Consider the following 57671-nt stretch of genomic DNA (forward strand, 5'->3'; position numbering starts at 1 on the left):
CACGAGGCGAAGGCAGGTTAAACTGAAGGGGCTGACCCCGGAGGAGTTCCGGAACCAGCCCCTTGCGGCGTAGTTCTTATTTAAGCCGTCCAAGTTTTGGGGTGCAGTTCAGTTTCCGGCGCGGCCCGCTTTACATTGTGTCCGTATGAGTGAGTTGTCGCATCAACCGGCGGACTACTTGGCGTCGTAGGCCTCGGCGTCCCACCAGTCGAGCTGGGCGATGTTGTCGCGGATGTGCTGACAGCTCTTGTGGAAGCCCTCGAGCTCATGCTCGGAAAGGTCGAGCGTGTAGACCTCCTCGACGCCCTCGGCGCCGATCACGCACGGTAGGGAGGTAAAGATGCCCTCCTCGCCATACTGGCCGGTCATAAGCGTAGAGGCCGAAAGCACGGCGTGCTCGTTGTGCAGCACGGCGGCGCAGACGCGCGCGGCGGAGTTGGCAACGGCGTACTCGGTGCACTGCTTGGCGGCGTAAGTCACATAACCGCCCTTGCGTGCGAGCTCCTCGACTTCCATGTGGTCGAAGGCGTACTTGTCGGGGTTCTCGGCCTGAAGCTCGTTGAGGCTCTTGCCGGCGATGGTTGCGGCCTTAAAGGCGGCCAGCTGGCTAAAGCCATGCTCGCCGATCATGTAGGCGTCGATGGACTTGGGGCTCACCCCGACCTTCTTGGAGATCTCGGTGCGCAGGCGGGCAGAGTCCAGGCCACAGCCCGAGCCGATGATCTTCTTGGGATCGTAGCCGGTCAGGTGCCACAGCTCGGTGCACACGACGTCGCAGGGGTTGGAGATGCTCACGAAGATGCCGTCGAAGCCGGCGTCGACGATGCGCTTGGCAAAGGTGCGGGCGGCGTCGGTGGTAAAGAACAGCTCGCCGTCGCGGTTGCCGGCGGCCAGTGCGACCTTGCCGGCGGCGTTGACGATGACGTCGCAGCAGGCCAGCTCCTCGTAGTGGTCGTAGCAGTTGACGATCTTGGTGTTGTACGGGACAAACGAAAGGGAGTCGCGCAGGTCTTGGACCTCGGACGTCACCTTTGCCTCGTTGATATCGCAGAGGTACAGCTCATCGGCAATGCCCTGCATGAGCAGGCTGTTGGCGACATGTGCTCCTACGTGGCCCTGGCCGACCACACCGATCTTACGCGTCTGGTACATATACGTATCCTTTCGGCCGAGTTTTTCGCATCGAACCATTGTAGCGTCCTGCTGCCACTTTGCTAGGCTAAAGCGCCGTAGATTTTTGGGACATGCCTTAATCTCTACTTTTGGAGTGATTTGGGCCGCTGACGGTGTCTCGGGGCGATGCACTCGCGCGGATGGGGCCGCTCGTTGTACCATAGCTGCAACTGACTCGTAAGGAGCATCCATGCCCATTCGCATCCCCGACGCCCTCCCTGCCGCCGCGCAGCTCGAGAGCGAGAACATCTTTGTCATGACCGAGTACCGCGCGCTGCACCAGGACATCCGTCCGCTGCGCGTGCTCATCCTCAACCTCATGCCAACCAAGATCGCCACCGAGACGCAGATCATGCGCAAGCTCTCCAACACGCCGCTGCAGGTAGAGGTGGACCTGCTACGCACCAAGACGCACGAGGCCACGCACGTGAGTGCCGGCCACCTGGAGACGTTCTACCGTACGTTCGACGACATCCGCGATATCCACTACGACGGTCTGATCATCACGGGCGCGCCGGTGGAGCGGATGCCGTTCGAGGAGGTCGACTACTGGCCCGAGCTCTGCCAGATCATGGATTGGTCCACCACGCACGTGCACTCTACGCTGCACATTTGCTGGGGCGCACAGGCAGGGCTCTACCATCATTACGGTATCCAGAAGTGCGACCTGCCGGCCAAGGCGAGCGGCGTGTTTGAGCATTATCTGGTGAAGCCGCAAAGCCCGCTGGTCCGCGGCTTTGACGACCGCTTCTATGCCGTGCACTCACGCAATACCGATGTGCGCCGTGAGGACGTGGAGGCCGAGCCGCAGCTTGAGGTCGTGGCCGTATCAGACGAGGTGGGCCTGTACATCGTCAAGTCGACCGACAGTCGCCGCTTCTTTGTCTTTGGCCATCCCGAGTACGATACCGACACGCTGCGCCTGGAGTACGAGCGCGACGTGAAGCGCGGGCTCAACCCCCAGGTGCCGGCGCATTACTTCCCAGGTGACGACCCCACCGCCGAGCCGCGCAACGTCTGGCGCAGCCAGGCCCAGCTGCTCTACACCAACTGGCTCAACTACTACGTCTACCAGACCACGCCCTACGACCTGGCCCGCGCCGGCGAGGAGCACTAGGCTACGGCTGCGGTTGCGGTTGTGGCTGCGGCTGCGGCGTGACGAGCGTGGATTTTCGGATGCCCATCTTGCGGGTGCGATACAACGGCAGTTAGGCGCTGATGATGTGGGGTAGCGGCAGGTCGTGGGTGTCGGTGGGAACGTGGTCGACACGCTGCTCGTCAAAGGCGATGCCGATGATTTGGCATGCGGGCGAGAGCGTGGGCAGGTAGCGGTCGTAGCAGCCGCCGCCATAGCCCAGGCGCGCGCCGGTGTGGTCGAAGGCTACGAGCGGCACGACGATCATATCGAGCGCCTCGGCAGGCACGATAGGAAAGCGGCTGCTGTCGACGTCCGTGGCTGCGAAGGCCCGCGTAGGGCGGGCGATAAACGGGGCCGTGGCGACGTCGTCGGCTGTGACCGCCCGCATGCACATGCGCTGGCCACAAGCCACGGTGTCAGCTGCCGAGAACATGCACGGATAGGCCACGCGCCAGCCGTGCTTTGCGGCCGCTGCGGCAAACGCGGCAGGATCTGCCTCGGAGCCCATGGCGGCATAGACGGCAACGGTGCGCGGGGCCACGGGACCCGAGCCGCCCAGCAACTCAACGAGCCGCGCACATACAGCAGCAGACTTTGCCGCCCGCATATCCAAATCTAGAGCGTCGCGCCGGGCAATTACCGCCCGCCGCAACTCGGCCTTATCCATCCCGGCCCCTCTCTCAAACCTACCAAAAAGGGACAGGTTTATTTTGGTAGGTTTTATCTGGTCAAATGTCGAAACCACCACGCAAACCATCGCAAGGGGAGCAGTTCATGGACACCTTCGTGGGTTTTGACGAAGAGTGGGTGTTCGCGGCGGTGTGTCTCGATCTGTAACAGTAACTCGGCAAAATCGGGCCTAGATGTTACAGATTGAGACAAAGGGCCGGCGTCATCCGAAAACGTCTCGATTTGTAACATCTGGAGCCAATATTGCCGCCTAGATGTTACAGATTTAGACAAACTGGTGTGACGGGCTGAGCTGCCCCGCCCAAGCAGCGGCAAAAGAAAAGGTAGATTTTCAGGCATGTCCCAAAAATCTACCTTTGCTGTGCGTTAGCCCAGCAGGTCGATGACGTTGAAGCCGGCGTTGCTCTTGGCGATGACGTCTCGGCCGCCAAAGACGCAGGTGGGCGAGACGGCTGCGATGCGCGTCACGTCGGCGCCGAGCGAGCGCAGCTCACCGGGCGTGGCGGCGAGCATCTGGGCGCGGCGCTCCTCGCGGGCGTGCGGATCGAGTCCAGCCAGGTAGGTCGTGTTGCGGCGCTTGGTGAGCGCGTACGGCTTCACGGGCGCGTCCATGCCGCTCACGCAGCTCACGATAAAGCCCTCAAAGGCGGCCTCGTCGGGCTCAAAGCTGCCGAGCCATTCGCCTGCGCGCGCCACGCGCTCAATCGAAGGATCGACCGCCGGGTCGCGGTAGGTGTAGAACGCCGCCTGACGCTCGCCTGCCGCGCGGAATCCGCAGCCGTACGCCCCGCCCTTCACGCGGATCTCATTCCACAGGTAGTCGTAGGAGAGCGCGTTGGCGGCAACCGCCCAGGCGCCCGTCACGTCAATGCCCAGGCGACGCGGGTCGCATGCGCTTGCCGCAAAGCAGATGTCGCTGGGGATGACAAAAGCCTCGTGGCGGTCACACGGCGTCGGCACCACGAGCGCGTCGCGGCCGGCAACAGCACCGTCGCCCACGCCCAACCCCAGGTCGCCCGCGGCGGCCCAGTACGCGTCAAAGTCCTCATCGCTGCCGGTAAAGCTCGCCAGACAGCCATCGGACACAAAGATGCGGCCTGCCAGCTCGGCAAGCTTGGCGCGCAGGTCGTCCAGGCGCTCGTCAAAGTGGTCGAGCAGATCGCGCAGGAACAGGTAGAAGTCCACGCCCGAAAGCTGCTCGCGCACCACGGCCGAAGGCGAGCTGTAGCTCATCGCGCGACCGAGCGCCGCCGAGTGACCGTTGTTAATGAAGCCCTGCTCAAGCCCAATGCGAATCTGCGTGAGCACGTCGCGCACGCGGTCGGCGTCGGCATCAAGCAACAGCGTGCTCGACCACACCTCGCGCGGCAGGCTCGCCAGCGCATCGATCTTCTCGGACAGGGCGCCGGCACTCACCAACAGGTAGGGGTGCACGCCGTCCACGTCGGGCTGCGTCATGACCTCGGTCGTAAAGCTCAAAAAGCCCAGCTTGCCAGCGATAAGGTTGTCGAGCTCCTCGGCCGAGTGTTCGCTCGTGGGCAGCTGTTTGAGCAGGCGGCAGAGCAGGGTCACATAGGGCAGGTCTTCAAACGCGACGCAGCTCAGGTCGAAATACTGCATGGCGTAGGCCAAGCGGTTGGTGGGGATGCCGTGGCGCAGGCAGGGGATGGGCGCGGTCGTGTCCACAACGAGCGGCGGCTCGGGGCGCGCCTCGCCAATGTCGGACACGCGCAGGCGTGGCAGCGTGGCCTTGGCCTCGGGCGCGTCATCCGCCTCCTGCGCGGCGCGCAGCGCAGCCGTGCGCTCGACCACATCGGCCAGCTCGGCATCGGTCATGGCGTCGCGCTTGGCTGCCAGCTCGGCAGTCTCGGCACTCTCCGCACCCTCGGCGGCATCCACCGGCACCAGCTCGACCAGCGCCATGTGGTCATTCTCCAGCACGAGCTCGCGCAGCAGGTCCTCAAAATAGCTGCCGTCCAGCTCGCCGCGCAGCTCCTCGTATACCGGGCCGTACTTGAGCGCCAGCGTCGCGGCGTCGTCATCGTAGAGCCAGGTGCTCAGCGCGTCGCACGCAATGGCCACGCCGTCGGCGATACCGTAATCGCGCTGGCGCAGGTCGTATTCGTTGCTGCTGATGATGGCCTCTAGGCGCTCGCGCGGAACGCCGTGCTCGCACAGGTCGCGGCAGGCGTCCTGGAACACGCGGCGCAGCTCGCGCGCCACGCCGGGCTGCGCGTTTTGCAGCATGATGAGCTCGTAGGGCTGCAGGCTCTCGGCCGCGGTGTAGCTCACCACGTTGCCGCCCAGGCCGGCGGCCAGAATGGCCTTCTTAACCGGTGCCTCGTTGGAACCCAGCAGTGCCTCGAACAGGATGTCCGCCGCGATCGTGCGCTTGCGGTCGAGCGCGCTGCCCAGCACAAGACCCAGGCCCACCAGGGCGTTCTCGGGTGTGGTTGCCATCTCGACACGCTTGTACTCGCAGGTCACGGGCGCCTGCACGACCAGCGGATTGGGCGCCAGCGTGGACGGGTCCTCGCCGGCGGCGACGGCTGCGTCCATGCGGCGGCTCGCGGCACTCGGCTGCGACAGATAGCGCTCGTCCAAAAAGGCCAGTGCACGGTCCACGTCCAGGTCGCCGTAGAGTGTGATGTAGGAGTTGGAAGGATTGTAGTGGCGCGCGTGCGTGTCCAGGAACTGCTCGTAGGTGAGCGCAGGAATCGCGCGCGGGTCGCCGCCGCTCTCGTGCGCATAGGCGGTGTCGGGATAAAGCGCGGCGTTGACGGCATCGTCCAGCACGCTCATGGGGTCGGACAGCGCGCCCTTCATCTCATTGAACACCACGCCGTTATAGCGTAGCGTGCCCTCGCGCAGGCTTGCGGAACTGCCGTTGCCCTCGCCCTCGGCGCCCTTCGGCAGGTCCAGCTCGTAGTGCCAGCCCTCCTGCTCAAAAATGGTGGGCTTGGTGTAGATGGCCGGGTTGAACACCGCGTCCAGGTACACGTCCATCAGGTTGTACAGATCCTGCTCGTTGGTTGTGGCGACAGGGTAGATGGTCTTGTCGGGGTAGGTCATGGCGTTGAGGAACGTCTGCATGGAGCTCTTGATCAGGTCGACGAACGGCTCCTTGACGGGAAACTTGGCCGATCCGCACAGCACCGAGTGCTCGAGGATATGGAACACGCCGGTGGAATCAGCCGGCGGCGTCTTAAAGCCAATGGCAAAAGCCTTGTTTTCGTCGTCGCACGCCAGGTACAGCAGGCGAGCGCCCGAGGCGGTGTGGCGCAGCACGTAGGCGTCCGAGTCGAGCTCGGGCACGGTCTCGCAGCGCTCGACGGCAAAACCGTGGCAGGTGGTGCCAGGCACCAGCAGCGCGGCGGCAGCGGTGCGCGGGTCGGTTGAGGTGGTGGGCATATGCAGTCTCCTTTGACGCCCCAGCGGGGGCGAATCGAGTCGAATCCTCGTGAGTATACCCATATGGGGCCGCGGCTCTGCGGCGAACTGGAGACGATGCCGGCGGATTGGACAAAGGCCCCGCGTGCCCGCCGCGCGAGCGTGGAAACTTGGACGCCTATCGAATGAGAGTGGATTTTCGGACGGAATCAGCCTCAAAACGTCCAAAAACCGTCCAAATATCCACCCTCATTTCCCGACCGTCCAAAATCCACGCTCATCCGCCGCCCGCGCATCTCTCATCTCTCATCTCTCATTCGTCACTAATACGAGAGATAACAGAAAGACGAGAGATGAATATGAGAGATAACTGAGCAGCAAAGAGACAAGAAATCACGGTATTGTCTCAATACTGATTGTTCTACCAGCAAAAACATGTTTAAATGAAACAGATGGTAGATATCTTATCTCTCATCTTTCACTCATCTCTAATACGAGAGATAACTGAGAGACGAAGGAAATCTATTCGCGGCATTCTCCGCCGGACCGAGCGAAAGGACGTGCAGATGAACGAGAACGAACTGATCGGTCTGCTCGAGTCTTTAAGGCGCATGGGCTCGGACGATCTTAGCGTCGAGGTCAAGGAGAGCGCCACGACGCTTTCTCGCGACGTATGGGAAACGGTTAGTGCATTCGCGAATACCGCCGGCGGAATTATCGTGCTCGGCGTGAGCGAGCGCGCGGGCTTTGTCCCGGTTGAGGACTTTGAGACCGAGAAGGTGCTCAACCAATTTGTCGCAGGCATGGGTGATGCCGGCGGTCGCGGAAAACTGGCCAATCCGCCTAAATACACTATTGAGCGCGTGGAGCTTCGGGGCACCGTGGTTCTCGTTATCACGATTGAGGAGCTCGACCCGTCGAGCAAGCCCTGCTATGTAATAGAACGCGGCGCCCAGGGCGGCAGCTACAAGCGCATTGATGACAAAGACGTGCCACTTTCATCGACCGAGGTTTTGGCACTGTCGTCATACGAGCGGACGAGTCCTAGCGATCGCGATGCGGTGCCCGGCACGAGTGCGGGCGATCTCGACGAGTCGCTGGTCGACCGCACGATAGAGCGTGCCTATTCGTTGACGCCTCGAGCGATGCGCGGTGCGGCGGACAAGAAGACAAAGATGGAGCGTCTGAATTTCCTCGACTTCCAGGGCAATGTTACCAAGGCCGGCCTCCTTGCCGCGGGCGTTTACCCTCAGCAGTTCTATCCCAAGCTCTTCATTGATGTGGCTGTCCATGCGGGAACTCAAAAGGGCGCTGCGGGACCGCTAAGATTTATGGACCGCACAGTCTGCGAGGGCACCCTGGGCGAAATGATCTCGGATGCCGTCGCGGCAGTCGCCAAGAATTTGCGGCGAACCTCGACGATCCAAGGCGTCTCGCGTGTCGACTCGCTGGAGATTCCCGAGGAGGTCCTGCGCGAGGCAATCGCCAACGCCGTAATCCACCGAGAATACGGAGATCGGTTCTGTGGGCAGTCGATCGCTGTTGACGTCTTTGATGACCGTATCGAAGTGACGAACCCCGGCGGCCTATACGGAGGAAAGACTCGCGAGAACTTGTTTGACGGCAGCTCCCGGTGCCGCAACGCGACGCTCATGAAACTCATGTCGATTGTTCCGCTGCCGGATGGCGCAGGTTCGCCGGCTGAGGGCAATGGCTCGGGCATTCCGATGATGATCGACGCCATGTGTGCTCATGGTTTGGCCGAGCCCCTGTTCTGCCCGGGATTCGATCGGTTCAAAGTGGTTCTCTATCGCTCAAAGGTCGAGCCGGTCGACCACGGCGGTGACTTAATTGTGGCGGCACTTAAGCGTTGCGGTGAGCTGGGTACGCGCGAGTTGGCGGAGCACACAGGGCTCACAATTTCCCAGGTTAGGTCGCGCGTCAACACACTCATTGCTCAAGGCGAGCTTGAGCCCACAGCGCCGGCGACGAGTCGCAACCGCAAGTATCGACTGTCGGAGCGTGCGGAATAAATGCGCCAGCGGACGAGGTGACCCAATAATCGACTCTCGATTGGCGCCCGCTAAGGTAAGGCGGTTGTTGCCCAGTCGACGGCGAAGTTAAAAATCCGGCTTACGCTGGCATAGTCCCGAACCCATCCATCAAGAACAGCCTAAGAACCAGTTTGATGACATTTCCCGGTTTGACTTCAGCCGCGCCAAAGACGTGGCGCTCGGCGAGCTCGCTGCAGTATGCGTAGATGTCGCGGATAAGGTCCGCGCCCGAAAGCGTAAACATGTAGCCCGCGTCCGAAAGCGCATTGGGCGCGGCGGGCAACTTGGCCATGTGGCAGAACGTTTGCAGGTCGGGCGCCATAACATTCTGGTAGTCGAGGTGGCCGCTGGCATCCTGTGCGGCAAGCTCCAATTGGCGCACAAAATCCAGCGCCGCTGCTAACACAAAGCTCGGCGTAGGCGCATTGACGTCCTCCGTGGTCGCCACGAGCCTGCCCGCCGCCTGCGTGACAAGCCAAGCGACCTCGCGCTGGCAACGCACGGCCTTGCGCGTCACCGGCTTGATGGACGAAGAAGAAACGCTTCCCTTAGGCGGATTCGAAGCAGCCATAAGACCCTCCCATGAACAATCCGGCCCAATAAGCCCGGATGAAACACGTGCTACATCAGTATACAGGGGAGTGGGATAGCGGGGTATGAGCGCGCCAGCGGCAAACCGAGAGCATCAACGATGTGCCGATCGCGGAATGAGATCTCGTAATAATTGACTCTCGGCCATATTATTGAGGGGCATGACTCGCGTTCGTATGGTTGTAGGTGCTGGCGATGAACGACATTGACCTTGCTGTTCCGTTGATGGATGGACCAAGCTATGACCGTGCCTGCAGTCTCGTGCCTTCCGAATACGTTGAGGCATGGGAGTGGTTTCTGGGTGAGGAGCAGCGCGGCGGCGTTTGGACCAGCCTTCCGCACCGCACCAAGGAAGATAGCCCTCAGTATCAGTATCGTTTGAGAATTGGCGCGGACTTCTTTCCCGTAACGCGGGATTCAGGGATCTTCTGGCCGGGCCAGGATCGGGTGAAGCAAGATCCCAATAAGATCTTTGCGCTTTCGGTCCATAACTCTAAAAAGAGCTTCTACACCGATGTTCCTCCGCTCTATTTGGATGACGGTACGTGGGTCATTAAGTATTCGGTTCAAGCGCCAGGTGTCGTTGGTTCTCGAGACCAGAATTACAACCGTAAAATGCTCAACTGCATGGAATATGGCGTTCCAGTTGGAGTCATATTTGCAACCGAGGTGGGCTATAAGGTGCTCGGCCTTGCGTTTGTTGAACGGTTTGAGCCTGAAAACGGCTGGTTTGTTCTGCATGGTCCCGTTCATAAAGGCGGGCCTGATCCTCGTTTTGCGTCCGACATGAGCTATCTGAAGCACATGTCAGCCGACATTGAGTTTGCCGGGCAGAGTGCGACCGATGACGAAAAAGCTCGCTATGCGTTGAGACGCGAGCGATTGGGGCAGCAATGGTTCCGCAAGCAGCTCATTGCCGCCTATGATGGTCGCTGCGCGGTGTCGGGTTGTGGGGTTAACGAGGCACTGGAGGCTGCACATATCGAGAATTACTCGGGACCCAAATCGCAGGTTGCCAGCAACGGCATTCTGCTTCGGCGCGACTTTCATGCTCTATTCGATGCTCATCTGATTTCGTTTGAGCCTGTTTGCGGCGAATATCGGCTGTGCGGATCGTACCTGCTGGATAAGACCGACTACGCTTCCTTTGCAGGTGCGACGCTAAGGCAGCCGAATGAGCGTCAGTGGCGACCCAATGCGGTGTTTCTTGAGGCCCATCGCATAGAGTTCGATCGCTCGGAAAAGAAGCGTGAAAAGGCGGGGCTTCTGCCGTATTAGCGTATTTGGCTTTGGCGGTCTTTTACGATCGTGTTGTTTGATCGGATCGCGTGGCGATGCAATCTCGTGCACGCCCGCCGGTGCATGCTCTTCCTGATTTGGATAGCGAGAGAGGAGCGCGTGTGAGCTGACGAGGCGATATTGCGATGGGGAAGTACGGAAAACTGCCGTGTGCCCTTATAGACAGCAATATGTTTCCGGGCGTAGAGGTTGATTGCGGGTCATTTGCCGTCGCCTGTCCTTGTTGCGGCTCGCAAATATCGTGTCTCGATATTCGGTTCATCGATGCGCGCGACAGACTCAGCGACGAAGTGAGAAAACGGACGGGCGTTCATATGCCGGTGCATCCGGAGAAATGCCCTGGTTGCGGCCTCGATATCGTGTACGACGTCGGCGACGAGGGATAGGTGATGCGGAGGAGCTGGCTGTGAAGGCTTCTCCGTTTCTACAAATAAACCCCCTCACCGAGCTGCTTGTGGAACTCGGCGTGATGGTCGCGTGCCCAGGTAAAGAGTGCCTGATTAAAATTGGTACGCGTGGCCGGGACGCCAAAGACGCCGGCAACTTCGACGCGCACAAACTCCAGTGCCGGCAGCTTGTTGATGGCAGTGAGGGCAAACGGGGACGTGGGTTCTTCGAACAGATAGCGGCTGCCTTGCAGCGCGCCGCAACTGGTGCACGTGTTGCCGAGCGATGGGGCTTTGGAGGCTCGCGCGCCTACGGGCTTGTAGCCACAGCGCTTAGAAAGATAGTCGCGGATCTCGCCCGGGACGCAGCCAAGAGCGGGAACAATGGCGAGCGCGTTGGCATTGGTCGTGTCGATGGCAATGTGCCCGGCCTTGTTGGGTGCGTGCGCGATGGCGATGCCCTCGCCGTCGTCGGCTCGATAGGGAATTCCGAAGGCCGCGACCGAGGTCTCTTTGTGGCATTTCCAGCATTCGCGCTTGCCCAGTACTAGATATATATACGGCGCAGAGGGGTCGGATCGGTTAACACCGGGCAGCCACTCGGCAAAGGGCTCGGGGTTGACGCCGCTGGGTACATACCAGATCTTCTTGGTCCGGTCCCATTTGGCGCCCAGCGCCTTGGCTTCTTCTTTGCGCGAAAAGGGAACATCGAGCTCGGTGCGCATGGTGGCTCCTTGGTGCTACAGGTGTAAGTGGCTCAAGGATACCGCAGGGTGTGGACGTTGTGGCGTTTTGCCGAGAAGCCGCGGTGCGGACTGGTTGGTTACGCCTTGGATAAACTGGCAAGTAGATGGTCGGCTTTTGGCCAGTTGGGCGGCAACCTTGCCAAAAACTTGACGGATTGCGGTTTGGGCATCGGCGAATGAACACTTTGGCGCACCTCGGCGAAAAAACCGCCGGTCGTTTACCGGAAACTTAACAGAACCGCCAGCCGCCGCCGGCGTGCGTGCTATCTTCGCGCCATGAGGTACTTTATCGTTTCACATAACGCCGCATTGGCGCTGCTGGCGCACATGCCGAACCCTCGCTTTGGGGATTCGGAGCCAGAGGTCGTGTCGATTGCAGGTGCCTGTGCGCTCTTGGACCAAGAAGCGCAGGAGTTTATCGATCGCTATGACCTGGGGATCGAAACGCTGGATTTGCTGGTGCCGTCGCGCGCCGGCCGTCGGCAGAGCAAGCATGTTAAGACGCATCTGTGCACCAACGAGCTCCCGGCGGGTTCGTTTATCTCGCTGGGCCACTGGATGGGCGACCTTGATGCGTATGTGTGCTCTCCCGAGCTGGCGTTTTTGCAGGCTGTGCACGATGGCGATGTGGCAGCGGCCGTCTATGCCGGCTATGCGATGACATCGGATTACCGGCTGGATAACCTTGCTCCCGGTGGGGTAACAGGCAGGGATGCGGGCATGCGCGATAGCAGGCTCACGACTAAGGAGCTCATCGAGGCGTATATCGAGAAGTCGCCCAAGGTGAGGGGTATCGCGAAGGCAAAGGCGCTGCTTGCATATGTGATCGAGGGGTCGCGCTCTCCGAGGGAGTCGGGGCTCTGCATGTTTATGTCGCTGCCTGCGCGCTACGGCGGGTATGCATTGGGCAAGGCCGAACTTAACAAGAAGGTCTTCATTCGCGATGGATACAATGACGGACGTGATCGCAAGCTTCGCGTGTTGGAGCGCACACCCGACATAACGCTTACGGCTAAAGTCGAGGTGGGCATGGATAAAGTAAAGGCCGGGCTGCTGCCAGAGGTGCTGACCGCGATGGTCGATTACGATAGCGATGCCATTCATGACGGACGCGAGAAGATTTACAAGGATGCCGAGCGCCGCAACGAGTTGGAGCTGTTGAGCGGCGTGGCACACTTCACCGTGACGACTGAGCAGGCAAATGACTTCGACAAGCTCATCCGGCTGTGCGAACGCATCCGACGGAAGCTGCACCGGAACAAGCGACCCATTTTTAATAAGCCCATGAGCGAGGAGCAGCGATACTTTGCCCTCAAGCGCGTCGAAGCGAAGCGGTTTAAGCTTTGGCAGGCCGTAATCGAGGCGCGTCAACATTGGTAGGGGCGGTTGCTGGGCATGGGACCAAGGGCCTCATTGTCAGGTCTAATACTTTTCCCGAGAAGTGAACGAGTCAAAACGGACCCCCGAAACATCGACACTTTTGGTGGCTTATTTCCTGCGGTTTTATCATTGGAATCCTGCGGTTTTGGCTGTAAAAAGTGTGGATGCTTCGGGGGTCCAAATAAGGTCGTTCACTTCTTGGGAAAAGTATTAGACCTGATTATGGGAAGGCTGTCCGGATGTGGCCGCGAGGCTTGCGAAGGCCAGATCGGGGCAGTCGCCAAGGCTGTTTGGGTGATTTTGGGGCTGATTGGGGCGATCGCCGGGGTTGTCTGGGCGACTTTGGGTGTGGCAGGGGTAATTGCCGGGGATACCGAAGCAACTTGGGGTCTGCCGGGATGATTGCCGGTTATGTAGAGGCGGTATCAGCCTCGATTGGGATGGTTATTGGAGCTGCCGAAGCGGTTTTGGGTGCCACGGCGCCCTTTTGGCTTAGCAGATAAAACAAAACAGCCCAGAGGCATAGCCTCTGGGCTGCGAACATTTGGTGGGCGTTAGAAGATTTGAACTTCTGACCTCTTCCGTGTCAGGGAAGCGCTCTCCCCCTGAGCTAAACGCCCGATCAAGGGTGCGCAAGTGCGCAAGGGATAATATAACGGAGCTTGAACTCGGTGGCAAGAATATTTTTTAAAATCGCTAACGTTGTGGAATCAAAGGGCTTTGTCGCGCCCATTTTAAAAGAGCTCGCTGCCGTGATTTGGCTGTCGCATAATGCAAAGCCGTTGCGATGCCGGGCCATGGAAGAGACGTCTGCGGAATTGTCCTACCGATAAGCGGACAAGCCCCCAGCTGGTGCCTTCGCCGTGGTAAGGTAAGCCGAATTGTTTCCAGGCTGTTTCGGGGGAGCGGGATGAACAAAGAGCGTGTCGAGCAGGTCGAAGGCGCAGGGACTTCGGTGCCGATGACCGATATATCGAACATTGATGTGCCCGAGGGCACCGATGAGCTCAGCCGCAGCACCCGCCGTGCATGGCGCGACCGCCTGAACAGTGCCTCGACGCGCAAGATGATTACGGGCGTTCTGGCCACGCTGGTGGGCGGTTCGTTTTGGGGTTTTTCGGGCACCAGCGCGAGCTTTCTGTTCGACACTTATCACGTTGATACCCTGTGGCTTATGAGTGTGCGCCAGATTCTCGCCGGCCTGCTCTTTATGGTCGTGGTGGTCACGCGCGATCGCGAGCGTCTGGTCAAGCTCTGGACCACGCCTGCCGACCGTAAGCAACTGCTGCTTTTTACCGCTTTTGGCCTGCTGTTCAACCAGTTCTGCTATCTTTCGGCCGTGCGTCTGACCAATGCCGGAACTGCGACGGTGCTTCAGTGCCTGCAGCTGGTCATCATCATGGGCTACACCTGCGTGGTCGATCGCCGCATGCCGCGCGCTCGCGAGGCGATCGGCATTGGTCTGGCCCTGGGCGGCACCTTTTTAATCGCTACCGGCGGTGATCCCACCAGCCTGAGCATCTCGCCGCTCGGCCTGGTTGCGGGCCTTATGTGTGCGGTCAGCGCCACCTGCATGGCGGTGATTCCCGCCAAGATCCTGCCCGAATACGGCAGCCCCATCGTTACAGGCTCTGCCATGCTCACGGCAGGCGTGGTCTCGTGCGTTTTCGTGCAGCCGTGGGCCCATATGCCGGCGCTCGATGCCGCCGGCGTCGAGGCGCTCGCGGTGTTTGTGGTCGTGGGCTCGTTTTTGGCGTACATGCTCTATATGCAGGGCGTCAAGGACATCGGCTCGGTGCGCGCGAGCCTCATCGGGACCGTGGAGCCGGTCTCGGCAACCATTACCAGCGCCGTTATGCTGGGCACGGTATTTTTGCCGACCGATCTTATCGGCTTTGCCATGATCATCGTGATGATGTTCCTCACGGTGTAGCCCCTACGGTTGCTTTAAAGGATAATAGGCTGGCGGCGCGTTGCTTTGGCGGCGTGCCTTTGTCTATAGAGAGGACCTCTTATGAAGTACTTTGGCACCGACGGATTTCGCGGCGAGGCCAACGTTGGGCTGACCGTGGAGCACGCGTACAAGATCGGCCGCTTTGTGGGCTGGTATTACGGCGCCAGGCGCGGGGCCAAGGCGCGCGTGATCGTGGGTAAGGACACGCGTCGCTCGAGCTATATGTTCGAGGCGGCGCTGGTGAGCGGCCTAGTCGCGAGCGGCGCAGACGCCTATATGCTGCACGTGATCCCCACGCCGGGCGTGGCGCACCAGACCGTGGAGGGCTGCTTCGATTGCGGCATCATGATCAGTGCGAGCCACAACCCGTTTTGCGATAACGGCATTAAGCTCGTCAACAGCGACGGCTTTAAGATGGACGAGGACGTGCTGGAGCTCATCGAGGACTACATCGATGGCAAGAGCGAGGTGCCGCTGGCCACGGGCAACCACATTGGCGCCACGGTTGACTACATGCAGGGTCGCAACCGCTACATTGCCTCGCTCATTGCAAGCGCGAACTTTTCGCTGCAGGGCGTCAAGATTGGCATTGACTGCGCCAACGGCTCGGCGTCCTCTGTCGCCAAGCCGGTGTTCGATGCGCTCGGCGCCGATGTGCGCGTGATTAACGCCGCACCCGACGGCTTTAACATTAACGTCGACTGCGGCTCTACGCATATGGAGCGCCTGCAGCGCCATGTGGTGGAGCAAGGCTTGGACGTGGGCTTTGCCTACGACGGCGATGCCGATCGCTGCCTGGCCGTGGACGAGCGCGGCCGCGTGGTCGACGGCGACCAGATTCTGTACGTGTGCGGCGTGTATCTTAACAAGCACGGGCGCCTCTCGGGCGGTACCGTGGTGCCGACGATCGCCAGCAACTTTGGCCTGATTAAGTCGCTGGAGCTTGCCGGCCTGAGTGCCGTGACCAGCGGCGTGGGCGACCGCCACGTGTATGCCAAGATGCGCGAGGGCGGCTACAGCCTGGGTGGCGAGCAGACGGGCCATACGATCTTTGGCGATATCGAGCGTACGGGCGACGGCATTATGACCTCGCTGCGTGTGATGGAAGTGATTCGTGCCGAACGCGAGACGCTTTCGCAGCTCGCGGTGCCGTGCAAGCTGCTGCCGCAGGCGCAGGTTGCCGTACGCGTGGCGGACAAGGATGCTGCGCTGGGCAACATGGGCGTGCAGGCCGCTATCGCCGAGGCCGAGGCATCGCTGGCGGGCGAGGGCCGCGTGCTGGTGCGCAAGAGCGGAACCGAGTCGGTGATTCGCGTTTTGGCCGAGGCCCCCGACCAAGCCGCCGCCGACGCCGCCATGAAGCGCATCGCCGCCGCGCTGGAGGCTCTGTAGTTACGCGGTTTTACCAAACCGCGTAACCGCTCGACGCTACAAACGGCCCCAGGCGGCAATCTGGCGTTCAATTTCAAGGGCGCGACCAGAAGGTCAGCGCCCTTTCATTTCACGTCACCTTGCTCGCTTGGGGCCGTTTTCGCTGACGTTGCCAAGACATCGACGTCAACATGGTTGGCGTTGGCGATGGCGTGCTGGTCAATCCTTACAGCTGGTACAGCGTGGTGAACTTGTCCTGCAGGTAGCTGCAGTAGTAGCGGGCGTCGAATGCCATACCGCACGCGCCTTTGATGAGCTCCGGCGCGTCCTTGGCGCGGCCCCACTGCCAAATGTGCTCGCCCAGCCAAGCGCGGACGGGTGTCAGGTCGCCGCTCGCACAGGCGCCGTTAAGGTCGACACCGTCGCGGCACATGGCCGGCACAAACATGGCATCGTAGGCGCTGCCCAGCGCATACGTGGGGAAGTAGCCAAACGAGCCGCCGCTCCAGTGCGTATCCTGCAGGCAGCCGCGCGTGTCGTCGGGAACAGGAATGCCCAGGTACTCGCCCATAAAGCGATTCCAAAGCGCGGGGATGTCCTTTGCCGTGGCCTCGCCGGCAAACAGCATGCGCTCAATCTCGTAGCGCACCATAATATGCAGCGGGTAGGTGAGCTCGTCGGCCTCGGTACGGATCAGCGACGGCTGAGCGATGTTCACGGCGTGGTAGAGCGTGTCCTCGTCCACGTTGCCGTAGACCTCGGGCGCGTGACGGCGCAGCACTTCGAGCAGCGGGCCCATAAAAGCGCGACTGCGGCCTACGGTGTTCTCAAAGAAGCGGCTCTGGCTCTCGTGAATGCCCATGGAGGTGCCGCCCTCCAGACACGTGCGCGCGTAAGCGGGATTGACGCCCAGCTCGTACATGGCGTGCCCCGCCTCGTGGATGATGCTATAGACGTTGGAGATGCAGTCGTCCTCGTAGATGTGCGTGGCGATGCGCGCGTCACCCACGGCAAAGCCCTCGCTAAACGGGTGCTCGGTAAAGGCGAGCGTGGTGTCGTCCAGGTTAAGGCCGACGAGCTTCATCAGGTCGAAGCTCATGGCGCGCTGGGCGGCCTCGGGCACATGCGCGTGCAAAAAGTCGGCAGTAGGCTGCTGTCCGCGCTCGCCGATGGCGTGCACGAGCGGCACGACGGTGGCCTTGACCTCGTCACAAAACGCATCGAAGCTCTTGGCGGAAAGGCCGCGTTCGTACTGGTCGAGCCAAACATCGTATGGGTCGCGCTTGGGGTCCATGAGCTGGGCCTGATGCTTAAGTTGGGCGACGATTCTATCCACGTAGGGCTCAAAGCTCGCCCAGTCGTTGGCCGTCTTGGCCTTGTGCCACACGGCGTCGGCCTCGCAGGTGAGCCTGGTCCAGGCTTCGGCTTCTTCGGTGGGAATGGCGCTTGCCTCGCGCTGGTCGCGGCCGAGCACACGGATCTCATCGAGCAGCTGCGGGTCGTCGATCTTGCCGCCGGCGACGGTCTCGTGTGCCAGCGAGCCTACAAGCTCGACGGACTTTTTGCTGGTCAGGAGCTTGTGATGTTCGCCGGCAAGGGTGCCCATAGCATCGGCGCGGGCCGCAGCGCCGTTGGCGGGGGCAATCGTCGCGCCATCGAACTCGGCAATCTTGAGCAGGTACTCGCGGGTCCATAGTTTGCCTTCGAGCTTGCGGAGCTTCTTGATGCCCTTGCCCGCCTTGGCGTTCTTAGAGGCCTTGGCCACGGCGGCCTTGGTTTTCTTATCGAGTTTCTTTCCCATACCTATATCCTTGATCTCGCAGACCGGACGCCACGGGTGGGCGTGCGGCCAGTTTGCACAGCTATCTGCCTTGTACCCAGTGCGAACAAAACGGAACGCGGCGATATGCTCGCAGAATGTGTTATCCTATAGCCCAATGCGTTGACGGAGAGGGTTTTGCCCGCCGCGTCGCCGGCAAGAGAGGGAAGGTCATGGGCTGCAAGCCTTCCTGCGGTGGCAAGGGCCAAGCGTTCACTCCCGAGCAGCAACCTCAACGGGCACGCGGCCAGCGGCGGCGAAGCCCCAGTAGGGAAGCCGTGAGCCTCGCGATAAGGGGCACAGAGTGGGCACGGCGGGCCAGACATCCGCCGGGTCAAACAAGGTGGTACCGCGGAATTCAACCGTCCTTGGGCAATGCACATGCCCGAGGACGGTTTTTTGTTACCGAACCGGGCCGCGTTTTTGCAACGCCAGACGGCGGCAGTCGTCCTGGCGAGCGGGGAACGCGAGAGACGAAAGGGAAGACATGAGTCTGATTGATGATCTGGTCAAACTCGAGGAAGAGGCCAAGGAGCTCGTCGCAGGCGCCGACGACGCCGCCAAGCTCGAGGCTGCGCGCGTTGAGCTGCTCGGCCGCAAGGGTCGTATTACCGGCCTGATGCGCATGATGGGCAAGCTCGCCCCCGAGGATCGCCCTGTGATGGGCAAGCGCGCCAACGAGATGCGCCAGCTGATCGAGGGCATGCTCGACGAGCGCACCACCGAGATGAAGGCCGCCGCCCTCAAGCACGCACTGGAGCACGAGGCCGTCGACATCACGCTGCCGGGCATTCGTCCGCAGATCGGCCACCAGCACCTGATCAAGCAGATCATCGAGGAGGCCGAGGATATCTTTAGCGGTATCGGCTACACCGTCGAGTCCGGTCCCATGGTCGACACCTCCTACTACAACTTCACCGCGCTCAACGCCCCCATGGATCACCCGAGCCGCTCGGCCCGCGACACCTTCTATGTGGTCGACAACAACCCCGGCAGCGTCGCGCACCCCGAGGCGCATGCCCACGGCGAGTCCGACGTGCTGCTGCGCACCCAGACCTCGGGCGTGCAGATTCACACCATGGAGTCGCAGAAGCCGCCCATCTACATGATCTGCCCGGGCACCGTCTACCGTCCCGACACGGCCGACGCCTGTCACCTGCCGCAGTTCAACCAGATCGAGGGCCTGGTCGTCGACGAGGGCATCACCTTTGGCGATCTTAAGGGCACGCTCGACTACTTTGTTAAGTGCATGTTTGGCGAGGACCGCAAGACGCGTTACCGCCCGCATTTCTTCCCCTTCACCGAGCCTTCCTGCGAGGTGGACGTGAGCTGCCACGTCTGCGGCGGCAAGGGCTGCAACTTCTGCAAGCACAGCGGCTGGATCGAGATCTTGGGCTGCGGCATGGTCGACCCCAACGTCCTGATCAACTGCGGCATCGACCCCGAGAAGTACACCGGCTTCGCCTTTGGCATTGGCGCCGAGCGCGTCGCGGCCCTGCGCTACGACCTACCCGACCTCAGAACGCTCATGACAGGCGATATGCGTTTCCTGAATCAGTTTTAAGTTGACCTGTCCCGGCGGCTTCCCGAGCCACCGCACCTTGCCCCTCAAACCGTCGCTTGCGTACCCAAGTACGCGGCGCTCCTCTTTCGGGGCAATCTGCGGCACCTCGGAAACCCGTCTCCGTAGCTGGAGTTTTCCGTCTGTTTATTGCAGACGTTACAGATGAAAGGAGACCAGTTAGATGCGTGTTTCTTACGACTGGCTCAAGACCATGATCGATATTCCGGAGGATCCCAAGACCCTTTCGGACGAATATATCCGTACCGGCACCGAGGTCGAGGCGATCGACACCGTGGGCGAGTCCTTCGACCACGTGGTGACCGCCAAGGTGCTTACCAAGACCCCGCACCCTGATAGCGACCATATGTATGTGTGCTCGGTTGATGTGGGTGACAAGAACCTCGACGCCGACGGCAACCCAGCTCCGCTGCAGATCGTCTGCGGCGCGCAGAACTTTGAGGCCGGCGACCACATCGTCACGGCCATGATTGGCGCTGTCCTGCCCGGTGACGTCAAGATCAAGAAAAGCAAGCTTCGTGGCGTCGTGTCCATGGGCATGAACTGCTCCGCGCGCGAGCTCGGCCTGGGTGGCGACCACTCCGGCATCATGATCCTGCCCGAGGATACGCCCTGCGGCATGCCGTTTGCCGAGTACGTGGGCTCGAGTGATACCGTGCTCGACTGCGAGATCACGCCCAACCGCCCCGACTGCCTGTCCATGATTGGCATGGCCCGTGAGACCGGTGCCATTTTCGATCGCGATTTCCACGTTGAGCTGCCCGCCATCAAGGCGGAGACCGGCCGCGCGACCGACGACGAGCTTTCGGTCGAGATCGCCGACGAGGGCCTGTGCGACCGCTATGTCGCCCGCATCGTGCGCAACGTGAAGGTCGGCCCCTCGCCTGACTGGATGGTCAAGCGCCTTAACGCCCTGGGCGTGCGCCCGCACAACAACATCGTCGACATCACCAACTATGTGATGATGCTCACCGGTCAGCCGCTGCACGCTTTTGACCTGGACACCTTTGCCGAGCGCGATGGCAGGCGCCGCGTGGTGGTTCGCGCCGCCCAGCAGGATGAGAAGTTTACGACCCTCGACGGCGAGGAGCGCACGCTCGACGCCGGCATGGGCCTTATCACCGACGGCGAGCGCCCCGTGGCGCTGGCCGGCGTTATGGGCGGCATGGATTCCGAGATCGAGGACGACACCGTCGACGTGATGGTCGAGAGCGCCTGCTTCGACGCCGGCCGTACCTCGCACACCAGCCGCGACCTGTCGTTGATCTCCGACGCCTCCATCCGCTTTGAGCGCCAGGTCGATGAGACCGGCTGCGTGGATGTGGCCAATGTTGCCTGCGCGCTCATCGAGGAGATCGCCGGCGGCGAGGTCGCTCCCGGCTACGTGGATGTGTTCCCCGCGCCCAAGACTATCGACAGCATTAAGCTGCGCCTGGCCCGCGTGCACGCCATCTGCGGCGCCGACATCGAGCCCGATTTTATCGAGCGCTCGCTCACCCGCCTGGGCTGCACCGTCGAGCGCGACGGCGAGGACTTTATGGTTACCCCGCCGAGCTTCCGCCCCGACCTGCCGCGCGAAATCGACCTGATCGAGGAGGTCCTGCGCCTGTGGGGCATGGGCCGCGTGACGGCGACCATCCCGGCTGCCAAGAACCACATCGGTGGCCTGACCCGCGAGCAGAAGCTTACCCGCAAGGTCGGCGAGATCCTGCGCGCCTGCGGCCTCAACGAGACCACGACCTTTGGCTTTGCCGCGCCGGGCGACCTGGAGAAGATCGGCATGTCCACCGAGGGCCGCGGCTGCCCCGTGGTACTTATGAACCCGCTGGTGGCCGAGCAGACCGAGATGCGCCGCTCGCTGCTGCCGGGCCTGCTGCAGTCTGTGGCCTATAACGAGGCCCATGGCACGCCCAACGTGCACCTGTACGAGGTCGGCAGCCTGTTCCACGGCCGCGAGAACGCCAGCCTGCCCAAGGAGACCAAGTCCGTGGCGGGCGTGCTCTCGGGCCAGTGGAGCGAGCAGTCCTGGGACATGAAGTACCGCAAGCTGCGCTTCTTCTTTGGCAAGGGCATCGTCGAGGAGCTGCTCGCCCAGCTGCGCATCGAGAAGGTTCGCTTCCGTCCCGTCGAGGGCGAGGGCTATGCCTTCTTGCAGCCGGGCCGTGCCGCCGAGGTTCTGTCTGGCGGCACCGTGCTGGGCTGGGTCGGCGAGATCCACCCCGAGGCGCGCGAGGCCATGGGCATCGACGAGGTCGTCGTTGCCTTTGAGCTCGACCTGGACAAGCTGATCAAGGGCGCCCGCAACCAGGAGAACTACCGCGAGTTCTCGCAGTACCCGGCTGTTGAGCACGATCTTGCTATCGTGGTCGACAACTCCGTGACTTGCGAGGACCTTGAGCGCCGCATTACCAGCGCCGGCGGCAAGCTGCTCGAGGGTGTGCGTCTGTTCGACGTCTACCGCGATCCGGTCCGCGTGGGCGTGGGCAAGAAGTCGATGGCCTTTGCGCTTACGTATCGCTCCGACGACCACACGCTTACCAGCGAAGAGGTCGAAAAAGCGCACCAGAAGATCGTCACCAAGGTGTGCAAGGGCGTAAACGGCGAGGTCCGCGGCTAGGTCCTGCACTGGGGTATGGGTCAGCGGTGGCTGCTGCCGAGCCTTACGTGACTGCTATCCTCGGTATAAGGCACTGCTGAGCCTGCATATATGACACGCGCATTACATAACGGCGTGCTGCTTTGTCGGCAGTGCGCCGTTTTGCTATGATAGCCCGTGGCGTGTTACGAATCTGATAATACGTAACACTGGCAAGGTGATTTAAGCGGCGTTGCAATTCCGTGCGCCGATAACCGGGAGGCGTACATGCACATTCCAGATAATTATCTGTCCCCGCAGACCGATGCCGTCATGGCAGTGGCGATGGTGCCCGTTTGGGTTCACTGCATCAAAAAGGTGCGCGCCACGCTCGACCGCGAGCACATGGCGTTCCTGGGCATTTGCGCCGCATTCTCTTTCTTGCTCATGATGTTTAACGTGCCGCTGCCCGGCGGTACCACGGGTCACGCCGTCGGCGGCGCGCTCATCGCGCTGCTGCTGGGCCCGGAGGCCGCGGCCATCGCGGTTTCGGTCGCGCTGGCGCTGCAGGCGCTGCTGTTTGGCGACGGCGGCATCCTGTCCTTTGGCGCCAACTGCTTTAACATGGCCTTCGTGCTGCCGTTTGCCGCCGCTATCGTGTTCCGTGCGCTCAACAGCCGTTTGCACGACAAGAGCTGGGGCACCTCGGTTTCGGCCGTCGTAAGCGGTTGGGTCGGCCTGTGCCTGGCGGCCCTGTGCACGGCGATCGAGTTTGGTATTCAGCCGATGTTCTTTACCAACGCTTCGGGCGCTCCGCTGTACTGCCCCTTCCCGCTCTCTATTGCCATTCCGGCCATGATGATCCCGCATATGCTGGTTGCCGGCGTGGTCGAGGGCGTGGCAACGGCCGCCATCTACGGTTTCATTAAGAAGACGGCGCCGAGCGTTATCGTCGGGCCCGAGGCCGCCGATGGCCAGCTTGCTGCCGAGGGCGCTGCTGCCAAGAAGACCTCGCTGGTCCCCACGCTCATCCTGGTCGCTGTGCTTGTCGTGGCCACGCCGCTCGGCTTGCTGGCCACCGGTGACGCCTGGGGCGAGTGGGACGCTGAGGGCGCCGCGACCGCCGTTCAGGAGGCTGGTGACGACAGTCTGCAGACTTCGGTCGGTCTCGATACCCCGACCTTTGCCGATGCCCTGCCCACGGGCGATTATCTGCAGGCCTATTCCGAAGAGCAGGGCCTTGGCTTTGCCGGCCAGGCTGCCATGTATATCCTCTCGGGCGTGATTGGCGTGGCGGTGCTCACCATCGCCTTTCGCCTGATCTCGCTGACGGTTAAGGAAAGCGGAGCCCATGGCGACGGTCGAGCTGCCTAGCTGGCTTGCGGTCGAGCAGCGATACGAGCCTGCGGGGGCTCGGCATCGTGTGATGCAAAAGAATGTCCTGCACCTGGCGAGCCTACTTGAGCGGGTTCGCCTAGGCGGCGGCGCGCATAAGGGCGGGTCGATTATCGACCGCGCCCTTTCTTCCGTTTCGGCGCCAGTGCGTTTGGTGGGGATGTTCGTCTGCGTCCTGTGCGTATGCCTGACGCAGAGCCCGCTGTACTTGATGTTGATGACAGCGATCGCGTTGGTGCTCGTTGCGGTGCGCCCCGTACGCGGGCTGCGCGCGACCTTTGTGCCGGCGTTGGCTGCCGCGGGGTTTGCCGTGGTTTTGGCGCTGCCGGCCCTGCTGCTGGGTGCTTCTGCAACGGGCGCCATGCTCAAGATTGCGCTCAAGACCTTTGTTAATGTGTCACTGGTGCTGGGCGTTTCGTGGACGCTTACCTGGAGTCGCATGTCGGCGGCGCTTAAGATGCTGCACCTGCCCGACGAGGTTATCTTTACGTTTGATATGGCGCTCAAACACATCGAGGTGCTGGGTCGCACGGCGCACGACCTGTGCGAATCGGTCATGCTTCGCAGTGTGGGCCGCGCGCCTGCAGGATTTTCGCGTACCGATTCGATCGCGGGTATCATGGGCATGACCTTTATCAAGGCGATGGAATGCAGCCGTGCGATGGACGAGGCTATGCTTTGCCGCGGTTTTGCCGGCGCATATCCGGCGCCTACACGGAACGGCTTTGGCTGGCGCGACGCGGTCTATGCGGCCGTTGTGATGCTGCTCGCCGTGTTGTGCGCGGTGCTGTAGCGCGGGCGGTCAAGCCGTCGATGTGAACAGGGAAGGGCGACGTTTTGGCAAACGATACAAATGGTGCGATGGGTGCGAGCGGTGCTGCCGGCGCCAAGGCCACGCCGCTCATCGAGTTTCGCGACGTGGTGTTTTCCTATGCGGGCCATACGGTGGTCGATGGCCTGTCGCTGCAGGTTAATCGCGGTGAGCTGGTTGCGCTGCTTGGACCCAACGGCTGCGGCAAGACGACGATCATGCGGCTTATCAACGGCCTTGAGCTTGCTGATGCGGGTACGTACCTGTTTGATGGACATGTGGTCGATGCGGCATGTCTCAAGGATTCCGCGACGGCCCAGCGGTTCCATCAGCGCGTGGGCTTCGTGTTCCAAAACGCCGATGCACAGCTCTTTTGCGCCACGGTCGGCGAGGAGGTCGCGTTTGGCCCGGCTCAAATGGGGCTTTCGGCGGACGAGCTCGGGCGCCGCGTCCGTGATGCCATGGAGCTGTTTCAGGTTGCCGATCTGGTCGATGCCTCGCCCTATCAGCTTTCGGGCGGGCAAAAGAAGCGTGTGGCGCTGGCTGCCGTCGTGTCGATGAACCCCGATATTCTGGTGCTCGACGAGCCTACCAACGGACTTGACGAGGAATCTTGCGACATCGTGGTCAACTTTCTACTGGCTTATGTTGCTGCCGGTAAGACGGTCTTGATGAGCACGCATCATCAGGATTTAGTACGACGTCTTGGGGCCCGTGCGATTTATATCGATCGATATCACCACGTGGTCGAGGCTCCCGTGCCGTCATATGGAACCGAAAACGGTGCAGCAGAATAGTTGCTGCATATTGGGGTTGCGGCCGCGCGCGTGACTTGCTGCGAATGGTATAGTTATCCGGGTTTTTACGGGGGTGGCTATGCCAAGTTGGAATATTCATATCGCTCAGACGGAACGACTTCTGGCGCGTGCCGGCGCGCTTGCCGATAACGTGCGTGACCGCAATGCCTTTTTGTTTGGCAGCGTGGTTCCGGACATTTTTGTGGGCTACATGGTTCCCGGTATTGCCGACCCCATCCCGTATCGCATCACGCACTTTGCCAAGCCCGAGCCCATTCCTAAGCCACGCGAGCATGAGTTTTGGGACACCTATGTGGCGCCGTTGCTTAAAGGTGCGCCGACGGGTGCGCCGGCTGCAGCGACCTCGATTGTCGAAGAGCGTGAAAGGCTCAATCGGGTGCACTATCCGCAGCGCTACAAAGACGCTAAGCCGGTTGACGGCCCCGGCGCCGCCGAGTTTTCGCTCGCGCCCGATGATGTGGCGCAGTCGCTGCTCGATTTGACGCTGGGCGTTTGGTCGCATCTGGTGGCCGATACCGTGTGGAACACGCGCGTGAACCAATATCTCGAGGCGCGCGGCGGCAAGCCGTGCGAGGAATTCCGCATTAAGAAGCAGGGAGACTTTGACTGGTTTGGCAAGACGCTCGGCATCGTTTCTATCCCGCGTGCGACCGATCGCCTCTATACCGCGGCGGCCCAGTTTGGTCAGTATTCGATTCCACAAGAGTATGTGCTCAAGACCATTGGCGTTATGCACGAGATTGTGCGCGAAAACCCCGGTGATCCGGATCATCCGCCGTACCGTCTGCTGACCGAAGAGTTCTTTGACGCAACGTTTACCGAGGTCGTCGAGCTAACCGAGGCGGGTTTTGCCGCCCGTGTTGACGCTTCTGACGTCCCCGCAGTCCCTCTGATCGCTAGCTGCTAGCCGGCCGGCTTGACGCCGAACAGTTCATCCCAATTGACCAACAGCTTCCGTCGCAGGGCATCGTCGGTGGTGCGCTCGGCATCGGAAAGGTTCGCGACCGAACACAAATCGATGAAGCGGCATATAAAGTAGGTCTTAAAAAGGGCACGGAAGGCTTCGCCTTCCGTGCCCTTTGCAATGCAAATGTGCTTGCAAGTGCGATTTAGCGCACCTGAGCGACGTAAGCGACGTTGGTCGAGGAGACCTTGTCCTCAAGCTGGACGCTCATGCGGGGATCGCCGGCGGTAGCGACGGTCAAATCGCCGGCCTCGACGTAGCCGAGCTCCTTAGCGGTCTCAATCGCCTTGACGATCGTGCCGTTGACGGTGCCCTGGGTAATCTCGGCCTTGTGCGGGATAACGCCCCAGTACATGATCATCTGCTGGACGGCCCACTCGTGGCGGGAGAACGCGCAGATCGGCATGTTGGGACGGAAGTGCGAGATCAGGCGAGCGGTACGGCCGGTGGTCGTCGGCACGGTGATGCACTTGGCGCCAACGGTGGTGGCCATGTTCACAGCGGACATACCCACAACGTTGTTGACGACGCGGGTGCCGTGAGCATCGGTCGGAACCTCGAGCGGAGCGTGAGCCGGGAGGTACTTCTCGGTCTCGAGAGCGATGCTGGCCTGCATCTTGACGGCCTCGACCGGGTACTTACCGGCAGCGGACTCGCCGGACAGCATGACGGCGTCGGTACCGTCGTAAATGGCGTTAGCAACGTCGGCAACCTCGGCGCGCGTCGGGCGCGGGTTCTGCTGCATGGAGTCGAGCATCTGCGTAGCGGTGATAACGGGCTTGTAGGCCGCGTTGCACTTGGCGATGATCTCCTTCTGGATGTGCGGAACGAGCTCGGGCTTGATCTCGATGCCCAGGTCGCCACGGGCGACCATGATGCCGTCGGAAGCCTCGAGGATCTCGTCGAAGTTCTCGACGCCCAGGGCGCACTCGATCTTCGGGAAGATCGTCACGTGCTCGCCGCCGTTCTCGCGGCAAAGCTCGCGGATGCCGCGGACAGACTCGCCATCGCGGATGAAGGAAGCGGCGATGTAGTCGATGTTCTCGGTCAGGCCAAAGAGGATGTCCTGACGATCGCGCTCGGTGATGGCGGGCAGCGAGATGTTGACGTTGGGCATGTTGACGCCCTTGCGCTCGCCGATCAGGCCGTCGTTCTTGACGACGCAGGTCATGTCCTGGCCGTCGACGGACTCGACCTCGAGAGCAACCAGGCCGTCATCGATCAGGATGAGGGAGCCCTTCTCGACCTCGGAGGGCAGAGCCAGGTAGTCAAGGGAGATGTGCTCAGCGGTGCCGTGGAAATCCTCGGACGTGGGCTGAGCGGTGACGACGATCTTGTCGCCGGTCTTGACGGCAACCTTCTTGCCGTCGACCAGAAGGCCGGTGCGGACCTCGGGGCCCTTGGTGTCGAGCAGGATGCCGACGGGCATACCGAGCTCCTTGGAAATACGACGGACGCGTTCGATGCGACCGTGGTGCTCGTCGTAGGAGCCGTGCGAGAAGTTAAAACGGGCGACGTTCATGCCCGCCTTGATCATCTCGCGGATGGTCTCGTCGCTATCGCAGGCGGGACCCATGGTGCATACAATCTTAGTGCGCTTGTACATTCAGACCTCCATCTGACATCGTCTTGCGCTGATAGATAAACCATAAGAAATAAAACTGAGTTGATTATAACGAAATGCCGACCGAATACCCCAAAAAATCGACCGTATGTCGAATTAGAAGTTCATTTTTTACGGGAAAAACGGTATATGAAAAAACTTTACCAACCGCTCTAACCGCTGCTATCTGGGCGATATTTTAGTTTGGCGACGCGCCAAAGAAAAAACGTTTTACCAGTATTGAGCATCACACGGTCCGCATCGTTGCATATGGACCATATTTCCAAATGGATTGTTTTGGCTAGACGCGTCGCTTTGGGGTACCATAGCTCCACTATCAACTGCCGCTCAGCACGGCAGCCTTGATGAGCCCTTGCCCTTCTCCTGGGAATTATGATCGGGCATCAATCTGCTGAGTGGCCCGAATCCCAGGAGGGGACTCTATATGCAAAAGGAATACCTGTCCGCCGCGGCGGAGGTGCTCAGCGACCAAGGTGTCGATGAGAACCTCGGCCTGAGCAACGACGAGGCGTCGTCGCGCCTCGCCAAGACAGGCCCTAACAAGCTTGAGGAAGCCGAGAAGACGCCGCTGTGGAAGCGTTTCTTTGAGCAGATGGCCGACCCCATGGTCATCATGTTGATCGTTGCCGCCGTTATCAGCGCGCTCACGGGCATGGTTAAGGGCGAGGCGGACTTTGCCGATGTCGCCATCATCATGTTCGTCGTTATCGTCAACTCGGTGCTGGGCGTGGTCCAGGAAGCCAAGAGCGAGGAGGCCCTCGAGGCCCTTCAGGAGATGAGCGCGGCGCAGTCCAAGGTTCTACGCGACGGCAAACTCGTGCACCTGCCGAGCGCCGAGCTCGTACCCGGCGACGTGATCATGCTCGAGGCGGGTGACTCCGTCCCGGCCGACTGCCGCGTGATCGAGAGCGCCACGATGAAGATCGAAGAGGCCGCGCTCACCGGCGAGTCCGTGCCGGTCGAGAAGCACGCCAACGTGATCGAGCTTGCCGCGGGCACCGATGACGTGCCGCTCGGCGACCGCAAGAACATGTGCTACATGGGCTCCACCGTTGTGTACGGCCGTGGCCGCGCCGTCGTGGTCGGCACCGGCATGGATACCGAGATGGGCAAGATCGCCGGTGCCCTGGCCGAGGCCAAGGAAGAGCTCACGCCGCTGCAGGTGAAGCTCGCCGAGCTCAGCCGTATCCTCACCATTATGGTGATCGTCATCTGCGTCGTGATCTTTGGCGTCGACATCGTCCGCCACGGCGTGGGCAACGTCCTTACCGACCCGACTGCCCTGCTCGACACCTTTATGGTCGCCGTCTCGCTCGCCGTCGCCGCCATCCCCGAGGGCCTGGTCGCCGTCGTGACCATCGTGCTGTCGCTTGGCGTGACCAAGATGGCCAAGCGCCAGGCAATTATCCGCAAGCTCTCTGCCGTCGAGACTCTCGGCTGCACGCAGACCATCTGCTCCGACAAGACCGGTACCCTTACCCAAAACAAGATGACCGTCGTCAAGCACGAGCTCGCTGCGCCTAAGGAGAAGTTCCTGGCAGGTATGGCGCTGTGCTCCGATGCCCAGTGGGACGAGGAACTGGGCGAGGCCGTGGGCGAGCCGACCGAGTGCGCGCTCGTCAACGATGCCGGAAAGGCGGGCCTCACTGGTCTGACTGCCGAGCACCCGCGCGTGGGCGAGGCCCCGTTTGACTCGGGCCGCAAGATGATGTCCGTGGTCGTTGAGACCCTGGACGGCGAGTACGAGCAATACACCAAGGGCGCGCCCGACGTGGTGATCGGCCTGTGCACCCACATCTACGAGGGCGATAAGGTCGTCCCCCTGACCGAGGAGCGTCGTGCCGAGCTCGTGGCCGCCAACAAGGCCATGGCCGACGAGGCCCTGCGCGTGCTGGCGCTGGCAAGCCGCACCTACACCGAGGTCCCGAGCGACTGCAGCCCCGCCGCGCTCGAGCACGACCTGGTCTTCTGCGGCCTGTCCGGCATGATTGATCCGGTCCGCCCCGAGGTCGCCGACGCCATCCGCGAGGCCCACGATGCCGGTATCCGCACCGTCATGATCACGGGCGACCACATCGACACCGCCGTGGCCATCGCCAAGCAGCTGGGCATCGTCACCGATCGCAGCCATGCCATCACCGGTGCCGACCTCGATCGCATGAGCGACGAGGAACTCGACGCGCACATCGAGGACTACGGCGTGTACGCCCGCGTCCAGCCCGAGCACAAGACCCGTATCGTCGAGGCTTGGAAGTCGCGCGACCAGATCGTGGCCATGACGGGCGACGGCGTCAACGACGCCCCGTCCATCAAGCGTGCCGACATCGGCGTTGGCATGGGCATCACCGGTACCGACGTTACCAAGAACGTTGCCGACATGGTGCTTGCCGACGACAACTTCGCCACCATCATCGGTGCCTGCGAAGAGGGTCGCCGCATCTACGACAACATCCGCAAGGTCATCCAGTTCCTGCTTTCGGCCAACCTTGCCGAGGTGTTCTCGGTGTTTATCGCCACGCTCATCGGCTTTACCATCTTCCAGCCGGTGCAGCTGCTGTGGGTGAACTTGGTCACCGACTGCTTCCCCGCGCTCGCGCTGGGCATGGAGGATGCCGAGGGCGACATCATGAAGCGCAAGCCGCGCAACGCCAAGGACGGTGTCTTTGCCGGCAATATGGGCCTGGACTGCGTGGTCCAGGGCTTGATCATTGCCGCGCTGGTGCTGGCGAGCTTCTTTGTGGGCGTGTACTTTGACATGGGCTACATCCACATCTCCGATATGATCGCCGGCGTCGCCGACGAGGAAGGCGTGATGATGGCCTTCATCACGCTCAACATGGTCGAGATCTTCCACTGCTTTAACATGCGTAGCCGCCGCACGTCGCTGTTTAAGATGAAGAAGCAGAACAAGTGGCTGTGGGCCTCTGCCGCGCTGGCGCTGGTGCTGACGGTGATCGTAACCGTGCAGCCGACGCTTGCCGAGATGTTCTTTGGCCCCGTGACGCTTGAGCTCAAGGGCGTTATCGCCGCGCTGGGCCTTGCCTTCCTGATCATTCCGCTGATGGAGATCTACAAGGCGATCATGCGCGCAGTCGAGAAGGAGTAACGTACCTGTCCGGGTCCGCCCCACGCCCTTTCTCCCTCACTGGTCCTCGCGCTTCGCGCTGCGGGATCGTTCGGGAGAAAGGGCTTCCGGGGCGGGCCCTGCGGTATCCTTGCTGGCTTTTCTCCCGCGCGGATGATAAAGGGCTGAGGGAAAGTGTGTGAGCTGGTCGGGCTTTGCCCGGCCAGCTCTTTTTGATTAAAATACCTGCTCAGTTGTGATTTGTGGTGCTGGGAGGCGCTTGTGGGCAAGGCTAGGGCTAAGGCGAAGAAAAAGACGACGGGGGCGCGGGCCAAGCGTGATCGTCGTCGGAAGCTTGCGACCGAAGCCCCCGCGTCTGCTGAGGAGCTGCTGGCGAGCGTGCCGGGACTCGATGCGCTGCAGGATGTTCCGGCGTTTGGCGATCTGCCGGTCGCCGCGGCTCAGCAGGCAGCATTTGACGATTTTTGCGCCCAAGCCGAGGAGCCCGAGCAGATGCAACTGGGCGCCGTGGTGCGCTTAGATCGCGGGTTTCCGCTGGTGGCGACGGCCGACGATACCTTTCGTGCCGAGCATGCCGTGGGGTTTGCCAAGTCGCGCGGCGAGGACGAGGTACTGCTGCCGGCTGTGGGCGACCGTGTGGCGGTGCGTCGTGCACCCGGGCACGACATGGGCGTAATCGAATGCGTCCTGCCGCGACGCACGAGTTTTGAGCGTTGGCGTGGCCGCGCCCGCGGCGAGCGTCAGGTGCTTTGTTCCAACGTGGATAGCGTGCTGATCGTGCAGGCACTTGGCGCCGGCGAAGTGCTGCTCGACCGCGTGGCGCGCTCGCTGGTGTTGGCGCTCGACTGCGATGCCGAGCCGGTGGTGGTGCTTACCAAGGCCGACCGCTGTGAGGCCGCGGAACTCGAGCGCGATCTGGATCGCGTGCGCCGTCTGGTGGGCCCGGACGTGCGCGTGATCGTGACGTCCTCTGCCGAAGGCCGTGGTTTGGACGAGGTGCGCGCCTGTGTGCCGGCGGGAACGTGCGCCATGATCCTGGGTGAGTCGGGGGCCGGAAAGTCGACGCTGCTCAATGCGCTGCTGGGCCACGATGCGCTGGCTACCGGTGGCGTGCGCGAGCGCGACGACCAAGGCCGCCATACCACGGTCGCGCGCGTGATGGTGGCGCTGCCGGGCGACGCCGGCGTCATTGCCGACGCTCCGGGCCTGCGCAGTTTGCCACTCGTTGGTCACGAGCGGGGCCTAGCGCGTGCCTTCCCCGAGATCGTCGAGGCGTCGCGTGCGTGTCGGTTTGGCGACTGCACGCATACCCACGAACCGGGCTGCGCCGTTCGCGAGGCCGCCGATGCCGGGCAGATCGATGGCCTGCGCCTGGAAACGTTCCAAAACTTGGCGTCATCCATGCGTGTGAGTGCCCAAATGCTCGATCCCGATATCCATCTGTAATTGAATTTATCTATGACAGCCGTCTTCCAACTGTGCGGGAGGCGGCTTTTTTACTGGCGATGCGCCCTTAAATGAGCGTTTTGCCGACGCGCTGACCAAAACCTTGCCGCGGGCTTGACGGGTTGGTCAGCTCTTGGCTGGTAATTGGTTTGACACTTAAAACCAAGATGGTGATCGCGCTGTTTTGTTGCTTGGCCGCTCGGACAATAGTGGTACGGGCATCCCATCCGCCCAGTGCTGTCTTGAGAGGAGCTGCCGTGAACAAGAGCAAGCGCATCGCCATCAGTCTGGCAGCGGGCGTGCTCGCCGCGGCACTCTGCATGGTTTACGGGTCATCGGTTCGTTCGCGGGCTGAGCAGGCCCAGGCCAAAACCTTGGCCAAATACGGCGGCGATCGCGTCGAAGTTTGCGTTGCCGCACGTGATATCGATGTGGGTGAGACCCTCGACGAGACCAATGTCGTAACCCAAGAGTGGCTCGCGAGCCTGCTTCCGCGTGATGCGGCGACCGAGCTGCGCCAGGTGCGTGGCGACGTGACGACCTCGCGTATTCCCAAAAATGCCGTGGTCTGCGATGTCTACACCAAAGCCGAGAGCCATACGCTCGAGGTGCCCAAGGGCAAGGTTGCCGTTTCGGTGGCGGTCGATGCCGAGCATTCGGTGGGCGGAGCCGCAGGCGTGGGCAGCTACGTGGATGTGTACGTGCAAAAAGACGGCGTGACCGACCGGCTGTGCGGCGCGTATGTGATCGATACCAGCGACGAGGCCGGTGCCACGCGCGAAGGCAAGGTCGAGTGGGTGACGCTGGCGGCCGACCCCAAAGACGTCAAGGAATTGCTGGGAGCCTCGGGCAAGGGAACGGTCAGCTTGACGATTCCCGCCACGGCACGCGGCAAAAAGAGCGGAGGCGACGAGTGATGAAAGCGATCTGGCTTGCGTGCTGCGCGTGTGGCGATTACGGACTGCTGCAGCAGGAAGTCGAGGGCCGCGATGCGGGCGCGCAGGTGCTTCGCGTGGGCGACCTAGACGGGTTGGTGTCTATGGCTCGGGCGTTTCCTTCGCGCCGTGGCGCTGCCATTATCGCGGCATCCCTGTTTGATACTAAAGATGTGCGAGAGACCGTTGCGCGCCTGACTGCCGAAGGACGCGTGAGCCGCGTCGTCGTGTTGATAGAGGCGCTCGATCCGTCGGATATCGAGGGGCTGTTTCGCGCGGGGGCGACCGAGGTCATCGCTGCGCACAGCATATGCGGCAGCGGACATGTGGGCGAGGGAGCGGTTGATTCCGATTGGGGCGTGTCGCCTGAGCCCGATGTTTTTGTTGATAGGGAACCCGGGGCGCCTCGCGCTACAAGAGGCCCGCGTGTTGATGACTATGGGAAAGCGGAAGCCGAGCATGTTCGGCGCCCCCCGGGCCCCCTTGCATGTGATGACGCCGGAGCGTCGGCGCCGTATGGCGAAGACCTCCTGGCCGTAGATATGGGATACGTGCACGGCGTGAGCCTGGCCGATGGACTCGATGAGGTCGAGGGCCTTGTCGCGGGTGATGGTCCGCACGTCGACGTGACAGCGGAATCCCCAGTTCCGCCCCTACAGTTTGAGCAGCCTGCCGTGCCGGCGTGGACGCAGCACTTGGGTGCGGCTGGCGAGACGGGGACGTTGCCGCCCACGTCGTCAGCCCCTGCGCCGCTGGCAGACACTGCGTCGACGTCGCATCGAGCTCCGGTCATCTGCGCCGTCTCGGGATCGGGCGGCTGTGGCAAATCGACGATTGTCGCCACGATGGCGCATGCCGCTTCGTTGCTGGGTCTGCGAGCTGCCGTACTCGATTTGGACCTAATGTTTGGAAATCTCTACGACCTGCTGGGCGCCGATGCCCCGCATGACATGGCGACACTTATCGAGCCGTCGGTCGCGGGCGCCCTTGCGGAGCCAGACGTGGTCGCTGCATCGATGCGCGTTGCCCCAGGCGTTACGCTTTGGGGGCCTGTCGCAGCGCCCGAGCGCGCCGAGCTCATGGCACGTCCGGTAGAGCTGCTGCTCGACATCTTGCGTCGTGAGTCCGACGTGGTCCTTATCGATACCTCGGTCTTTTGGGGCGATGCGGTGGCGGCTGCGGTGGCGGCGTGCGACCGTTGCCTCGTCGTGGGTGATGCGGCAGTTTCTTCCGCGACGTCTGCAGCGCGCGTCATTGAGCTGGCGAGCCGTGTGGGCGTGCCGCGCACGCGCATGAGCGCCGTATTCAACCGATTTGGCGCGCGTGGGGCCGACGAGGATGTCGCCATTCGTTTTGAGATCGCGTGCTCGCTCAGTTCCAAAATTCGAATTGCCGATGGCGGGCAGGATTTGGCTGCACTCATGGCGTTTGGTCGTGCCGACGAGGCCGTGGGCCAGGCCAGCGCCTTCGCGACCAGTGTGCGCGAAGCCACGCGCGAGATGCTCGTGGAGCTGGGCTGCGCCGTTGGGCCTTGGAGCGACACGGTCATCGACCGCGCGACGCGTGCCGAACGCCCGCGCATTCGCCTTCCCTGGTCGCGTGAGGGTGATCAGCGATGAGCCTGCAAACGAGAATCAAAGCAGCCGGTGCGGCAGCGGCGACGGCACCTATCGATGTGGGACGGCGCCGTGCGGTCAAGCGCCGCACCAAGCGGGCCGTGATGGACCGCGTGGGCTACGACGAGGTGGCACGCATCAGTGCCTACGTCGATCCGGTTCTTGCCCGCTCGGAATTGCGTCCTGCGGTGGAGGCGGCACTCAACGTGGAAGAACCGACCGACCTGGCGACGCCCGAGCGTGAGACCATCATCAACGAGATCTTGGATGACGTGGTGGGCTTGGGCCCGCTGCAGCCGCTCATCGAGGACGACACCGTCACCGAGATTATGATCAACGGTTGCCGCTCGGCTTTCTTTGAGCGCGACGGGGTCTTATACCCCATCGAGCATGCGTTTGAGGATGACGAGCAGATCCGCGTGCTCATCGACCGCATCATCTCACCGCTGGGCAGGCGTATCGACGAGCGCAGTCCCATCGTCAACGCCCGCCTCAAGACAGGTTATCGCGTCAACGCGGTGATTCCGCCCGTGGCGATCGATGGGCCGATCCTCACTATCCGCAAGTTCTCGGATCGCATCTGTTCGTTGGATGAGCTTGTGGGCCTGGGGTCGCTGCCGCTTTGGTATGCGCAACTGCTTTCGTGTGCGGTGTCGCTGCGCCAAGATTTGGCGGTTGCGGGCGGTACGGGGTCGGGCAAGACTACGCTGCTCAACGCGCTATCGTGCGAGATATCTACCGGCGAGCGCATCGTGACGATCGAGGATTCCGCCGAGCTCAAGTTCGCGCATCACCCGCATGTGGTTCGCCTGGAGGCGCGCGAGGCTTCAATTGAGGGCGAGGGCGCGGTGACAATCCGCGACCTGGTGACCAACGCCCTGCGTATGCGTCCCGACCGTATTGTGGTGGGTGAGGTACGCGGTGCGGAATGTTGCGACATGCTGCAGGCCATGAACACCGGGCACGATGGGTCGCTCACTACATGCTGTTAATCCCTATATGCTGATACAATTCGTGTAAAGCAGATTATCCAAAAGCATTCAAGGGGCTTCCGTGGAGAGAAAGAAGAAAGCAGCGATTTACTGCCGCATTAGCCGCGATTCGACCGGCAAGCGCGAAGGCGTTGAGAGGCAGTACGAGGATTGCCAGATGATGTGCCGCCTGAACGGCTATGAGGTCTATGAGGTCTACGAGGACAACTCGATTTCTGCTCACGCTACCGCAACAAAGCACGGCAAGGAGCGCCCGAAGTACGAAAAAATGCTTTCGGATTTCAAGCGCGGGAAATTCGACGTCATCGTGGCTTGGAAGCTCGACCGTCTTACTCGCTCAGTTTCCGGCTTGGAGGAAATGCTCAAGGAGCTTGCATCTCAGAAGCTGCGCATATGCACCACCGACCTTGGCGGTAGCGAGCTGGACCTCAGCACGGCCGACGCGGTCATGCTAGCGCAAATTATGGCCTCGTTCGCTCAGTTCGAGGCGTCGAGGAAGGGTGAGCGTACAAGGCGGGCGAATCTGCAACGTGCTCAAGAAGGCATAATGAGGCGAGGCTCGCGATGTTTCGGCTACGACAGGCAGAACAGGATTATCGGACCCGAGGCCGAGGTGGTGAGGGCCATCTACGACGCCTATAGAAAGGGAAGCAGCATGGGGGCTATCACTCGCGCCATTGCGGGCGATGATGACGGCACTCTTCCCGACATGCCGACCTCCGAGGCACCGTCGGTCATCGTGGCTCGTGAGCGTGGCAAGACCCCACCCAACAAGAAATGGTCACTCTCAACCACGCAAAGCATCCTTAGGAACCCGAAGTACGCCGGGTACGCCTATTACGCGCCGGTTGACTCTCGGGGGAAATGCAGGAGCTACAACTCGACGTGGCGGGATTATATCGTCCGGGACGAGAACGGTGAAATCGTCAAGGGGACCACTTGGGAGCCGATAGTGGCGGAGGATGTCTGGTGGGAGTGTCAGGAGCGCAGGGATTCTAACCTGAGCCGCGCCGACGGCACTCACATAGAGAAGAAGGGCAATCAGAAGAAGCATATAGGCGCGGGCGTCTACCGCTGCGGGATTTGCGGCGGCAAGGTGAAGAGCGGGGCGACCGACAAGAGAGCGGGCTACACCCACACCCACACCTATAGATGCGACGGGCACGTCAACCGCATGGGCGGGAAGATAGACGAGTTCGTGTGCGCCGTGGTCCGCGAGCGCTTGGCGAGGGCGGACCTCAGGGACCTGTTGTACGAGAAGGCAGACTCCACTCCTAGGCTTAAGGAGATTCAAGACGAGATTGCGTCCCTTCAGGCCCGAGTCAAGCAGACCGAGCACGATTACGACGAGGACCTTATAGACGCATCCACGAGGAGGCGTAAAATCGGCAAGCTCACGTCGAAAATCATGAAGCTCGAAGACGAGCGCGAGGAGCTTATGCCCCGCAACGCTTCTTCGGGCATCATTAGCTCGCCCGACCCGGCCAAGGCATTCGACGCTCTGACGGACCCTGCACAGATTTCCAGGGTGATTGACGAGCTGTGCACTGTGACCCTCTACCCGCACAAGGCGGGAGCGAGGGTCACGGCGGAGAGCATGGCGGAGGACGTCAAAATCGAGTGGAAGTGAGGGCCTACGGAAGAATTGCTCCCATGGAGGTGAGCAAATCGTCCACCTCGGAACGTTCGAGCATCTGGGTCTGACGCTCCTGCCTCCGGGCGTTCTTCCAGTGGGAAGCCTTGAAGGGCTTTCCGGACTCGTTGAACTGGTCAATCCAGCGGCACTTGTCGTCGACCGTGAGGGCAGGGTCATCGAGGGTCGGGATGTTCCATACCCCGAGCCGGTGGCCCATGACGCAGGTGAAGATGCGCGACCAGTCATAGTCTGCGACATGGCGGCGAATCCCGGATGCGGAGGAGGAGACCCTGACGAAGAAGGCCCTCCAATCGTTCTCGGTCCTCAGGCACTTGCTGTCGCGCCCCTTGCGCTTGTAGAGTTCGTACTCCTCAGGGGACTCGTACGGGGCGGTCTCTACGTTGCACACCTCGTAGGCGCTGCCGCCGATGATGGGGTGGGCGGTCCTGAGGGAGTCCTTCAGGGGCTTGCGCTTCAGGTCGAAGTCCATCGAGAGACTTCGGGGCCTGTCCTCCACGTAGAAGTCATCGCGGAGTGTCGAGTCGGCCATGTCCTTGAAGCGAGCCCACACCCCCACGGTGCAGTCCACCTTCAGAGTCCTGCGGAGCCAGACGTCCAGACAGTAGAGCCTGTCCTCGACGCTCTTCGAGGGGTAGGGAGAAACATAGCTGTTGTGGGCGCAGACGCCCTTGGGGTCGGGGGAGATGTTCCCGCGCGTGGTGACGTTGTAGAAGCCGTCCTGACGGTGCTTCTCCTCCCAGACCTTGGGGGACCCGGAGAGGTTCGACCTCACCTGGCGGAGGTAGGGGGCCATGCCGCACAGGTCGAGGCCGTTGACGAAGTCCTCCGTGGCGTCGGTGATGAAGCCGTCGGTGGTGAAGCTGTAGGAGGGGTATCCGGCGTAGGCAAGCTCGTTCATCGCGGCCATCAGGACGCAACGGACGATTGCGGTGGTCATCGAGGAGTGGGTGGGCGAGGTGATGCGGGACATGCCGAGGTCAACCATCTCTTGGGCCTTGGCGTCCCAAGTGGTCTTCTCGACTACGTTCTGTGCGGTCTTCCCGTAGGAGGAGTTGACCATCGTCTTCTCAAGCTGCTCGAAGACCTCAAGGCCGGGCTGCCCAGCCTTCATGGCGCGCTTGATTTCGGTACGGTCGTTCACGAACTCGCGGACTCCGAGGAAGAGAGAGCGGGTGGGATTTCCGTTCTCGTCGAGTCGGTAGCGGGCTTGATACCCGTGCTGTATGTGCACGCGGGCACCGAGCTTGAGGGCGAGCCAGATTTCCACGCCCGTGACGTAGATTCCGTCGCGTTCGCCGAGGGTGCGGGGGAAAGTGATGCAGCCATCGACGTTCACCGCGATGCAGGGGTAGGGCACAGTCTCGGGGAACTCGAATTCGTCCACGTACGCCCACACGGGGTCGAACGGAGTGTGGAAGTCCTGAAGCAGGGCCTCCTCGCGGACCCACTCGCGGGTGATGAGCTTGGGGGCCTTCCAATCCACGTCGAAGACGCAGGACATGGCGGTCGGGTAGGCGCTGCACAGGTCGAGGTCGTAGGTCAGGCCGTCAACCCAGCCCACGAAAGAGCACCCGTTGGCACCGCCCTTGTAGGAGTTCCGGGCGAAGCGCTGAATCATCTCGGCCTCGGCGCTGACGGGAACGTCCTCGCGGTAGTCCTGAACGAGCTTGCCACTGGGAGAAACGTGTTTGCCGTCGGGCACGCGGCAGAGGCCACGCCATTCCTCGTCGAACTCGCGGGAGCCCTTAATTCCCCATTCCGAGGAGATGGTCTGCACGATTGAGGAAACGGCGGCAGCTGAGGCGGTGACGGGCATCGCGCGGTTGTAGCCGAAGAGGGTTCCCGCAAAGCGGAGAGTGACCTCGGCGTCGCGGGAGGCATAGTCCATGAATGCAACCGGCTCGTTGGCAAGGTAGTCCTGCATGGCGTCCTTGGTGTAGCCATGCTTGAGCGAGAGCTTGGAGAAGCCCACGGCCTCGCCAAGTTCGCCGAGGGACTTGTGGCCAGCCGGAGCGAAGCACATGGTGTCCCTCACGGAGACATTGAGCGGGAAGAAGCGCCACCACTCGCCATTGGTGCCGATGGAAGAGGCGATTGAGGGGTTCATGGTGAAGTCGCGCATGCTCACGAGACCGCCCTGCACCTCGCTCACCTGACGGAGCACGTCCTTCTCGCCGTAACCGAAGGAGAAGGCGGAGAGGTCGGCCTTGCCTGCGTGGCAGAGCACGGTAACGGGGATGGCACGCTTCTCGCGGTGGTACTCGGAGAAGTCGTTGACGTACCCCGCGAGCTGGGAGGGGTCCTCGCGGTTGAGCCGGACGCGCCCGGGCTGCTTGCGGGAGGACTTCAACATTTGGTATTCCCGGAGAAAGTCGGGGTCAGCACATGCACCGAGGGCGTCATCGATGATGGTGCAGGAGACCCAATCGGGGTTCGAGCCGCCAAGGGCGTAGTCGTTCCAGTGAGCGCCCTTCGTGTCGTAGGTGGGGACGACCCAGCGGCGGGAGTCGGAGAAGCGGTAGCCGTTGGGTTCGCAGCACGTCGCGTCCTCGTCCTGCATCTGCTGGGCGAGGCCGAAGCGGGAGATGCAGTAGGAAAGCGCTCTGCCGAGGCCGAGGCGAGCGCCGGTGGCGGAGTAGAACACGAGGCTGTGGACGGAGGCGGGGTCGGCGGGCTCGGCGAAGGTGAGCTGCCATGTCAGGACCTCGCGCTCGCGGGACCGGGAGCCGCCGGGGTAGTAGAACTCGGTGTCCACTGCGACCACAAGGCGGGTCTCCTTCCTGCGGATGCGGGTGAGGGTGGGGAGGGAGGTCACGTCGAGGGCGGGGGTCGGGGTCGAAACAACGCTTTGGGTGCCAATAGCGGGTTTCGACCCCGTGCCCTGAGCTGGGGCGATGCTCTGGCCCGCCGTCAACCCCATGGGGGAGGTTGACGCCCCTTGGGCCGTCCAGACCCAAGAACGGTGGAGGACGCCGAACTCGGGATTGCCCTTGGTGTTGGTCAGGGCATCGGCGTCCCAGCCGGCGTTGATGAGTGCCCGAAGGCTCGCGGAATCGTTGAAGAGGCCTTGTGAGGCGTTGACGGGGGTGCGGAAGTCGAACGGCATGTCCACCGCCCCCTAGGAGAGCAGAGCCGCAAGGCGGGCCTTGCGCTCGGCCGAGAGGGTGGGTGCCTGAGCTGCCAGCTGCTTGGCAAGCTCCTCGAAGCGCTCCTCCTCGGAGACGGGAACGACGTCAAAGAGCTTGGCGAGGTCTTCCTCGCTGACGTAAAGCTTGCGACCGTTTCGAACCGCCGGGAGCTTTCCTGCCTTGATGCGGCGCTTGATGGTCGAAGCCGAGCTGAAGGCGCGTTTCGCTGCCTGCTCGATGGTGAGGAGGTGTCGGGGGTCGGGCGTGAGATTGACTTGCATCGTCAGTACCTTTCGGATACTGACGGCGGCTTAGAGCCATAAAAAATGGCCGATAGCCGACACGATGCGGGTTGTCCGCTTCGTGCCTCCTATCGACCATTGACACCTGCGCCTTTGCAAGCCGATTGGTCGCACCCCCGACGTTCTCACGCCTTTGTGCGCCGAGGGGGAAATCTTCATAGAGAGCCGTCTTGGCTTATATGTGGAAGACAGAATAGCACAAGCCTTAGATTGGGCGCAACGGTCTTCTATGAATTAAAATGACACAATGACTTTTTCGATGATAGTAGGAGGAGGACTCGTATGTCTCTCTTTAACCATCTCCACCTCGAGGGGAACATTAGCAATATCACCAGCGGGACCTCTGATGATGGTGGGACTTACTACAACGTGCGCCTTGCCGTGGAGCGCGAGGACAAGCGAAGGGACTTCTTCCATCTGAAGTGTTACGCGTCAACCGATTACGACCCTTGGCAGGATTTGCGCCGAGGCATGGATTGCAGGTTCGATTGCGAGGTTCGCGGGAGCATGGCCTCTGACGGAGACGTTGCCAATGAGCTTGTTGCCACAAATGTTACCCCGTTGCTTACCGACCGGACCGAGTCGATATTACGCGAGATGTTTTAGGGTTGATTTGGATTACCTGCCCGCCTAGCCAAAAGATTCCTATTCATCGTCTGGCAGTTCAAACAGCCATTTAAGCCATGAAGAAACCGTGCCTGCCCTTCTCTTGAGCATCGACTCTGTGCTGTCACTTAAAACTTGACAGTCGGTCATCACAGACATTATTTCTGCCTTGTTTGGAACTTCTCCTAGTTGGAGCGTTCTTTGGTAGAGTTTGTGAAATACCGCATGTTCGAGGATAAAGCCCGCGAATTGTAGCAGGCGTTCGCTACGACTTTTTTTGCCGAGCATACTTTTCGCACGGTCAGTAAGTGTTGTTATTCCTGGCTTTGGTTTTTCGAAAAGTCCGAGATACCTTCCCGCAGTGGGGTAGTACGCCGCCTGACGTTCTACGGTGCCCATAAAATTGGTAATTTCAGCTGTTGTTGCTCCATCGGGCCTGCCTGAAAGAAATTCAATAAGAGAAAGAATCCTGTCGATGCGGTCTGCCTGAGGGAAGGGAATGGTGGGGTTCTCTTGGACAATTCTGGTCTTCTTCCATACAGTCCAGAGATTATCGGCTGTTATCAGGTCTTCCTCGAATGTGTACGCCGCCTTGCGTAGCAGTCGTATTGAGCTGAAGTCGTTGGGGTCCGAGAACTCGTATTCGAACAGATTGTAAGAGAGGTTGGTGTATTGGGAAAACACCAACCTAATAGGCTTCTTAACCAGTTTGCGATATTTCCTGAAAGGGTAGTAAAGCTGGCGTATGTTGAAGTCCTCATGAAGAACGTTCTTGGCTTCCATGATGGTAACGGAGCTGTCGTTCTCGAATCCTCCGTCAATCTCAAGCTGTGCATTATTCACGGTTATTTGAGAAGATTTGCCATTGAAGCGGTCAATGCAGAAGTCAAACTCGCCCGTCCCCATGCGTCCGTTAAAGGTTTCTACCGTGTTGTATTCACCAAGAAACTTGTCCAATATGCCGCTGATGATGAGGGCGTTGATAGCGTTTGACTCACTGCTGATGTGCTCGATATCCAGTGTTTCGTATGCAGGAAGCTCGCAATATTCAGGTCTGAGGTCGCACGTATCAGGGAACCTCTCAAATACGTTGAAGTCTCCGAGATAATACGAGCTTCTTGAAGCTGAAAGGACATTAATACCTCGCTTTGCCAGCGGTTTGGGCACACCATCTATAGAGTCATGTTTCGTCATGAGCCGGGGCTCGCGAAATTGCTTTATGCTTTCAGCCGTTACTTCGCAAACCCCGTTCAGAGCAATGGTTTCTTCGACTTCCGGATGGGCGACAAGGTATTTCTCCCATGCCTCGCTCGTTTTATCGGCCAAGGATAAGCACCTCGTTTATAGCTCCGCGCCCAGACCCCTTAGAGTTGATGGCACGCTTCGCTTGAACAGTTTTTATTTCAAAGTCCTTATAGAGGCTCCTTATCTCAGGGCAGTCGCTGTTGGACTGTATGAAGCGAATCCCCTGTTCGCGCAGTTTGAGGCATTCATCCCGAAGCCTGACTTGTTCGTCATACGAGAACCCTCCTTCTGTATAGCCAGTAAAGGAAGATGTGGTGTTAAGCGGCATGTAGGGAGGGTCCAGATAGACAAATGCCCCTTTCGGCAAGTCGATTAGACAATCTGCATAATCTCCGCAGCGAATGTCAATATCACCTTGGAGATAGCGAGAAAGCGCTCGAATACCAACCTCGTTAATGATATTGGGATTCTTATAACGACCATATGGAGAGTTAATCTGTCCTAAAGAATTGACCCGATACAGGCCGTTAAAGCAGGTCTTATTTAGATAAATAATCCTCGCGGCGCGAACCACAGGGTCTAGGGCGCTAAAGCCCTCTGTACGGTCGAGACCTCTTATCTTGTAGTAATACTCGCTAGTATTTTTTTCGCTATGCTCACGCAAGATGTCTAGGAGCTTGTCGGGCTCGTCCCTGACAACTCGATAAACATTAATAAGCTCCGCGTTGTAATCATTAACGATGGCGTGTTTCGGCTGCATCCCCAGAAGAACCGCTGCCCCTCCTAGAAATGGTTCCACATACACCTTGGGTGCTGAGGGCAATAGGGGGAGAATATCGTCAAAAAGTTGGCGCTTGCCTCCGACCCATTTCAATACGGGCTTGAGCAGCGTGTTCTTGCTTGCCATTTTCCACCTTCCCCATCGCGTGCTTCCATTATACAAGTCAGTTACTCAATTACTTCAATTGGGCAAGCGATATAGTATAGAGTCACACGGACAAATTCTGTATGTCCTGCCGCACATCCCCACTAGGAGGGCTAATGGTCATAGAAGAAAAAGACTGGACGGAGCCCAATCGGAGCGCCTGCTATCTATGCGATGACGGAAAAGTGCGTACATGGGCGGAGTTTACAGAAAGCTTGGACCCGGACTCGTACCCGAAAGATGAGAAGGATTACGAGCTTCTTATCTGGTCGTTTGGAGCCGATAAAATATCCGAGTAAACGAAGAAGCGCCCGCATCGCGGGCGCTTCTCTATTCGTATTGGTATTCGTCCGCTATCGTGGGGTTGAGGAGGTCACGGTAGCGCAGTTCAATGCTCCTTAGCCTCGATTTGCGGTTCTGGGAGGCCTCCCTGCCACCGGATTCGCGCTTTAGGCCCTCGGTCGAGGCCTTGCGTCGTTCAGCGCGGCGCACTCGACCAATGAGCTGGCGGGACGCCAGCGCGAGCGTTGCATCCTCCCACAGGGGGTCGTGCTCGCGTGTCGAGCTTGCCGACCTCAAGGGCAACAGGGCGCTCATCGCTTATCCTCGCTCGTCTCGGATGTGGTTGCCTCGGGCTCATTGTCTTCCATCCCGATGCGTGCTGCTGGAACAAGCTCGCCGTCCTCGCGGACGTACGCGAGAACACCGTTGACGGTGATTGAGAGGGCATTTTCCAGCTGCTTGTTCGTGCGGAGCGTATAGAAGGTTTGCGGGTACTGCTCAAGGGCCTTCATGCGCTCGGTGCGCATCGAGCCGTCCTTGTTCTCGATGCGGTTCTTGCCACTCTGGATGTAATCCGTCGTGCTGCTCGACCATTCTTTCGTCACGGCGAAGGGCTTGCGCCAGCTCTTGCTGTTCCACGGAAGGACCCGGGTGGAGTAGAGGAGCCAACCGTCGCGCAGCCAGACCGTTTCGCTGCACGCCACAATCTTACCCACGTCGCCCTCGCCGATGCCACTCGTGTCACACTGCCAGACACAGCCGTTTTCGTACATGATTTCAATACGAGCCATTGTTTGCCTCCCTAAAACTGGGGTTGAATAACTGCCTGCGTCTGCCGAGCCGATGGAGCGTGCTGTGCGAAGTCGCGCCGGCTGGCAGGTTCGAAGCTCCTCCCGGATGCCTCCGGGGCATTTCGCCTTGTGGCTTGGCCGAATCTCTCGCGGATGCCCGCGCCGAGCTTGCCCGCCCGCGCCCCTAGCTGCTCGATGAATCCAGAGCAGAGAGAAGCGACGCGACCGAGGAGCGAGCCCTTTCTGCTGAGAGGCGCAGCGTCGGCGGCGCCGCATTCGGAACGGACGGCCTCCAAGACCTCAACGCGCTCCTCAGCTCCTTCTCGCGAGCGTTGAAGGGACTCCAATCGCGAAGACTCCTCGTCGGCGAGCGCCTTGATTTCCTCTCGTCGGTCCCTGAGGCGGGAGATTTCCTCGCCCTCTTTGCTGACCTCACTTCGGATTGCCTCAAGCTTGGTTTTCGCCTCGATGTACTCCCCATGGGCGAGTTTGGAGAGCAGCTTGTCGCCTTCGTCCTCAAGCTCGATGCCAACATCGAACCCGAAATGACGCTCCATGTGGGCTGAAAGGGCCGGGTGGAAATCCTGCATTTCGGAACGGCTGAACATCTTGGACTGGGAAATGGTCTTGCTCGTGATGGGGTTCCCGTTATCATCGGTCGCCGCGACGCGCTTGTAGCGGACGGTACCCTTCTTGTCGCGCTTGACCTCGCCTGCCTTGTGCTCGGGATTTTTCATCTCGTCGCGCTTGGTCCAGCGAAGGGGGTGAGATTTGTCGTTGGTCATCTTGACCGTCTCGCAAGAGGGAACGAAGCAGAAATGCATGTGAGGGGAGGTCTCGTCCATGTGCACGTAAGCTCCCACGACATTCCCGATTCCTCCGACCTTACCCCCAAGAAACTCATACGCCTGCTCGAAGAACTCCCGCTCGCGCCCTTTCAGGCGGGGATTTTTCGGCAGCGTCACCACCCAGTCGCTGATGACGTTGGTGGTCTTGTTCGGCTTGGTGTCGGCCTCCTCGACCTTCCTGCTGATGAACTCTCCCGGGTCGGGTCGTTCGTAGAGGGCGTAGTTCAGGTGAGTCCTCGTAGGGTCAATCTTCTGATTGCCGTAGCGGTAGTGCTCCTGATGCGGGTCCCCGTCGTGCCGGGAGTAGTGGTTGAGCATGTGACCGACCGCGCCCTGAGTGTAGCCTTGCAGATTCGCCATAAGATTCGCCTCCAATTCAATCGAGGTCCTTCGATTTCTTGACGGCAAGAATAAGAAAAATACCAAGCTCATAGGGGGTCATAGCGTCCAATCTGCGCCCATATCGAGAAAGGTCTACGCGGGACGAAGTCTCGCGTAGCAGGTTAGGCGAGACTTCGTCCCGCCACCTGCCCTGCGGGGCCCTCCGCACTTCGTCTCGCGTTGCGATTCGAAGCGCTGCGCGTCGCTGCGCTCCTTGCCGCGCTCAACAGGCTCCGCCCGGGCCGCTGGGCCTTCCCGGTCTCAACAGGGGCTAGCCCCTAGCCGACGGCTTACCCGGGTCCGCTCAATAGGGGCGTTGCCCCTGCCGCTGTGCTCACCCCATCGCTCAATAGGGTGCAGGCACCCTATGCCGCGAAGGCTTACCCGTGCATTCCTCGCGTCGCCTCGGCGTCAACAACGCGTCACAGAACCTCGCACAAATCGGCCGGGGCCGATTGGTGGAGGTTTGCGCTTCGCCTGTGACGGAAGTTGACCCCGAACCGCCCCGAGGGATTCGCCTTAAGAAAGCGAATCAAGCAGCCGCTTGATTCGCAAGCAGCGAACCCAAGAGAGACGGGAGCCGGAAATGTACTTCGACCACTGCCAGAACCTCAACGAACTCAAATCCGCCTACAAGAAGCTCGCCATGAGGCACCATCCCGATATGGGAGGCGACGAGGCGACCATGAAGGCGGTTAACGCCGAGCACGACCGCGTTTTCGAGGTTCTGCGCGATATGCAGAACGAAGAGGCTGATAGGCCTGGCAGCGATGTCCGCAGAACGACCGAGACGCCCGAGGAGTTCCGCGCTGTCGTCGATGTTCTGCTCGGTATCGAAGGCGTTGAAGTCGAGCTGTGCGGCGCTTGGCTGTGGATTGGCGGCGATACCTACGAGAGCCGCGAAATCCTGAAATCCGTAGGCTGCATGTGGAGCAGGAGCAAGCGCAAGTGGTACTGGCGTCATGCGGAGGATGATTGCAAATGGAGCCGGGGCAAAACGAGCATGAAGCAGATTCGGGCGAAGTACGGGAGCGAACGAATCGGGAGGGAAAGTGAGCCGAATCTTTTGTCGGCGTAATGTGAAATGGCGTCCGCTTCGGCGGGCACGCTTCTTGCCCCGTTAGACGGGGCAAGAAGTGAGATTTAGCCCTTTACCTGCAAGAATGCATATTGCGAATTAACAGTTCACTTAATAGGGAAAACCAACACGTGGTACTCACCACGCTTCATGCGGGCACCGAGCAAGAGACCGTGGTGCGTTTGACGCTGCTTGCGCGCTATGGCATCGATCTGCCGAGCGAGCTCATCGAGGAACAAATCGCTATGGCGCTCGACGGCATCGTGATGTCCGAGCGCCATGCGGACGGCCGGCGTTTTGTGTCCTCCTATTCGGGGGTGCGACGCGGCGCGTCGGGTGGCGTGGAACTCGAGCGCTACGTGACCTTCGATGCCGCCGAGCGCACCTGGACCCTCAACCGCGAGCCGCCGTTTATCGCAGAGGGCTTGCGCTCGGGAACGCTTACGCAGGAGGAGGTGGACGAATGGAGGTCGTTGTGCCCCTCGTCGTAGGGGGCCTTGCCGGGTTTTCGGTCGCGACGGTATGCGGAGTGGAGCCTCATGTGCCGAGGGTGCCGCCGGCGGAGCTGGTGCGCCATATGTTTGAATCGGTGGCCGAGAAGCTGCCACGCGAGCTGGTGAAAAATGATCTGCTAAAAAAGATCGCCCGCTCCTGGGTATCGTTGGTTCCCGTGCGCCGCATCGGTCTTGTCGTTGAGGATGATGCTTCACGCTTGGCGTTCCTGTTGCTATCGAGTGGCGTCTGCTGCCTTGCACTTGCCGTGGTGTCGCTATCGCCCATCGGCTTTGTTTTGGGGGCGGTTGCGCCCTTTGCCGCGGGCGCCGCACGCGACATCTTTGACCACCGACGCGAGCAGCGCGATGTGGAGGAAGCCATGCCCGAGGCCTTTACGGCACTTTCCATGTCGCTTGCCTCGGGACATTCGCTGGCCCAGGGCATGCGGTTTGTGGGCGCTCACGTGCAAGAGCCGGTGCATACCGAGTTTCTGCGGGTAGCGGCGGCGATCGACTGCGGCATTTCGGCTGCCGATGCGCTCGACGACCTGCTTGTCCGCATCGACGCCCCCGGGCTTTCGCTTGTCGCGTTGGCGCTCAAGGTGTCGCAGCGGACCGGTGCCCCGCTTGCCGATCTGCTGTCCGAGGCGTCGAGCATGGTGGGGGAGCGTATCGAGCTCAAGCGCCGCCTGGATGTCAAAACGTCGCAGGCGCGCATGTCGGCGCATATGGTCGCGGCGATGCCGGCGGGTATGTGCGCGGTGCTGGCCCTGCTTTCGGCAGATTTTCGCTACGGTCTCGCAACGCCGGTAGGCGCCGGCGCCGTGGTTCTGGGGCTTGCCCTTAACGGCGTCGCCCTGGTGGTTATCCGGCGCATTATGCGGGTGGAGCTGTGAGCGCCCTGGTTGCCGCCGCGGCTTGCCTGTGCGCCTTCGGCGTATTTGTCGCGACGGGCCTGGAGCGCTCGGATGTGCGCAAGACCATGGAGATTTTCAGGGGCGAGGCGGTGCTGGTCGTTGCTGCGGCCCATTCGATGATCGATGCCGCTATTGCGCGGGTGAGGGGCGCATTTGGCGTGGACAACTCAGCGCAGGTTTCGCTCGGTGAGGTATCCGAGATGATTGATGTGGTGCGTCTGGGGCTTTCCGCCGGCCTTTCGTTCGATGCGGCGCTCGAGATCTTTTGCGCCAATCGTCGATCGGCGCTGACTGTTCGGCTTGAACGGGCATGCATGGCGTGGCAGGTGGGCGTGGGAGCGCGCGAGGACGAGTTGTTGGCGGCCGCGCAGGACCTGGACGTGCGGGCGCTCGAGACCTTTGCCATTACGGTGGGTCAAGCGCTCGCCCTGGGTGCCCCGCTTGCCGAGACCCTTGCTGCCCAAAGTCGCGAGATCCGCGCCGCCCATCGTGCCGCGGTCGAGCGCGAGATTGAACGAGCGCCCGTCAAGCTGCTGATTCCCACCGGCACGCTCATCTTGCCGGCACTGCTGTTATCCATATTGGGCCCGCTGCTGGGAGCAGGCGGGATGATGTAGGGAGGAATACATGAACAAAATGGCTGACGTTATGGGTAGGGTTTGGAGTCGGACGCTTTACCGTGCAATGCGTTCCTGTCAACGTGCCAAGGCGCTGGTGCAGGAGGAAAGCGCGCAGGGTACCACCGAGTACGCCATCTTGGTCGGCGTGCTCGTGGTAATCGCGATCATTGCCATCGTTGCATTTAAGGGCAACGTCGAAAAGCTATGGAACGCGATCAAAGACGGCATCAACAGCCTGTAGAAGGCGGGCATTCTGTTGGCGTGCTGCTGGTGCTCGCTTGCCTGATTGTGGCGATTGCGGCGACGCTCTGGGGGCTGAATGCCGTGCGACAGCAGCGTTCTGGGGCCGTCGCGGATGGGAGCTCGGGCGCGGTGGCGCCTCCCGATGACAAAGCGCGGGACACGGCCGACAGGGATGCCGCCGTCACGGCACAAACTTTTCTGCGCGCCCTCGACGAACGGGCGGATGCTGCGGCGGGTCCATCTGCGGACAACGCAGTCGCAGCCCGGCTGACATGGGCCGAGGAGCGACCGATGACCGAGGCTGCCGCGGACCTGTTGCGTGTTTATCGCGAGGTGCCCACAGCCCAGCTCGCTCTAAGCGGTTACCTCGACATCAAGGGCAACGTATGGGGCGCCATCGTGCGCGATGGGCGCGGCTGGGTCGACATGGTGACGGTTGCCGCGGATGCCGGCGACGCCTCGTGCCGCTTACGCGCGGTGCGCTTGGTTCCGCAAGCATCGGGGTCAAAGGAGGGATCGTGAAATGCTTGACGTTTTGCGCGAGGAGTCTGCCCAATCGACCGTTGAGTACGCCATCGTCACCATGGCGCTGCTTTCCATCGTGCTGGCGATTGCGGGGCTTTGGCGCGCCGGCACCGACGGACGCTTGGCGGCGTTGGCTGCACGGGCGGCGTCCCATGGCGTCGCCTCGACATCGGTTATCGACGCCGCCGCAGGCGCCAAAGACATCGCACTCTATTGATATCGCGCGCGAGGATTGGGCGCAGTCCACGGTCGAGGCCGCCTTTTTGCTGCCGACGTTTTTGACGCTCATCCTGCTTGCGCTGCAGCCGGTGTGCCTGCTCTATACGCGTGCGGTCATGGAGTCTGCCGCCGCCGAGACGGCGCGGCTCATGACCACGACGACGGCGGAGGACGACGACCTCAAGGAGTTTGCCCGCCGCCGTCTCGCCGCGGTGCCCGATGTCTCGATCTTTCACGCCGGCGGACCGCTGTCGTGGGATATCGAGCTTGGCCGGGCGGACGCAGGGGGCGTTTCGTCTGTATCTATCGCGGGTGATGTAAAGCCGCTGCCCGTGATCGGCGCGTTCGCGCAGGCCATGGGCAATGTGGGGGGAGGAGGAAATGTTGAGTTGAAAGTCGACGTTTCGTACCGATCGCGTCCCGGATGGCTGGAGGGAGACTATGATTCGTGGATTGCCGCGTGGGATTAGGCGTCGCCTGCTGCGAATGATGCGAGGGCTCGTGTGCCGTTGCCGGTCGAATGCCCGCCGCAAGCGGGGCGGCTTCATGGGCCGCTCCGGTATCGACTTGTTTATCGAGGACGGTGCCTACACTACGCTTTCTTCGGCGGTCGTCATACTTGTGGTGCTTACGCTGCTGTTTTCGTCGACGGCGGCGATATGGAGTATGTCGCGTGCCGGGGATACCCAGGTGGCGGCCGATAGCGGTGCTCTGGCGGGTGCCAACGTGATATCGTCCTACCATACAGCGGCCACGGTGGTGGATGCGAGCATTTTGAGCTTGGGCCTGGCGGGGTTTGCCACAATCGGCACCGGCTTGGTTGCCATGCTGGTGCCGGGTGGGAAAATAGCCGCAAGCGATATGGTCGATACCGGGATTGAGATTATTAAAACGCGCAATAAGTTTGCCAAAAGTGCGTCGGAGGGTTTGCAAAAAGTCGAAACGGCTCTGCCATATCTGGTTGCCGCGCGAGCTACGCAGGCTGTTTCGGCGCAGGATACCGATAACGTGATCTATACCGGCACAGCGCTCGCCGTGCCCAGGACATCGGAGTCGGACTTTGTTGCGCTCGAGGGGTCAGAAATCTCGACCGATGCCATCGAGAGCACCTCAAAAGACCTTGACTATGCTGCCAAGGAACTGAAGAAAGCGTCCGAGAAAACGTCAAAGGCCAAGGAACGCGCCTGGCTTGCCGACTGCGGCGGATCGGACAGAGGCGCAGTCGGAAGCTGTTCGTGCATGTGGGAACGCGCTAGGAGCTTGGCGAAGCTTTCGGATATTGAGAATCCGCACTATGCCTCGAGTGTCACATGGGAGCCGCAAGTGGCGCTCGATCGCGCGAAGGCCTATTACCGCTCGCGCCTTGCAAACGAGGCACCTCAGGGCTCAAGCGTCGAGACGAAGGCGGAGTCGGCGGCGCGCAAGGCGTTTTACACCTATGCGAGTACAGAGGTCAATCGTGCATATGTAACCGAGGACGGAGATGAAGTCACTTCCCATATCCCGCTGTTGCCGCGCAACTCTGAAGAGGTGCGAGCGACGGAACTCTATACCGATGCGGCGTGGCCAATTAGTACCATCGATGACAAGACGTATCTGCATTACGGAACGAGTTGCCCCAACTATAAGAAGGGGTCGCCAGGCGGGTTAGCCTCGGTTGCCGATTATGACGGGCAGGACAGATGCAACAGATGCCATTTTGGCGTTTCGTCGCTCGGTGCCGTTGCAGCGCCTTCGACTTCTATCGAAAACGGCTTCGAATACCACTTTGACAAGTTCAAAGATGCCCTGGAAGACTACGTCGACTGCCGCAACAAAGAACTCGAACTTGAGCGTCAGACCGAGGATGAGGCCGACCGTGCGGGCAATGCGTTTGACCAGGCCATCAAGGCGCTTTCGGGCGAGCGGCCGCGTATCGCCCCGCCCGGCCGAAACGGCGTGGTCTCCTTTGCGGTCTCGGGCGATATGACCAGTCCCGGTAAGCTCAACTCTTCATTCAATAAGCCGGTTACGCTCGGCAGTCGCGGTGCAATCTCTGCCGCGGTCTTGGCTCCCGACAACGCGACGGCGCAAAACAACGTGCTCTCGCGGTTTTTCTCGACACTGGAAGAGCGCTCGGGCGGCGTTGCCGGCGTACTCGATGGCGTCATGGATGTTTGGGGACGCCTGCTTGTGGGATACGGAGACATCCAAGGTTCGGCCGACGAACTTATGGACGAGATGATTAAAGACCTAGGAGGGGGCAGCGGCGCGTTGGGCTCCATTGCATCGTGGCTCGGCGATACCGTTTCGGCGTCCGTGGCGGCGCTGGGTTTGGAACCGTGCGACTTGCGCCTGCGAAAGCCGGTGCTGACCGATTCCGCTAACGTCATTAAGAGTCCGGGGTCTGACATTGCCGGTCTCTCTCAAGCGCAAGACAAACTGCGAAGTATTCCGTTGGGCGTGACGGATCCCAAGGCGCTCTGCGAGGCGTTGGAATATCAAGTCGAACGCACCATTAGCGGTACGGTGTTCACACTTGCGGAGATTCCGTTGCCCGGCGGTGGTTCCATCCCGCTTACCGTCGATGTCGCTACGCTGGCGGGCGCCTTGGGCGGTGGATCGTAATGGGCGTTGGTGCAGTCTTGTACGAGGAGCGCGCCCAGGCGACGGTCGAGATGGCCGTGGTCGCTCCCGTTTTGCTGGCGCTTGCGCTCATTGTGTACAACGTCATGGTCTTTGCTGGCGCCGTTGCGCGCTTCGATCGCGTGGTGCCCGATATCGTGCTGGCGCACGCTGTGGCGCCGGAAGGGGAGGGCGATGAGAGCTCTGTCGATGCCTCGATGCGTGTCCAGTCCGAGATTCAGGCGGCTATGCAGGGCTATAATCTGCAGGTCGAGGTCTCGAGCGAGCAGAGCTCGGCGTCGTCTGATGGCGGCTTGCTCTCTCTGTCCGGGACGTTTAGGACCTATGCCTGCGTCATGTACTATGAGCCGTGGCCTAGATTGCTCAGCATTGCCGGCGTTTCTCTGGGGACGCCGGCGAAGCTGTCGCACGAGCGCGCGGTTACGGTCGATCCGTGGCGACCGGGGGTGGTCATGTGAGCGCCGTCTTGTCTTATATCGCCTACGCGCGTGCGCTCAATAGGCTCGGTTGGTCGCCGGCAGAGTTTATGGTGGCAGAATCGTTTGGCGCACGCTTGCGCGGCATGCTGGGCCGCGTGCCGATTACGGCTGACGGACTGCCGCTCGTCATGGCGTTTCCGTGCTGCTCTTCGGTTCACACCTGTTTTATGGCTTATCCCATCGACATTGCCTTTATTGATTGCAGCGGCAATATCCTTGCACGCTACGAAAATGTCCGCCCCTGGCGCATGTGTTCCTGTCCCGGTGCTTGGGCGGTGCTGGAACGCCCTTCAATCTTTGTATCGCCCACTGTCTTGCAACGAGTGCAGGCTTGAAGGCCCTGAGCGAAAAATTTCTTGCGGCCGGTTGATGTCTCTGACGTGCTGCTTTACAGAACCGAGGCGGTGTCCAAAAACTTTTTTCAAATTCTCGGTTGACCGGAGCGCGTCCTTGGTTATACTAATCAAGCCTTGAAACAAGGCACACCTCAAATGGCTGGGTAGCTCAGTTGGTAGAGCAGAGGACTGAAAATCCTCGTGTCAGGGGTTCGATTCCCTTCCCCGCCACCTTGAATTGACTAGGACCTCTGCAAAGGGGTCCTTTTCTTTTATGTAGCCCCCGCACGGAATCGAACCCCGAGAGGGCGCGGAGCTGAGGAAACGCGATAGCGTTTGCCAGCGTAGCTCGCAAGGCGCGCAAGCGCCGCAGCGGTCCGTCCGCGCAGCGCGCGGACGCGATTCCCTTCCCCGCCACCTTGAATTGACTAGGACCTCTGCAAAGAGGTCCTTTTCTTTTATGTGGACCCGCGGAAAACGCATCCCAGAATTTCAATCCTGAGCGGGATGCGCTTTCCGCTTTAGGGGCGCTTGGGAAAATGCGACCCGGAATGACGTGAAATTACGGGACATGCTTTCCGGTTGGGCCCGCTGGCGGAAAATGCATTCCATTATTGAGCAAAAAAACGGGATGCGCCTTCCGGCGCCTGCCTTCGGCGCGCGTGCACATCTTGGCGTACCATCTCGGGTGTGCCCGCCCAGACATTACTCCTACTTTTGCGCCACTTTGCAGACCGTTCGATCGGCTGTCCGTGTGCGCGGGTATACTCAAAACGATACTTTTCCTATGCAATACGATGCGGGTTCGCCCTGCACGATTCGAAGGGGGCCGTGATGGAGAGGATACTCGGCGTTAATCTCTCTGGCTGGTTTATTCCCGAGCCTTGGGTGACCCCGTCGCTGTACGCGGCGACAGGTGCGTCCAATGCGGCGGAACTGCAAGAAGCCATGGGCACTGCTGCCTATAACGAGCGCATGCGTCGCCATTATGAGACATTCGTAAGCGAAGATGATTTTCGCCGTATGGCGCAGATTGGTCTCAATGCCGTGCGTTTGCCGGTGCCCTGGTATGCCTTTGGCTCGCAGGAGTCCGATGCGTCCTACATTTCGGTTATCGACTACATTGACCGTGCAATTGAGTGGGCTGCCAAGTACGACATTCGCGTGCTGCTCGATCTAGCGACTGTGCCCGGTGGCCAGGGCGATTCCAACGATTCGCCCACCACGCCGGAGGCTGTTGCCGAGTGGCATTCGTCCACCAACGGTCGTCACGTTGCGCTCGACGTGCTGGAGCGTTTGGCCGATCGCTACGGCGAAGCCGAAAGCCTTCTGGGCATTGAGCTGCTGGATGCACCTCGAATGAGTGTCCGCAAGAGTCTCTTTACCATGACGGATGGCATTCCGGCCCACTACCTGCGCAATTTCTATCGCGATGCCTACGAGCTCGTCCGTTCGTATATGCCCGAGGATAAGATCGTCGTCTTTTCGTCCTCAGGACATCCCGGCGAGTGGAAGCATTTTATGCGCGGCGCCAAGTACAAGAACGTCTACATGGACCTTCACCTGTACCATTACCGCGACGAGCATGCGCTCGACATCACGAGCCCCCGCGGGCTGACGACGGCGATTTCGCGTAACAAGCGCGAGCTTAAAGAAGCGATTTCAACTGGGTTCCCCGTGCTGGTGGGCGAATGGTCGGGCGCGGCGATCTTTGCCAACTCGTCGGTTACGCCCGAGGGCCGCAATGCCTACGAGCGCGTGTTTATCGCCAACCAGCTGGCTTCGTTTGCGCCGGCTGCCGGTTGGTTCTTCCAAACGTGGAAGACCGAGAAACGCATCGCAGCATGGGACGCCCGCGCGGCGCTCGGTACGCTCGAGCGCGGCATGATTGAATAGGTTGATATGACGCAAAACAGCGCCCGTACGGGCAAACTCTATGTGGTCGGAACACCCATCGGCAACCTGGGCGACCTGTCTCCGCGCGTTGGCGAGGCGTTTGCCGCCGCCGATGCCATCTGCTGCGAAGACACGCGCGTGACCTCAAAGCTACTGATGCACCTGGGAATTTCCAAGCCGCTTGTCCGTTGCGACGAGAATGTGATCGCCAGCCGCGCCACCGGTCTGGTCGACCGCCTGCTGGCGGGTGAGACCCTTGCCTTTGCCTCGGATGCCGGCATGCCGAGCGTGTCCGATCCCGGCCAGGCGCTGGTCGAGGCGGCGCGCGAGGCCGATGTGCCCGTCGAAGTTATTCCCGGCCCCTCTGCTTGCGTCACGGCGCTCGTATCGTCCGGCATTCCCTGCGAGCATTTTTTCTTCGAGGGCTTTTTGGGCCGAAAGCACGGCGACCGCGTACGCCGTTTGCAGCGCCTTGCCGTGGTGCCCGGCGCGCTCATCTTCTACGAGTCTCCACATCGCATCGTGGCGACGCTCGAGGCCGTGGCAGAGGTCTTTCCCCAGCGTGAGGTTGCCGTCTGCCGCGAACTCACCAAGCTGCACGAGGAGGTCTTGCGCGGGACCGCCGCCCAGCTTGCCGAGGGGCTGCGTGCTCGCGGCGAAGTAAAGGGCGAGATTGCGCTGGTCATCGCGCCACCGAGTGAAGACGAGGAGACCGGCATCGTGCCGGTTGGCGCAGCGGCAGCGGATCCCGACGAGGCCCTGCGCGAGGATATCCGCGCCGCGCTCGAGGAGGGGGAGCCCGCCTCTGCGGTGGCCAAGCGTCTGTCTCAGAAGTATTCACGCCGCAAACGCGATGTCTATGCCATGGTGCTCAATATGCAATAGATGGAGGATATCCAGCCCTTGCGTTAGAATCATCCCCTGTATGCAACGTTTTTCTGGAGGACAAACCCCATGGATCAAAGCAAGCCTTCGTTCTTTATCACGACCCCCATCTACTACGTCAATGCCGATCCGCATCTGGGCACGGCTTATTCCACCATCATCGCCGACGTTCAGGCTCGCTATCGCCGCTCCGCTGGCTATAACGTCAAGTTCCTGACCGGCATGGACGAGCACGGCGAGAAGGTCGCCGAGGCCGCAGCCAAGCATGGCATGACGCCGCAGGAGTGGACCGACAGCCAGGCTCCGCACTTCAAGGAGCTTTGGAGCAAACTCGAGATCTCCAACGACGACTTCATCCGCACCACCGAGCCGCGCCAGCATCATGCGGTGCAGTATCTGTGGGAGCGCATGAAGGAGTCTGGCTACCTGTATAAGGGCAGCTACGACGGTTGGTACTGTGTGCCCGACGAGACTTACTTTACCGACACGCAGGTCCAGAAGGGTGACGAGGAGTACGGCAGCGTCGGCCAGCACCTGTGCCCCGACTGTCATCGTCCGCTCGAGCGCGTGCAGGAGGAGTCCTACTTCTTCAAGCTTTCCGCTTTCCAGGACAAGCTGCTCAAGCTCTATGACGAGCATCCCGATTTCGTCGAGCCTGCATTCCGCATGAACGAGGTGCGTAGCTTTGTCGAGGGCGGCCTCAACGACCTTTCCGTGAGCCGTACGAGCTTTGACTGGGGCATCCAGGTTCCATTCGATGAGGGCCATGTGACCTATGTGTGGTTCGACGCGCTGCTCAACTACATGACGGCTGTCGGCTACGGTGTCGACACCGACGAGGCCCGTGCCGAGCTGGCCTATCGCTGGCCTGCGCAGTTCCACATTGTGGGCAAGGACATCATTCGCTTTCACTGCGTCATTTGGCCCGCTATGCTCATGGCCATTGGCGAGGCTCTGCCCGAGCACGTCTTTGCCCACGGCTTCCTGACCGTGCGCAATGCCGAGACTGGCAAGGCCGAGAAGATGTCCAAGAGCCGTGGCAACGCCATTGCCCCGCTGGATGTTATCGACATGCTGGGCGTCGAGGGTTATCGCTACTACTTTATGACCGACGTGGTCCCCGGCACCGACGGCGCTATCAGCTTCGATCGCATGGAGCAGGTCTACAACGCCGATCTCGCTAACAGCTGGGGCAACCTCATCTCGCGTTCGCTCAACATGAGCGGTAAGTACTTTGATGGTTGCGCGCCCGCCAAGCCCGCATCGTTCGATGCGTTCGATAACCCGCTGGCAAAGATCGCCGATGGCCTGGCCGGGCGCTACATGGCCAAGATGGACGTGCTCGATTACGGTGGA

General features: G+C 60.9%; 48 protein-coding genes, 2 tRNA genes and 1 pseudogene (1 of these 51 running past the window's edge). 35 read left to right on the forward strand and 16 right to left on the reverse strand.

The window, feature by feature from the left end; translation table 11 throughout:
* The coding region (locus ACTQXO_RS06445) for an IS3 family transposase (protein ID WP_441038702.1) at positions 1-73 on the forward strand (73 nt) is incomplete at its 5' end.
* 101 nt (positions 74-174) lie between these two features.
* On the opposite strand, the gene ACTQXO_RS06450 is transcribed toward ACTQXO_RS06445, so the two are convergent.
* Entirely contained in the window at positions 175-1152 is a 978-nt protein-coding gene (locus ACTQXO_RS06450; RefSeq protein ID WP_441545570.1) for an L-lactate dehydrogenase, read from the reverse strand.
* Positions 1153-1363: 211 nt separating this feature from the next.
* Here ACTQXO_RS06450 and metA point away from each other — a divergent pair, with 211 nt between their 5' ends.
* Positions 1364-2290: a homoserine O-acetyltransferase MetA gene (metA, locus tag ACTQXO_RS06455; protein WP_441545571.1), complete on the forward strand. Its 927-nt coding sequence runs from the start codon at positions 1364-1366 to the stop codon at positions 2288-2290.
* Positions 2291-2381: 91 nt separating this feature from the next.
* Here metA and ACTQXO_RS06460 read toward each other — a convergent pair whose 3' ends face one another.
* Together ACTQXO_RS06460 and ACTQXO_RS06465 are read right to left on the reverse strand one after the other, a co-directional pair.
* Positions 2382-2978 (reverse strand): 5-formyltetrahydrofolate cyclo-ligase, encoded by a 597-nt coding sequence (locus tag ACTQXO_RS06460; RefSeq protein WP_441545572.1) that lies wholly within the window; start codon positions 2976-2978, stop codon positions 2382-2384.
* Between the two features lie 389 nt (positions 2979-3367).
* A complete protein-coding gene (locus ACTQXO_RS06465; RefSeq protein WP_441038647.1) occupies positions 3368-6412 on the reverse strand; it encodes an insulinase family protein in 3045 nt (1014 codons plus the stop codon).
* A gap of 545 nt (positions 6413-6957) precedes the next feature.
* On the opposite strand from ACTQXO_RS06465, the gene ACTQXO_RS06470 reads away from it, so the two are divergent.
* Positions 6958-8424: an ATP-binding protein gene (locus tag ACTQXO_RS06470; RefSeq protein ID WP_441038649.1), complete on the forward strand. Its 1467-nt coding sequence runs from the start codon at positions 6958-6960 to the stop codon at positions 8422-8424.
* 100 nt (positions 8425-8524) lie between these two features.
* On the opposite strand, the gene ACTQXO_RS06475 is transcribed toward ACTQXO_RS06470, so the two are convergent.
* Complete coding sequence (locus ACTQXO_RS06475; RefSeq protein WP_441038651.1) at positions 8525-9016, reverse strand: hypothetical protein; 492 nt, start codon at positions 9014-9016, stop codon at positions 8525-8527.
* A 215-nt stretch (positions 9017-9231) separates the two neighbouring features.
* On the opposite strand from ACTQXO_RS06475, the gene ACTQXO_RS06480 reads away from it, so the two are divergent.
* On the forward strand, positions 9232-10314 hold the full coding sequence (locus ACTQXO_RS06480; protein ID WP_441038653.1) for an HNH endonuclease: 1083 nt from the start codon (positions 9232-9234) through the stop codon (positions 10312-10314).
* A gap of 445 nt (positions 10315-10759) precedes the next feature.
* Here the strand turns inward: ACTQXO_RS06480 and ACTQXO_RS06485 are convergent, their stop codons facing one another.
* The gene (locus tag ACTQXO_RS06485) at positions 10760-11446 is read right to left on the reverse strand and encodes a DUF5710 domain-containing protein (protein WP_441038655.1); all 687 of its coding nucleotides are present in this window, start codon (positions 11444-11446) and stop codon (positions 10760-10762) included.
* Between the two features lie 387 nt (positions 11447-11833).
* Between ACTQXO_RS06485 and ACTQXO_RS06490 the strand changes: the two genes are divergently transcribed.
* A complete protein-coding gene (locus tag ACTQXO_RS06490; RefSeq protein WP_441545573.1) occupies positions 11834-12847 on the forward strand; it encodes a hypothetical protein in 1014 nt (337 codons plus the stop codon).
* A 545-nt stretch (positions 12848-13392) separates the two neighbouring features.
* Here the strand turns inward: ACTQXO_RS06490 and ACTQXO_RS06495 are convergent.
* Positions 13393-13467 (reverse strand) — tRNA-Val (locus ACTQXO_RS06495).
* A 290-nt stretch (positions 13468-13757) separates the two neighbouring features.
* On the opposite strand from ACTQXO_RS06495, the gene ACTQXO_RS06500 reads away from it, so the two are divergent.
* Both ACTQXO_RS06500 and glmM read left to right on the forward strand, forming a co-directional pair.
* Positions 13758-14780: a DMT family transporter gene (locus ACTQXO_RS06500; protein ID WP_441038659.1), complete on the forward strand. Its 1023-nt coding sequence runs from the start codon at positions 13758-13760 to the stop codon at positions 14778-14780.
* 81 nt (positions 14781-14861) lie between these two features.
* On the forward strand, positions 14862-16193 hold the full coding sequence (glmM, locus tag ACTQXO_RS06505; protein ID WP_441031718.1) for a phosphoglucosamine mutase: 1332 nt from the start codon (positions 14862-14864) through the stop codon (positions 16191-16193).
* A gap of 205 nt (positions 16194-16398) precedes the next feature.
* Here glmM and ACTQXO_RS06510 read toward each other — a convergent pair whose 3' ends face one another.
* Positions 16399-17973 carry a carboxypeptidase M32 gene (locus tag ACTQXO_RS06510; RefSeq protein WP_441031716.1) on the reverse strand — a complete coding sequence of 525 codons (1575 nt, stop codon included), beginning with the start codon at positions 17971-17973 and terminating at the stop codon, positions 16399-16401.
* Between the two features lie 505 nt (positions 17974-18478).
* Between ACTQXO_RS06510 and pheS the strand changes: the two genes are divergently transcribed.
* From pheS to ACTQXO_RS06540, 6 genes are all read left to right on the forward strand, one after another.
* On the forward strand, positions 18479-19555 hold the full coding sequence (gene pheS, locus ACTQXO_RS06515) for a phenylalanine--tRNA ligase subunit alpha (protein ID WP_154517607.1): 1077 nt from the start codon (positions 18479-18481) through the stop codon (positions 19553-19555).
* Positions 19556-19736: 181 nt separating this feature from the next.
* Entirely contained in the window at positions 19737-22190 is a 2454-nt protein-coding gene (gene pheT, locus ACTQXO_RS06520) for a phenylalanine--tRNA ligase subunit beta (RefSeq protein ID WP_441031714.1), read from the forward strand.
* A gap of 246 nt (positions 22191-22436) precedes the next feature.
* A complete protein-coding gene (cbiM, locus tag ACTQXO_RS06525) occupies positions 22437-23522 on the forward strand; it encodes a cobalt transporter CbiM (RefSeq protein ID WP_441015616.1) in 1086 nt (361 codons plus the stop codon).
* Positions 23500-24336 carry an energy-coupling factor transporter transmembrane component T family protein gene (locus ACTQXO_RS06530; protein ID WP_441031711.1) on the forward strand — a complete coding sequence of 279 codons (837 nt, stop codon included), beginning with the start codon at positions 23500-23502 and terminating at the stop codon, positions 24334-24336. The genes cbiM and ACTQXO_RS06530 overlap by 23 nt, the downstream gene beginning before the upstream one ends.
* A 44-nt stretch (positions 24337-24380) precedes the next feature.
* Positions 24381-25151, forward strand: a complete 771-nt coding sequence (locus ACTQXO_RS06535; RefSeq protein ID WP_441031709.1) for an energy-coupling factor ABC transporter ATP-binding protein — start codon at positions 24381-24383, stop codon at positions 25149-25151.
* Between the two features lie 79 nt (positions 25152-25230).
* The gene (locus ACTQXO_RS06540; protein ID WP_441031707.1) at positions 25231-26079 is read left to right on the forward strand and encodes a hypothetical protein; all 849 of its coding nucleotides are present in this window, start codon (positions 25231-25233) and stop codon (positions 26077-26079) included.
* A 202-nt stretch (positions 26080-26281) separates the two neighbouring features.
* On the opposite strand, the gene pyk is transcribed toward ACTQXO_RS06540, so the two are convergent.
* The gene (pyk, locus tag ACTQXO_RS06545; protein WP_427719104.1) at positions 26282-27742 is read right to left on the reverse strand and encodes a pyruvate kinase; all 1461 of its coding nucleotides are present in this window, start codon (positions 27740-27742) and stop codon (positions 26282-26284) included.
* Positions 27743-28184: 442 nt separating this feature from the next.
* On the opposite strand from pyk, the gene ACTQXO_RS06550 reads away from it, so the two are divergent.
* Together ACTQXO_RS06550 and rsgA are read left to right on the forward strand one after the other, a co-directional pair.
* Entirely contained in the window at positions 28185-30866 is a 2682-nt protein-coding gene (locus tag ACTQXO_RS06550; RefSeq protein ID WP_441031705.1) for a cation-translocating P-type ATPase, read from the forward strand.
* A 471-nt stretch (positions 30867-31337) separates the two neighbouring features.
* Positions 31338-32291, forward strand: coding sequence for a ribosome small subunit-dependent GTPase A (rsgA, locus tag ACTQXO_RS06555; RefSeq protein ID WP_427728468.1), 954 nt, complete (start codon positions 31338-31340; stop codon positions 32289-32291).
* A gap of 67 nt (positions 32292-32358) precedes the next feature.
* On the opposite strand, the gene ACTQXO_RS06560 is transcribed toward rsgA, so the two are convergent.
* Entirely contained in the window at positions 32359-32562 is a 204-nt protein-coding gene (locus ACTQXO_RS06560) for a hypothetical protein (protein ID WP_195838599.1), read from the reverse strand.
* Here ACTQXO_RS06560 and cpaB point away from each other — a divergent pair.
* From cpaB to ACTQXO_RS06580, 4 genes and pseudogenes are all read left to right on the forward strand, one after another.
* Entirely contained in the window at positions 32549-33208 is a 660-nt protein-coding gene (gene cpaB, locus ACTQXO_RS06565) for a Flp pilus assembly protein CpaB (protein ID WP_370450646.1), read from the forward strand. The genes ACTQXO_RS06560 and cpaB overlap by 14 nt on opposite strands.
* Positions 33208-34845, forward strand: coding sequence for an AAA family ATPase (locus ACTQXO_RS06570; RefSeq protein ID WP_441031702.1), 1638 nt, complete (start codon positions 33208-33210; stop codon positions 34843-34845). Before cpaB ends, ACTQXO_RS06570 begins: the two co-directional genes overlap by 1 nt.
* Positions 34842-35825: pseudogene (locus ACTQXO_RS06575) on the forward strand (CpaF family protein); the annotation flags it as partial. The gene ACTQXO_RS06570 and the pseudogene ACTQXO_RS06575, both read left to right, overlap by 4 nt.
* 70 nt (positions 35826-35895) lie before the next feature.
* A complete protein-coding gene (locus ACTQXO_RS06580) occupies positions 35896-37464 on the forward strand; it encodes a recombinase family protein (protein WP_441545574.1) in 1569 nt (522 codons plus the stop codon).
* Between the two features lie 4 nt (positions 37465-37468).
* On the opposite strand, the gene ACTQXO_RS06585 is transcribed toward ACTQXO_RS06580, so the two are convergent.
* Positions 37469-40597, reverse strand: a complete 3129-nt coding sequence (locus tag ACTQXO_RS06585) for a DNA polymerase (RefSeq protein WP_441545575.1) — start codon at positions 40595-40597, stop codon at positions 37469-37471.
* 12 nt (positions 40598-40609) lie between these two features.
* A complete protein-coding gene (locus tag ACTQXO_RS06590) occupies positions 40610-40900 on the reverse strand; it encodes a helix-turn-helix domain-containing protein (RefSeq protein WP_441545576.1) in 291 nt (96 codons plus the stop codon).
* A 303-nt stretch (positions 40901-41203) separates the two neighbouring features.
* Here ACTQXO_RS06590 and ACTQXO_RS06595 point away from each other — a divergent pair, with 303 nt between their 5' ends.
* The gene (locus ACTQXO_RS06595) at positions 41204-41527 is read left to right on the forward strand and encodes a hypothetical protein (protein ID WP_441545577.1); all 324 of its coding nucleotides are present in this window, start codon (positions 41204-41206) and stop codon (positions 41525-41527) included.
* Positions 41528-41566: 39 nt separating this feature from the next.
* On the opposite strand, the gene ACTQXO_RS06600 is transcribed toward ACTQXO_RS06595, so the two are convergent.
* The 5 genes from ACTQXO_RS06600 to ACTQXO_RS06620 all read right to left on the reverse strand — a co-directional run bounded on the left by ACTQXO_RS06600 (position 41567) and on the right by ACTQXO_RS06620 (position 45978).
* Positions 41567-42853 (reverse strand): type II restriction enzyme, encoded by a 1287-nt coding sequence (locus ACTQXO_RS06600; RefSeq protein ID WP_441545578.1) that lies wholly within the window; start codon positions 42851-42853, stop codon positions 41567-41569.
* Complete coding sequence (locus ACTQXO_RS06605; protein ID WP_441545579.1) at positions 42843-43679, reverse strand: DNA adenine methylase; 837 nt, start codon at positions 43677-43679, stop codon at positions 42843-42845. Before ACTQXO_RS06605 ends, ACTQXO_RS06600 begins: the two co-directional genes overlap by 11 nt.
* 348 nt (positions 43680-44027) lie before the next feature.
* Positions 44028-44294, reverse strand: coding sequence for a hypothetical protein (locus tag ACTQXO_RS06610; RefSeq protein WP_441545580.1), 267 nt, complete (start codon positions 44292-44294; stop codon positions 44028-44030).
* A complete protein-coding gene (locus ACTQXO_RS06615; protein WP_441545581.1) occupies positions 44291-44770 on the reverse strand; it encodes a hypothetical protein in 480 nt (159 codons plus the stop codon). Before ACTQXO_RS06615 ends, ACTQXO_RS06610 begins: the two co-directional genes overlap by 4 nt.
* Before the next feature lie 11 nt (positions 44771-44781).
* The gene (locus ACTQXO_RS06620) at positions 44782-45978 is read right to left on the reverse strand and encodes a plasmid recombination protein (RefSeq protein WP_441545582.1); all 1197 of its coding nucleotides are present in this window, start codon (positions 45976-45978) and stop codon (positions 44782-44784) included.
* A 607-nt stretch (positions 45979-46585) separates the two neighbouring features.
* Between ACTQXO_RS06620 and ACTQXO_RS06625 the strand changes: the two genes are divergently transcribed.
* The 15 genes from ACTQXO_RS06625 to metG all read left to right on the forward strand — a co-directional run.
* A complete protein-coding gene (locus tag ACTQXO_RS06625) occupies positions 46586-47077 on the forward strand; it encodes a hypothetical protein (RefSeq protein WP_441545583.1) in 492 nt (163 codons plus the stop codon).
* A 131-nt stretch (positions 47078-47208) separates the two neighbouring features.
* On the forward strand, positions 47209-47568 hold the full coding sequence (locus ACTQXO_RS06630; protein ID WP_441545584.1) for a hypothetical protein: 360 nt from the start codon (positions 47209-47211) through the stop codon (positions 47566-47568).
* Positions 47541-48467 (forward strand): type II secretion system F family protein, encoded by a 927-nt coding sequence (locus ACTQXO_RS06635; protein ID WP_441031698.1) that lies wholly within the window; start codon positions 47541-47543, stop codon positions 48465-48467. Before ACTQXO_RS06630 ends, ACTQXO_RS06635 begins: the two co-directional genes overlap by 28 nt.
* Positions 48464-49105 (forward strand): type II secretion system F family protein, encoded by a 642-nt coding sequence (locus tag ACTQXO_RS06640; protein ID WP_441031696.1) that lies wholly within the window; start codon positions 48464-48466, stop codon positions 49103-49105. Before ACTQXO_RS06635 ends, ACTQXO_RS06640 begins: the two co-directional genes overlap by 4 nt.
* A gap of 10 nt (positions 49106-49115) precedes the next feature.
* A complete protein-coding gene (locus tag ACTQXO_RS06645) occupies positions 49116-49349 on the forward strand; it encodes a hypothetical protein (RefSeq protein WP_427719148.1) in 234 nt (77 codons plus the stop codon).
* 293 nt (positions 49350-49642) lie between these two features.
* On the forward strand, positions 49643-49873 hold the full coding sequence (locus ACTQXO_RS06650; protein ID WP_154517646.1) for a hypothetical protein: 231 nt from the start codon (positions 49643-49645) through the stop codon (positions 49871-49873).
* 1 nt (position 49874) lies between these two features.
* The gene (locus tag ACTQXO_RS06655; RefSeq protein ID WP_154517649.1) at positions 49875-50093 is read left to right on the forward strand and encodes a hypothetical protein; all 219 of its coding nucleotides are present in this window, start codon (positions 49875-49877) and stop codon (positions 50091-50093) included.
* The gene (locus ACTQXO_RS06660) at positions 50029-50565 is read left to right on the forward strand and encodes a TadE/TadG family type IV pilus assembly protein (RefSeq protein WP_441031694.1); all 537 of its coding nucleotides are present in this window, start codon (positions 50029-50031) and stop codon (positions 50563-50565) included. Before ACTQXO_RS06655 ends, ACTQXO_RS06660 begins: the two co-directional genes overlap by 65 nt.
* Positions 50537-52702: a hypothetical protein gene (locus ACTQXO_RS06665; RefSeq protein ID WP_441031692.1), complete on the forward strand. Its 2166-nt coding sequence runs from the start codon at positions 50537-50539 to the stop codon at positions 52700-52702. The genes ACTQXO_RS06660 and ACTQXO_RS06665 overlap by 29 nt, the downstream gene beginning before the upstream one ends.
* Entirely contained in the window at positions 52702-53178 is a 477-nt protein-coding gene (locus ACTQXO_RS06670; protein ID WP_427793906.1) for a hypothetical protein, read from the forward strand. Before ACTQXO_RS06665 ends, ACTQXO_RS06670 begins: the two co-directional genes overlap by 1 nt.
* The gene (locus tag ACTQXO_RS06675) at positions 53175-53534 is read left to right on the forward strand and encodes a DUF192 domain-containing protein (RefSeq protein ID WP_427719076.1); all 360 of its coding nucleotides are present in this window, start codon (positions 53175-53177) and stop codon (positions 53532-53534) included. The genes ACTQXO_RS06670 and ACTQXO_RS06675 overlap by 4 nt, the downstream gene beginning before the upstream one ends.
* Before the next feature lie 158 nt (positions 53535-53692).
* A tRNA-Phe gene (locus ACTQXO_RS06680) sits at positions 53693-53765 on the forward strand.
* Between the two features lie 603 nt (positions 53766-54368).
* The gene (locus tag ACTQXO_RS06685; protein WP_427719073.1) at positions 54369-55430 is read left to right on the forward strand and encodes a glycoside hydrolase family 5 protein; all 1062 of its coding nucleotides are present in this window, start codon (positions 54369-54371) and stop codon (positions 55428-55430) included.
* 6 nt (positions 55431-55436) lie between these two features.
* Entirely contained in the window at positions 55437-56315 is an 879-nt protein-coding gene (gene rsmI, locus ACTQXO_RS06690; RefSeq protein WP_441031689.1) for a 16S rRNA (cytidine(1402)-2'-O)-methyltransferase, read from the forward strand.
* Between the two features lie 69 nt (positions 56316-56384).
* Positions 56385-57671, forward strand: partial view of a methionine--tRNA ligase gene (metG, locus tag ACTQXO_RS06695; protein WP_441031687.1) — the 5' portion only. Its footprint extends 315 nt past the window's final position; the window shows 1287 of its 1602 coding nt (coding positions 1-1287); its start codon is at positions 56385-56387; its stop codon lies beyond the right edge, outside the window.

This window comes from Collinsella sp. LCP19S3_D5 (assembly GCF_052121415.1).
Lineage (GTDB): Bacteria > Actinomycetota > Coriobacteriia > Coriobacteriales > Coriobacteriaceae > Collinsella.

What these genes read in the sequence shown, in the direction of transcription:
- ACTQXO_RS06610 (WP_441545580.1), bottom strand. Translation starts at nt 44,294, where the DNA reads ATGAGCGCCCTGTTGCCCTTGAGGTCGGCAAGCTCGACACGCGAGCAC.
- ACTQXO_RS06465 (WP_441038647.1), bottom strand. Translation starts at nt 6,412, where the DNA reads ATGCCCACCACCTCAACCGACCCGCGCACCGCTGCCGCCGCGCTGCTG.
- ACTQXO_RS06655 (WP_154517649.1), top strand. Translation starts at nt 49,875, where the DNA reads ATGCTTGACGTTTTGCGCGAGGAGTCTGCCCAATCGACCGTTGAGTAC.
- ACTQXO_RS06460 (WP_441545572.1), bottom strand. Translation starts at nt 2,978, where the DNA reads ATGGATAAGGCCGAGTTGCGGCGGGCGGTAATTGCCCGGCGCGACGCT.
- ACTQXO_RS06605 (WP_441545579.1), bottom strand. Translation starts at nt 43,679, where the DNA reads ATGGCAAGCAAGAACACGCTGCTCAAGCCCGTATTGAAATGGGTCGGA.
- ACTQXO_RS06615 (WP_441545581.1), bottom strand. Translation starts at nt 44,770, where the DNA reads ATGGCTCGTATTGAAATCATGTACGAAAACGGCTGTGTCTGGCAGTGT.
- pheT (WP_441031714.1), top strand. Translation starts at nt 19,737, where the DNA reads ATGCGTGTTTCTTACGACTGGCTCAAGACCATGATCGATATTCCGGAG.
- ACTQXO_RS06660 (WP_441031694.1), top strand. Translation starts at nt 50,029, where the DNA reads ATGGCGTCGCCTCGACATCGGTTATCGACGCCGCCGCAGGCGCCAAAG.
- ACTQXO_RS06570 (WP_441031702.1), top strand. Translation starts at nt 33,208, where the DNA reads ATGAAAGCGATCTGGCTTGCGTGCTGCGCGTGTGGCGATTACGGACTG.
- ACTQXO_RS06645 (WP_427719148.1), top strand. Translation starts at nt 49,116, where the DNA reads ATGAACAAAATGGCTGACGTTATGGGTAGGGTTTGGAGTCGGACGCTT.
- ACTQXO_RS06485 (WP_441038655.1), bottom strand. Translation starts at nt 11,446, where the DNA reads ATGCGCACCGAGCTCGATGTTCCCTTTTCGCGCAAAGAAGAAGCCAAG.
- ACTQXO_RS06480 (WP_441038653.1), top strand. Translation starts at nt 9,232, where the DNA reads ATGAACGACATTGACCTTGCTGTTCCGTTGATGGATGGACCAAGCTAT.
- pyk (WP_427719104.1), bottom strand. Translation starts at nt 27,742, where the DNA reads ATGTACAAGCGCACTAAGATTGTATGCACCATGGGTCCCGCCTGCGAT.
- ACTQXO_RS06550 (WP_441031705.1), top strand. Translation starts at nt 28,185, where the DNA reads ATGCAAAAGGAATACCTGTCCGCCGCGGCGGAGGTGCTCAGCGACCAA.
- glmM (WP_441031718.1), top strand. Translation starts at nt 14,862, where the DNA reads ATGAAGTACTTTGGCACCGACGGATTTCGCGGCGAGGCCAACGTTGGG.
- ACTQXO_RS06510 (WP_441031716.1), bottom strand. Translation starts at nt 17,973, where the DNA reads ATGGGAAAGAAACTCGATAAGAAAACCAAGGCCGCCGTGGCCAAGGCC.
- ACTQXO_RS06540 (WP_441031707.1), top strand. Translation starts at nt 25,231, where the DNA reads ATGCCAAGTTGGAATATTCATATCGCTCAGACGGAACGACTTCTGGCG.
- ACTQXO_RS06635 (WP_441031698.1), top strand. Translation starts at nt 47,541, where the DNA reads ATGGAGGTCGTTGTGCCCCTCGTCGTAGGGGGCCTTGCCGGGTTTTCG.
- ACTQXO_RS06665 (WP_441031692.1), top strand. Translation starts at nt 50,537, where the DNA reads ATGATTCGTGGATTGCCGCGTGGGATTAGGCGTCGCCTGCTGCGAATG.
- ACTQXO_RS06530 (WP_441031711.1), top strand. Translation starts at nt 23,500, where the DNA reads ATGGCGACGGTCGAGCTGCCTAGCTGGCTTGCGGTCGAGCAGCGATAC.
- ACTQXO_RS06595 (WP_441545577.1), top strand. Translation starts at nt 41,204, where the DNA reads ATGTCTCTCTTTAACCATCTCCACCTCGAGGGGAACATTAGCAATATC.
- ACTQXO_RS06620 (WP_441545582.1), bottom strand. Translation starts at nt 45,978, where the DNA reads ATGGCGAATCTGCAAGGCTACACTCAGGGCGCGGTCGGTCACATGCTC.
- ACTQXO_RS06500 (WP_441038659.1), top strand. Translation starts at nt 13,758, where the DNA reads ATGAACAAAGAGCGTGTCGAGCAGGTCGAAGGCGCAGGGACTTCGGTG.
- ACTQXO_RS06450 (WP_441545570.1), bottom strand. Translation starts at nt 1,152, where the DNA reads ATGTACCAGACGCGTAAGATCGGTGTGGTCGGCCAGGGCCACGTAGGA.
- ACTQXO_RS06670 (WP_427793906.1), top strand. Translation starts at nt 52,702, where the DNA reads ATGGGCGTTGGTGCAGTCTTGTACGAGGAGCGCGCCCAGGCGACGGTC.
- ACTQXO_RS06470 (WP_441038649.1), top strand. Translation starts at nt 6,958, where the DNA reads ATGAACGAGAACGAACTGATCGGTCTGCTCGAGTCTTTAAGGCGCATG.
- ACTQXO_RS06625 (WP_441545583.1), top strand. Translation starts at nt 46,586, where the DNA reads ATGTACTTCGACCACTGCCAGAACCTCAACGAACTCAAATCCGCCTAC.
- ACTQXO_RS06475 (WP_441038651.1), bottom strand. Translation starts at nt 9,016, where the DNA reads ATGGCTGCTTCGAATCCGCCTAAGGGAAGCGTTTCTTCTTCGTCCATC.
- ACTQXO_RS06585 (WP_441545575.1), bottom strand. Translation starts at nt 40,597, where the DNA reads ATGCCGTTCGACTTCCGCACCCCCGTCAACGCCTCACAAGGCCTCTTC.
- metA (WP_441545571.1), top strand. Translation starts at nt 1,364, where the DNA reads ATGCCCATTCGCATCCCCGACGCCCTCCCTGCCGCCGCGCAGCTCGAG.
- ACTQXO_RS06685 (WP_427719073.1), top strand. Translation starts at nt 54,369, where the DNA reads ATGGAGAGGATACTCGGCGTTAATCTCTCTGGCTGGTTTATTCCCGAG.
- ACTQXO_RS06650 (WP_154517646.1), top strand. Translation starts at nt 49,643, where the DNA reads ATGACCGAGGCTGCCGCGGACCTGTTGCGTGTTTATCGCGAGGTGCCC.
- pheS (WP_154517607.1), top strand. Translation starts at nt 18,479, where the DNA reads ATGAGTCTGATTGATGATCTGGTCAAACTCGAGGAAGAGGCCAAGGAG.
- ACTQXO_RS06590 (WP_441545576.1), bottom strand. Translation starts at nt 40,900, where the DNA reads ATGCAAGTCAATCTCACGCCCGACCCCCGACACCTCCTCACCATCGAG.
- rsmI (WP_441031689.1), top strand. Translation starts at nt 55,437, where the DNA reads ATGACGCAAAACAGCGCCCGTACGGGCAAACTCTATGTGGTCGGAACA.
- rsgA (WP_427728468.1), top strand. Translation starts at nt 31,338, where the DNA reads ATGCAACTGGGCGCCGTGGTGCGCTTAGATCGCGGGTTTCCGCTGGTG.
- cbiM (WP_441015616.1), top strand. Translation starts at nt 22,437, where the DNA reads ATGCACATTCCAGATAATTATCTGTCCCCGCAGACCGATGCCGTCATG.